Below are 57671 nucleotides of genomic sequence, written 5' to 3' on the forward strand. Positions count from 1 at the left end.
ATATGCACTCGCCCGTCATCAGTACCTGCCCAAAGCATATTTTGCTCTAGCGGCGAAGGCTCAACAACCAAAACAGTACAGTGATTTTCTGCGCCTGTAGCATCCATCGTTAATCCACCACTTTCTGCTTGTTTTAGTTTTTCGGGATCGTTTGTCGAAAGATCAGGAGATATTATTTTCCAGGTAAGCCCCTTATCTGTACTCTTGTGTACAAACTGACTTCCGAAATAGACTGTATTATTATCGAATGGATCAATATTGATTGCTGCATTCCAGTTAAAACGCAATTTTACTTTTGGATCGGGATGAGTAGGGCGCACCGTATAATTGTTACCCGTCATCCAGTCATATCGACTTACGTATCCTTGCTGACTCATCGTCCATCCATATCTAGAGTCATCTTTATCGGGTACAACATCAAACCCATCACCAAACGATATTTCCTGCCAGTATGAGTTTCTGATTCCTTGTGCTTTCCACACATAAGCAGGGCCTCTCCAGCTACCATTATCCTGCATACCTCCATATACATTATAGGGGAATTCATTGTCTACATTAATATGATAAAATTGTGCGACAGGAAGATTTCCTATAAAACGCCAGGATTTGCCTCCATCTCGCGTGATGTTTAGTCCCCCATCATTACCATCAATCATATAACTCCCATCATTAGGGTGAATCCACCATGCATGATGATCTGGGTGTACTCCATTATCAACACCATAAGCTGGCATTAACTGTGTAAAGTTTTTACCACCATCTTCAGAAACATTTACATAGGTAAATACAGAATATACTCGATTCTCATTTTGTGGATCTACAAATATATCAGAGTAATAAAAAGGACGATTACCGATATCTTTTTTATCATTAATTTTTTTCCATTTAAACCCTCCGTCTGTTGATTTGTATAGTGCATTCTTTTTGGCTTCGACCAATGCATAAACAATATTAGGTTTATTCGATGCTATTGCTAATCCTATTCTACCTAAATTACCTTTTGGAAGCCCGTCTTTATCAGTGCGTTCTTCCCAGTTTTTTCCTCCATCATGAGTAATATAAAGACCAGAACCTTCTCCTCCCGAATTAAAAAACCAGGGGTCGCGCTTATGTTCCCACATGGCAACTATTAACTTGTTAGGATTTGTAGGATCCATGACAAGGTCTGCAGCTCCGGTTTTATTATTATTGAATAGAATTTTGGTCCAGGTAGCACCACCATCGGTAGTTTTAAAAACTCCTCTTTCTGGATGTTCTCCCCAGGGAGATCCAATTGCTGCAACATAAACGATATCAGGATTAGTAGGATCAATGATTACTTTATGTATGTGACGGGTTTTCTCTAACCCCATAAGTTTCCAGTTTTTTCCTCCATCCAGCGATCTATAGATACCATATCCACCATTAAGGCTATTTCTAGGATTTCCTTCTCCTGTACCTACCCAGATTACCGATGGATTTGATTGTTGGATTGCCACCGCACCAATAGAAGCAGTAGCTTCATTATTAAAAATTGGAGCCCATTTGATTCCTCCAGAAGTAGATTTCCAGAGTCCACCAGAAGCGGTCCCTGCATATATAATATCAGGATTGGTAGTTACCACATCTATAGCAGTGACACGACCACTCATTCCCCCTGGACCTATATTACGTGGAGTATTATCTTTAATAAGGTCCATGGTGAATTTCTGAGCAGATAATGTAGAAATCACACCTAGTAGTAACAGTAAAAATATTCGTTTTTTCATTTTTTGGTTGTGAATTAATTATAGTTGTATTTGTTGTTCTAATGTTGTGAGAAAATATATATCGGGATATCTGTTTTTTAAATCTAGAAGCTCGCTCTCTTTTATTTTTGGCGAAATATGGGTAGCGATTACCTTTTTTGGGTTGATATATTTTTTGATCAATATTGATGCATCATCTTGTAAAAGCATCCAATACGGCAGAATAGCAACGTCGATATTAGCATCATGCAATTGTAGTTTACTAAATAATTTAATTTCTTCGAGCCAGTTGGTATCTCCTACATGCAGAAATTTCTTATTGTTTATTTTAATAATGTATCCTACATTTTGTACAGCAACATGTCTTTTGCCGGCATGATTTATTTTAAGCCCAGTAACCTTTACTTTACCAATATCTATAGTTTGTTTGGTATAGTCTTTTGTAGTGATTGTAAATACTCTACCTTCAAAATCAGAGAAACTTTTTGTAATTTGATTTGCTCCAAAAAGAACAGCTTTTTTGTTTAAGGCTAGATACTCCCGGGATAACGATGCACTAAAATGATCCCCATGATAGTGGGTAAATAAAATGGCATTAGGTTTAAATGTGGTATTGATTTTATGAACTACTTCCTTAGAAGGAAATAGATAATCATCTCCATATTTTGTGTGCAGACCATCAATTAGTACAGAAGATTGATGATCAGATATAAGAACCCCCATATTACCTGTATAGGTAAGTGTTATATTTTCTTGTGAAATACCAGGAATACTGTAAAGAATACCAGAGAGAAAGAAGAATATTTTTAACACGTTCTAATGGGTTGGTTTTGAAAAGTCTAAAGTAAATAAAATGAATATGCCAAAGTCTTAAAGCCGTGTTAAGGTAAAATGGGTAATTTTGAAAGATTAAAAACCTATTAATAGTAAATGTAATCCTAACTATTTTAAGATATTTTGTGTAGTACTAGATAAAAGATATAATTATTTAAAACGATGGTAGAATAAAAAAGGAAGTTAAATAAAAAAATGCACAATTCTAATCTATATAAGAACTGTGCATTTTTGTATATGAAATTACTTAAGGTGAGTTCCTAAAGAATAACTAGCTAATTAGCGTGACGATCCAGATACAATAGTATAAGTTATTTTTCCTGTTTTATAACCGTAAAGACGGGGGCATGGGTTTGTGATGTTCTTAACACCAATATTTACAATTTGCTCTCTAAACCCATATAAACGCATCAATCTACCTTGAATTCCTCCAATATGATTTTGAAACTTATATTTGTATTTATCAAGATTTATATCACCATCACTATCAACATAATATGTGTAACTATAAGTGAATTCTGTTTGATGTTGAATACTCTGCCCTTGGCTGTAATTGATACAACCACTTGTAATGTATTGTTTTATTTTTCTTATGGCATCTGATCCGCAAGAAATATCGCTTCCCATAGTACAATTTCCTTTACTAGAAGACGGTTGTATTTCTGTAAAAGAGGAAATAGGAATTTCTTTCTGATTGATAAACTGAGATTCGACTGATAGATTTTCTTTGTTTTCTTTAGTAAAAAAAGTATCAGTCTCTTCTTTTTCACAGCTCATTATTGTAAATAATGTACATAAGCTTATTGTAATGATTGATGATTTGATTCTTGTTGTCATAATATAAATATTTATTGTTAGTATATGACTGCAAACTTATTTTTAGAGATATTAAAAATAAAGGAGCTTTCCACTTTTGTGATGAACGAGTTCAAATTAGTGATGAACGATTTTGACCTGATTTGAATTTGAATTTGAAGGGATGATTTTTGTGATAATTAGAATTAGTATTGATGTTTAATTGATTGATATATAGATTATTGTGTTGGTTTGTTGATGTTTTTTTAATGTTTATTTAATAAGAAATATATATAAATTATTATAATTAATTTTAGATCATGTATAGTGAAAAACAACTGTTTTTTTAGAAGCGTAAAGTAAAACATGATTACATTTACAAAAGAAAAATTAGAGAAAGATGAAGTTTATAGAACTCACACTTAAGAATCATACAATCCTTCATGGCTTTGATGCTAGAAATCGAGAAGTTACAGAAGTAGTAGAAGTAGAAGAGGCTTCAAAAAAATTAGTAGCAGTTAAGAGAATTTTATCGATCAGCGAAAAGTATATTTTAATAAAATATGCATATGATAGAGTTATATACTGGGAATATGTGGAGGATTATGAAACTATAAAAAAGATGCTTGTATCATAAAATGATTGCTATATTTTTTTAAATTCCTTTGGAAAAGAAGAAGGTTCAAAATCCCAGAAATAGGGAAGTAGATAGTAAGTGATTACTATAATTAAGATAATAGATATAATGTTTAACCAAAATCCTTTTTTCATCATATCGGGAATGGTTAAATAGCCCGACCCAAATACCACTGCGTTAGGCGGAGTAGCTACAGGAAGCATGAATGCACATGATGCTGCGATTGTAGCGCCTACCATAAGAATAAATGGATGTACATCAAGTGATAGCGCCATTGATGCCAAAACGGGTAATAACATTGAAGTAGTAGCAACATTTGAAGTGATTTCGGTTAAGAAATTTACAGCAGTAACAATAAAGGCCAAAAGAGTAATCAAATAAACTCCTTGCAATAATGTCATTTGCGTACCGATCCAAAGCGCTAATCCCGATTCTTTAAAACCAGATGCCAAAGCAAGACCACCACCAAATAGTAAAAGTACGCCCCATGGTAACTTTACTGCCGATTGCCAGTTCATTAATGGTTTTCCTTTTTCTCGACTGGGTAGAAGAAAAAGAAGTAACGCTGCAGTAACGGCAATTATGGTATCGTCTATAGCCGAAAAAATAGGCTGTAACAAAAAGGATCTTGTGATCCAGGCAAAAGCGGTGCATATAAATACAGCAAGTACCAGTTTTTCTTCAAAAGATATCTTGCCTAATTCTTTCAGTTGTCTTTTTACCTCATTTTTCCCTCCAGGAAATTCTTTTTGTTTAAAAGAAAATGCGATTTGAACCAAATAACGCCAACAGATGAATAACATTACTAGTGAGATAGGCAAACCTATAACAATCCAATTGGTAAATGTGATCTCAAAACCATAAATTTCTTTAACAATCCCAGCTAGAATAAGATTAGTAGGAGTTCCTATAAGTGAAGCAACTCCTCCAATAGATGCACTATATGCTATAGCAAGCATTAGCGCTTTTCCGAAGATTTTATTTTCATCTTCGATAGTGTTTGGATTATCGGTAAGTTGAGTAATTATTGCTATACCAATAGGTAACATCATTACAGATGTCGCAGTGTTAGAAATCCACATCGATAAAAATGCTGTAGCAATCATAAAACCAAGAATCATGGTTTTAACATTGGTACCGATAATATTTATAATGCTTAATGCGATACGTTTATGTAGATTCCACCTCTCTATCCCAATAGCCAAAATAAACCCGCCTGCATATAAGAAAATATTATGATTGCCGAATGCTGCAGTTGTCGTTTTAATATCTAAACCACCAGATAACGGAAATAAAACAATGGGCAACAGTGAAGTGGCTGCAATAGGAATAGCCTCGGTAATCCACCATATAGCAATCCATAAAGTACTAGCTAGTATCGCATTGGCTTCTTTACTTAAACCCTCGGGGTGAAAAAAAAATAGTACAAGAAAAAAAATTGCAGGGCCAGATATGGCTCCTATTTTTTTAATACTTACATTCATGCGATACTGTTGTTAAGAAATCATAGATTTAGTAAATGATTGATAAAAGTATAGATAAAAGAATTAAATCTTTACCCCAAAGCATAGAAATATTACTTCGGGAGTATAGGGTAATAGTTAGGGTGGTCTCCATAAATTCTATAAAAAAGATACGGCAGAAAGAAAAAAGATATATTGTATAATTGGGTTTTGTTAAGGTATCATAACCTTAGATTTGTCACTATTTCGTGCAGAAATAAGATGAAAGTTTTTATCAACTTTTACAATAATTATTTTACCGGTATGTAAATTAACCATCTTCCATCTAAAACCATAAGATGTTTCAAAAATCGCAGATCTAGCTGTTTTCCGTAAATCAATTTCATCAATGTTTTCGACAATTTGATTCGCCAAAAGATCAAGTCCTCTTTCTTTAACTTCTTCTGTAGAAAGTTTACGATCACGAGGGTTTTGACTTTGATCAATAGTAATTTGGTATGAAGATGCTTCAATACTACTATTAGGAAATACTAAAAAAGAGAAAAATACTAAAAAAGAGAGTATGTAATTTTTCATAATCTAACGATTTTGTGAATTACATACTATATCACTGAATAATATGCAATTACGTTGGGTTTACGTGTATTGTCATAGGTATTTGTATAGTGCTTAACAATTATCTTAAAAAGGGGTATTGTAAAATTAACGCTTAAATACCTTTTTTATGATATTGTTATGTTAAAAAAATGATAATTTCTCTTAAAATTTTGCTTTTCTATCTTTTATTGTTATAAAAAATCAATTTCCGTAATTTTAATACGGTGATTACTTTATTCTCATTTCTTATATAGTTTTTTACCAGCCTCATAATATTTATCCCCTTCTATCCAAAAAGGAGTTGTTTCATTGTTAGCAATATTTCTGCACGCTAAAACATAAGATTGAAAAAACTTAAATAAATAGTCATAATCCAAGGTATCAGGATTATCGGTAACCTGGTGGTAGTACTTTGTGATTTCTTCGTCAAAAGCTGTGAATCCCATACTAAAAGTAGGTGCAGGAATCCCTTTTGCAGCAAAGTGTACATTATCAGACCGATCAAATAATCCTTGTTCGGGAGCAGGATCATCAATGGCTTTTAGTCCAAATTTGGTAGCAGCGTCTTCAATATCCTTTTGTGCAGTTGTTCTGCTTAAACCAATAATCGTTGCCAGTGTTGTATCATTATAACCTCCATTATCACTATTAAAACAATATACCATTTGGTGTAAAGGAATTACAGGGTGGTCTACATACCACTTACTTCCTAATAGCCCTTTCTCTTCTCCTGTAAATAGGATAAAAAGCGCCGATCTTTTGGTTGGATATTTTGCAATATTTTCTGCCGCAGAAAGTACAGTAACCGTACCTACAGCATTATCTCTTGCTCCGTTATATATCGAATCATTTTCAACGGCTTTACCGATACCCACATGATCGTAATGAGCAGAATAAATGATGTATTCATTTTTAAGTTTGGGATCAGTACCTTCTACATAACCAACGACGTTTTGCGAGGTAACCGCACTTTTTTTAATTCCTTCAATAGTAAATTCGATATCAATCTCTTTATTTGTCGCAAATAGTTTACTAATGTTTTCATTTTTGTCATTTATCCATGTATGAGAAAAGCTGTCTGTATCTTCTTTTTGATCTGCAACAATCATTTTTTCACCATTTAAATAGTGCTCTAATCTCATCCACGTTGGGTCATCAAGATTAGAAACCTCAATAATACCTATGGCACCTTTTTGTTTAGCGAGGGTATTCTTTTCTTTTGCTGTAGAAAAAGCTGGTCTGATATTTTTATTGTCTTTAGTTCCTATAATAGTAATTACATATTTCCCTTTTACATCAATAGTATTATAATCTTCTTCCAGACCGTGATTTAGGAAAACAGCTTTTCCTTTATAATTGATATTTCCCGATGCTACTGTAGCTATTTTATTAAGCACTAAAGCTCCTGTTTTAAATTCGGTCTTTGTAGCTCCAGACGTTTTCTCCAGCTCTACATTTTGAAGATAACTAGTTGTTTTGGGAATTGGTTTTACTCCATATCCTCGTAGCATATTAGCAAGATATTGCGCTGCAATTTTGTTTTCAGGACTTCCGGTTTGCCTACCTTTTAGTTCATCTGAAGCCAGAAAGTAAATATGCCCTTCGATTTCGCTTTTAGAAACAGTAGATTTTACTTTTTCGACATCATCCTGTGCCGAAATAGAGATGGTAAAAAGAAAAAGTAACGAGAGTATAATAGATTTTTTCATGATTGAGAATGATATAATTGTGTGATCAAATTAATGGTATAGTATAGCTACCTTCTTTTCAAAGATAACAATTGTTTGTACTTTGTTATAATACACGAAGTTGTTTTCTAATAAATATTGTCAAAAACAAATGTTAATTCTCATTTCTTCGATAGATAATAAGTTCTTATCTTTTATAAATTATACTAACTTTATCTAATGAAAAAAGAAAAAAAAGTATTTAGAAAAGGCTTTGCATTCAAAATCTTTGAGGCACCAGAACAATCTCTGTTTGATAAGCTTTTTGATATTTTTCAAGAAGTTATCACTCATACTTCAGGAGATCTTGATGAGGCTTTGGACTGGATGAGGGAATTAGATAAAGAATATCAGCTTACCGATGAGAATTACACGCTGGATGATTTTGTAGAGGATTTAAAAAAGAAGGGATACATTCGAGAAGAGATAAAACCAGATGGTAAAGGAGGGATGTCTATTACAGCCAAAACCGAACAGGCAATTCGCAAAAGGGCATTGGATCAAATTTTTGGAAAGTTAAAACGAAGCGGAGCAGGTAATCACAGAACAAGTTATATTGGTAAAGGAGATGAACACTCTGGAGAGTTTCGCAATTATCAATACGGAGATTCGTTAGAGCAAATATCAATAACAGAGAGCCTTAAAAATGCACAAATCAATCATGGTATTGGTGATTTAAATCTTACCGAAGATGACCTTGTAGTCGAAGAAACCCAGTATAAAGCACAAATGAGTACAGTACTAATGATTGATATTAGTCACAGTATGATTCTATATGGTGAGGATCGTATAACTCCCGCCAAGAAAGTTGCAATGGCACTTGCAGAGCTTATTATTACCAAATACCCTAAAGACACATTGGATATATTGGTTTTTGGTAATGATGCATGGCCAATTGCGATCAAAGATTTACCTTACTTACAGGTAGGACCATATCATACGAATACCGTAGCAGGTTTACAGTTGGCTATGGATATGTTGCGAAGAAAACGTAATACAAACAAGCAGATTTTTATGATTACCGATGGTAAACCCAGTTGTTTAAGAATGCCAGATGGACAATACTATAAAAATAGTAATGGATTAGACAGGTATATCGTAAGTAAATGTTATATGATGGCTCAACAAGCCAGGAAATTACATATCCCCATAACGACTTTTATGATTGCACAAGACCCTTATTTAATGCAATTTGTAAGAGAGTTTACCTATGCAAATCAAGGAAAAGCATTTTATACCGGTCTTAATGGTTTAGGTGAAATGATTTTTGAAGATTATGAAACGAATAGAAAAAAAAGGATACGAGGATAAACTCGTTTTGAATTTAAAAGTAATTGTAAGAACGAAAAAGAAAAGATGAAAATTTTAGATATAAAGACATTAGGCCAATTAAAAAAATCGGGATATAAAAGTATATCGATAAAAGATGAATTAAGAAATAATCTAAGAACTAAGATTAGTAATAACGAAGATACTTTTACTGGTATTCATGGGTATGAAAATACGGTGATTCCCGAATTAGAAAGAGCAATTCTTTCTAGGCATAATATTAATTTATTAGGGTTAAGGGGGCAGGCAAAAACCCGTTTGGCAAGGCAAATGATAAACCTACTGGATGAATGGGTTCCTGTGGTAGAGGGGTCAGAAATTAATGATGATCCGTTTCATCCTATTTCTAGATATGCTACTAACTTGATAGAAGAAAAAGGAGACAACACACCTATTAGCTGGTTATATCGATCAGAACGTTTTGCAGAAAAATTAGCAACTCCAGATGTTACTGTGGCAGATATTATAGGAGATGTAGATCCAATTAAAGCTGCTAATCTAAAATTAAGCTACGCAGATGACCGTGTGATTCATTTTGGGATGATCCCAAGGGCAAACCGAAGTATTTTTGTAATTAATGAATTGCCAGATTTACAGGCCCGTATACAAGTGGCATTATTTAATATTTTACAAGAAGGAGATATCCAGATTAGAGGATTTAAACTTCGATTACCATTAGATATACAGTTTGTATTTACAGCAAACCCAGAGGATTATACGAATCGAGGAAGCATTGTAACCCCTTTAAAAGATAGAATAGGATCACAGATTCTTACTCACTATCCCAAAACTGTAGCAATAGCAAAAACGATTACCCAGCAAGAGGCTAAATTAGATTCAAGGCAAGCCGATTTGGTTTATGTACCAGAGATAGCAAAAGACTTATTAGAACAAATTAGTTTTCAGGCTAGGGAAAGTGAGTTTATTGATCATAAAAGTGGTATAAGTGCCAGGATGAGTATTACTGCTTATGAAAATTTGTTAAGTATGGCAGAATACCGGGCATTGCGATCTGGTGATGATCAAACAGTATTGCGATTAAGTGATTTTACAGGGATTATTCCTGCTATTACCGGCAAAGTAGAACTGGTATATGAAGGAGAGCAGGAGGGAGCTGCTTCTGTAGCAAATTCCTTAATTGCTGATGCTATCAAGACTTTATTTTCCGAATACTTTCCGAAAATCGAAAAACTAGAGAAAGAAGATTATGAAAGCCCATATCAAAACCTGATAAATTGGTTTTTTGAAGAGAGTGGGTTTGAATTACTAGATGATATATCAGATAAAGAATATAAAGAAAAACTAGATGCCATTACACCACTTAAAAACCTGATTAATGAATATCATCCCGAAATGAATACAGAAGAAACTTATTTTATGATGGAATTCTTATTATGGGGATTGGTAGAATTTAAGAAACTAAGTAAACATAGATTATCAGAAGGATTTCATTTTAATGATCTTTATGGGAGTTATATAAGTGGGCTATAGTTTGTAAATATAGAGATTTGTACAAAAAAATTAAAATGAAAGTATAGAAACAAATACACATTAGTGATAGTTGAGTAACATATTGGTAGGTCATGACATGTACTTAATAGTATTAACAAATATCATTTAGATTATGGAAAAAAAATATGCAATTTTACCAGACAGAATAAAAGCTGTTGTAATAGATGGAATAGTCTTAGTTGCACTAATGTTTGTTATAACAGAAATCTTTGCTTTGTTTGATGAGGTTCCTGTTTTTTTTAGAATTATAGCTTTCATTTTTATTTTTGTTCTATACGATCCAATATTGACGGCTAGGTATGGAGGTACTGTAGGGCATTCTTTTAGCAATATTGTAGTGAAAAGAGAAGAAGATCATAATAAAAATATTTCCCTTCATAAAGCACTTATACGATTCTTAATAAAATTCTTATTAGGGTGGATCTCATTGATAACAGTTACTGGGAATAAAAAAAGAAAAGCAATTCATGATTTTGCCGCTGGCTCTATTGTTATAGAAACAAAATAACCAATATTATAAATAACATCTACATTTTTAGGATAATTAGACAAAAGTGAGGAATATTTGAATATAGAATCCTACTACAATTAATTACCACCAAACGACAAAAAAACGGTCATAAGAATCTTCATTACTTCTCATCCAGAGTAATGGAGATTTTTTTTGTGATAATGATATCTGTACCTGCTCTTTTATATCTTCAAAAGAAAACCAGGCGTCACTATATTTTGGATCGATAACCCAATCTTTTTTCTTCGGAATATTAAAATGAAAGCTATCATATTGTTCTGAAGTAAAATCCTTTAATGATATCCAAAAACCTATTATACATTGATTGTTTACAATAGGGTACAGCTCTTTTTTCATAGATACAGGAACAAAAAGATTTGCCATATAATATACTTGTTGATGAATACTTTTTGAATTTATATGTAAGTCTTCAAGAATAGATAAGGTTTCTTCTCTATAGAGTAAAGGCAATTGTTTTGTCTTTAGTTTTTCTATTTTTTGAAGTAAAGTATCTTTGCGATTTGGGCCAATCCATTGCTGAAGTTCCCCTTCAATTAATGGGTCATACAGATAAAATTTGTATACAACTTCAATATGTAAAGTGTTATTATTTCTATGATCTTTTACTAGAAAATCTAATTCTCCGATTGTTATTTTATTCTGGTATACCTGAATATTCTTTGCTATAATCTCGTACTGGTCAGTATTGGTAATACCATATTCAAAAAAAAACTCTATACGCTTACCTAATACTTCATTATCCCGAATATTAATTTCTGTTTCATCGGGTAAAGCATCGTTTTCTAGTATTTCTTCGATATTAAAAGGAGATAATCCCAAAAGAGTTTTGTCGGTCCATAAGGGTTTACTATTTAAAAACCCTAGATATTCATTTTTGATTGACATTTAGACTTTAGGTAAATTTTGATTTTGAAAAAACTGAAAAGTATTTATTAATGATAGGTTTCAGTATTTTTCTATCTACGGGTTTAGAAACAAAATCATCGCATCCTGCATCTAATGCTTTTTGGATATCTTCTTCTGTAGAATAAGCCGTTTGTGCTACAATAGGTAATCCGGGTCTCATTTTCTTTATCTTTCTTGTAGCTGTATACCCATCCATTACAGGCATTCTTATATCCATGAGAATTAAATCTATATGTTCATTTTTTTTGCAAATCTCTACTGCTTTCTTACCATTTTCTGCACGATGAATTACAAATTTATATCCTTTCATTTTAAGTAATATCGTTTTAAGGAATAAAAAATTTACATCTCCGTCCTCTACAATTAAAATAACTTGTTTTATAGGAATATCCGGAGCCTTTTCTTTCTCCAAAGGAGTATCAGATATCACAGAATTAACAATGGGATGGTATGGTACGGTTAATGTAAATATGGAACCTTTATTAACCATTGAAACAAAAGTAACATTACCACCGATTAAATTGGCATTTTTCTGGGCAATTGATAAACCCAATCCAAGACCATCATAGCTTTTTGTAGCTTCTTTTTCAGATTGTGAGAAGTTTCTAAATATTAGTTCCTGGTCTTCGGGTTTAATACCGATTCCCGTATCTATTATGGTAATCACCAAAGAACTATTTTCAATTTCGCAAGAAATTTCTATCATACCTTTGGTTGTAAATTTAATTGCATTATCAATAAGGTTTTGTAAAATCTTGTGGATTTTTAGTTTATCCATAAGTATGATTCCCTGATCATCTGTTAATTTATTATTGAGGTATATTGCAATGTTTTTGCTAATCGCTTTACTCTGAAAATCGGAAAATAGTTTTTGCAACGTCTCATTAATATTTATTTCTTCAAAACGAACTTCGACCTGATTAGTTTCTAATTTTGAAATTTCAATAATGTCATCGATAATGTTGATTAATTGATTACTACTATTTATAATAATTTTTGAATATTCTTTTTGTTGATCCGATGTAATTTGTGGATCATTAAGTAATTCAGAAAAACCAATAATACCATTCATAGGTGTACGTACTTCATGAGAAATATTATGAATAAATGCAGTTTTTAATTTATTACTCTCTTCGGCTCGTTCTTTAGCAATTTTTAATTCTTTTGTTTTTTGTTTGATTAAATATTTAAGATATCTGTTAAGAAGAAGAATAACAATTAACGACAATAGAATAATCCCGGTAAGTGTAATCCAGAAGCTTGCTTTTTTATAAAAAGGAACGACGGCATTATATAGCCAATTGTCAAAAATGATTTCCTTTTCGCGATCAGTAATACTATTAGTCGTCTTAGCAATAATCTCACTAAGCATGGTATTACTTTTTTGAACCGCAAGACTTGGAGCGTATGTATATTGAGTTTCTGAAACAATTTTAAGATTATCTAGGTTTTCAGTTTTTATAAGATAATTGGCTACTGCTTTCGGTCCTATATAAGCATGGTATTTTCCAGAACTAACTTTTTTTAAACAACTTAAATCATCTATTTCTGTAGAAATGTTGAGATCTTTTTCATACTCTTTTAGAATCTCATATATCGCATAATCTTTAGGAACCGTAATTATTTTGTCGTTATAATCTGTTAGACGTGCACCATAATCGACACCTTTTTGAGCTACAATAGTATGACTAGACTCAAAGAGTTGTGAGTAGAAATTAAAGTAAGCATCTCTTTTATTGGTTTGTTGAATTTCTAAAATGATTTCAATTTTATTATTTTTTGCATCATTTAGAAGTTGTTCCCAATTTGTATATAGTTTTCGCTGAAATTTGCGATCTATTTTCTTTTCGATAAGTGAGAGATAATCGATTAAGATACCATCTATTTCTTCATTTTCATTAATGAATTGATATGGGGCATAATATGGAAAAAGCCCAACAGAAATACTATCATTGTTTTGTAGCCAATCTTTCTCTTTGTCACTTAGGACTGTAGATTTCGAACAAGAAAAAAATCCTATCCATATACTAAAGGAACAGAAAATATATAGTAATTTTTTTGCCATAGCTTTTTACTAGTTATCCCTTACTTTTCTTGCTCCTTATTAATAAAGATACTATTTAATAGTAACACTTTCAAGAAACACCAGGCTTATTTGTAGAACAAAGTGAATTAATATAGATTCGAAAATCATAAACTTTTATACTCTAAGGCATTGTATTTCTTTTAGAAAGAATATACAGATAAATATTTATGGATAACTTTTTTTAAAATTTCTGGATCAACAGGTTTTGCTATAAAATCATCGCATCCAGCAGTAAAAACGTTAAGTATATCTTCTTTATTAGCATAGGCTGTTTGCGCAATTACAGGAAGTTCTGGATGTAATTTTTTTATCAGTTTTGTAGCATCATAACCATCCATTTCTGGCATTTTCATATCCATAAACACCAGGCTAATAGCATTGTTTTCTTTACAAAATGTTACGGCTTCTTTTCCATTTTTGGCACGATGAATAGTAAAGTGATAATTTTCTATTTTTAGTAAGATTGTTTTGAGAACCAAAAAATTAACGTCACCATCTTCTGCAATCAGGATGGTATGTTGTCTGGTTTTTGTGTCCTTATATAATATAGGGGATATTGTATTAAGAGGATTAGAAAAGGTAATAGGGCGATAGGGCAACTCGACTCGAAATGTAGATCCTTTGTCAGGAATAGAAGAAAAAGATAACTCACCTTTCATCAGGTTAGTATACTCTTTGGCTATAGTAAGTCCCAACCCTAATCCTCCATATTTTCTTGATATTTGATTTTCTGATTGAGCAAAACTCTTAAATATAAGCTGTTGATTCTTAGGATCAATTCCTATTCCAGAGTCTCGTACATTAATGACCAAAAGATCTGCATGTAACATAACCGAAATAAGTACCGCTCCTCTTTGAGTGTATTTAACCGCATTTTTAACTAGACTAGTTATAATTTTGATAAGCTTAGATTTATCAATATGCACATAACGTTGATCGTCTAACAGGTTATTATTAAGTATAAGGGAAATCCCTTTTTTCTTTGCTATTATTTCGAAAGTTGAAAAAACAATATCAAATACTTCGTATAGATCAGTCTCTTCCTGAGTAAGAATAACCTGTTTAGTTTGTAGTTTAGAAATTTCGAGTATGTTATCCATACTATCAATTAATTGTTTACTGCTTTTAACTATAATTTCGGTGTATTTTGCTTTTTGGTTATCTGTCGTGCTAGATTCTTTAAGAAGTCTCGAAAAACCAATAATACCATTCATTGGTGTCCGAATTTCATGAGATATATTATGAATAAATGCTGTTTTTAATTGATTATCCTTTTCTGCATTATCTTTCGCTATTCTAAGCGCTTTTGTCCTGTGTTTTACAGTATAACCCAAATAAAAATTGATCCCTAAAACAATGAGTAAACCTAGTAATATAAAAAAGACAAAAGGAATCAAAAAATTAGGATTTTTATAAAATGGTTTTGTTTTAGTGTAAAGCCAGTTTTCTACAATATTTTGTTTTTCGCGATCAGAAATATTGTTAATTGTCTTTTGAATAATTTTATTTAAAACAGTATTGTCTTTGTCTACAGCAATACTAGGAATATAGGAATATTTGGTCTCGACTATGATTTTAAGATTGTCGAAGTTTTTAGACTTTATTAAAAAATTAGCTACAGTTTTTGGACCAAAATATGCATCGTGTTTTCCTGTCTGCACCATTTGTAGTGCCATACTTTCGTTGAGATAGGTTTTGAGTTTAATTTCTGGATGCTTTTTTCTTAAATATTCTTCTGAAGAATACCCAAGAGGAACCGTTATAGTTTTAGTGCTAAAATCCTTTAAAGTAAGTCCATCGGGAGTATCTTTTGAAGCTACAAGAACAAAAGGAGTGTTAAAGAATTCAGTATAAAAATTTAGATATTGACTACGATCCCAGGTTTGTTGAGCTTCCAGAATCATATCAATCTTTTTATTCTTGGCATCCTTTACCAGTTGTGACCAATTAGAATAATATCTTCTTTTAAATTTATGGCCTATTTTATCTTCAATCAGGTTAAAATATTCAATAAAAATACCTTCAATAGCAGTATTATTGTTTATAAATTGATACGGAGGGTAGTACGGAAATAAAGCAATTGTAATAGAATCATTTTGTTTTAACCAATCCGCTTCAGCGTTCGTTACTATTTTTTCTTTTGAGCAAGAAAAAAATAAAATTGAACACAGAAAAAACAGAAGGGGTAAAAGAAATGTTTTTCGATTACGCATTTAAATCAAATCTTCTAAGGTGATGATAATGATATTGTTAACATATGTTAGAATTAAAGATAAGCATTATTTACCCAACTATTAAGATAAGATATGTTACTTTTTTATTTCTGTACCGTCGGGATATAAAGCGAACCTGCCTTTAGAAGGGGAATGCACATGATCATGACTATCCCATGGCCAACCTCCAAATTCTGTTTGTTGATACTCTTGTATAGCTTCCCTAATTTCTATCTGGCTATTCATAACAAATGGGCCATGTTTTACTACAGGTTCATTGATAGGCTTTCCTTGTAATAGTAATATATGAGCTTCTGTATTACCGTTTTTTAAAGTAAATTCCTGATCTGCGTTTAGAATGATTTCATGGTGTACAGGAATAGTATACCCTTCACTGGTAACTTCGGTTCCTTTAAAAAAATATAACGATCTGTTTACACCCTTAGAAGCTGTAGGAAAGTTAAATGTTGCATTAGTATCCATTTTGATAGTCCATATTGCTATTTCATTAAGAGGATCTGCTGCCCAGGAATCAGGAGCAGAAGAGGGAGCTGTTGTATCATCTAATTTTCCGGCAATTAAGGTAATCTCGGTATCATGCCCGAACTCATCCTGTTTCTTTATTTTAGGAACTTCTTCACTCCATAACATTTTAAAATGTGGTTCTACCATTTTCTTATCTCTCGGAAGGTTGAGCCAAATCTGAAATAATAAAAAAGGATTTTCTTTTTCGGTATGCAACAAAGGGAACATTTCAGAATGTTGTACGCCTTTACCAGCTGTCATCCATTGTACATCACCGTTACCAAAACGTCCTGCAGCGCCAAGTGAATCAGAGTGATCCACCAATCCTTTTTGAACAATTGTAACCGTTTCAAAACCTCGATGCGGATGTGCTGGAAAACCAGGGATTTTGGTGCCATGATACATTCGCCACCCATCTTTAAGCGTAAAATCCTGGCCGATATTACGCCCTTCTAACGACGCATCGGGGCCTAATTCTCTGTTTCCTTTTGGATATTGATCCTCGTGATACGCACAGAATAAAAATGGGTCACTGGTTTCCCACGGGAAGCCTAACGGTTTGATTTTAATAATTGCAGCCATAAGCTTACTATTTTAGTCCTTTATTTATATTAACAAATGATTCAGTAATACATGTTCTAATATCATCAGTCGCTTTAAACAGATCTTCATTACGAAGGTACATTATACGATTACTACGATATCCTTTTAAAACTTAGATGATCTTTCACTTTTCCATTGGCGTTAAGCTGCCACATTACATAATTAACACTAAAATAAGTCGTAGAACTATCGTTTTTTTGATTAGGGATTCTTTATTTTAAAGATACTGTTTAATAGTAAAACTTTCAATACGCATTTTGATTTTTAGAATTGTTTTGTGGAGTTAGATATTTTAAAATGAAAATTCAAACATTCTTTAATACACTCCATAAGTATAAGTAAACATTTTTAGTTAAAGATCAGGTTGATTTTTTTTGTTTCACTGAAAACAGGGTAGTAGTTGAAATCTATACTAGATATGTTTGATCTAAATAATTGATATTATAAGTAGCTGTAAATCCAATGATAATAATGGTCTTTAGGATACTATCCACGATATAAAATTTGTTAGAATATTACCCGAAATAAAAGAAAAACATTTTCAACTATACCATAAATAGATTTGTCTATAGACTTAATCGAAGATACTTTGAGACAAAACTATTAGATAAGCTGGCTATAGTTCGAGTTACAAAAACCAATATTCGATTTATTAATTATTAAATATTTTATACAATGAAAAACATTTTAAATTTAGCAGGAGTTCGAAAACTAAGTAAAAATCAACAGTTACATATTAAAGGTTCGGGGCCATCGTTACCACCAACTATTAAATGTTGCTCAAGTGGAGATGGTTGTACTATGGATAATAATCAAAGTTTATGTATCCCTGGTCGTTGTGACAGACGAGGAGGGTGTATTCTATTATAAATAGTATAAAACAAAAAGAGGGTGTATGAAAAACCATATACCCTCTATTTTGTTTCGAATTTTCTTAGCTAAGGCGAAAATTAGTAATCTTTATAAGTTAATATTTTGATCCCTTATTTATATTAACAGATGATTTGGTGATAAACGCTCTAATATCATCATTCGCTTTAACCAAATCTTCATTACGAAGGTACATCATGTGACCACTGCGATATCCTTTAAAACTTAGACGATCTTTCAGTTTCCCATTTGCATTAAGCTGCCACATTACATATTTAGCATTAAAATAAGTAGTAGCACCATCATAATAACCCGATTGGATCATCGTATGAAGGTTAGCATTCATGGCCATAGCTCTTCTTAAGTTTTCACCTGTATTATTACCTTTGGTTCTATCCCAGGGTCTTACCGGACCAAACATATTGTATTTTAAGTCGGTTTTAAATTTTAATTCCTGGCTATAGTAATAATTGATAGCTGGTGTAAATGAATGAAGCCAGGAAGTTAGTTCGCTATTATAATCAGGATTATCTCCTGCATCCTTTATATCCATCCCTTTATATCGAGAATCCAATCGGCCAATCGTATATCCTTCTTTATCTCGTAAAAGATCTTTCCAGAAATATGATTTTGGTACTTCGAGATTATGCTGTCGTATTGTTTTCTTAGAAAGTCCAGAGTAGTAAGCCATTTTATTAATAACTTCTTCTTTTTTGGTAGCATCCAGATATCCACTTTTTACAATTGCCGGAAGCAGTTCATTAATGGTATAGTTTTCAACTTCTGGAAGTACTTCGAGTAAATCTTTGTTCTGAAGTTCTGGAGGTAACATCTTATGATACCATGCTGCTGCTGCAAAATAGGGTAATCGGTTTGCTACTTCTACAGGGCCATCAAATTTAAAACCTATTTCGGTAGGGGAGACTAATATTACTCCGTTAAGATACATCCACTGGCGATTTTGAAGCTCGAGAGCCAGACCAGAAACTCGTGTGGTTCCATAGCTTTCTCCGATAAGGTATTTTGGAGATCGCCAACGATTATTTCGAGTTACAAATGTATTGATCCAATCAGCCAGGTATTTTACATCTGCTTTTACCCCAAAGAATAACTCTTTATCAGGCATTTTTCCATCTTTTCCTGGGATCATTCTAGAATACCCTGTGTTTACAGGATTTACAAAAACAATATCTGCTACATCCAACACCGAATTAGGATTGGTTTTGATTCCATAAGGTTGTACAGGAAACCCTTCATTATCGATCTTAAGAATACGGGGTCCCGTATAGGCAATATGCATCCAAACTGAAGCCGATCCGGGACCACCATTAAATGAAATGAGTAAAGGTCGGTTTTCATCATTTTTGATATCAGATCTTTTGTAATAGGTATAACATAAAGAGGCTATAGGTGCTCCTGTTTTATCCCAAACTGGTTGAAATCCTACTGTTGCTTTGTATGCAACAGCCTTTCCTTTTATCGTAGTTGTATGATTTGTTACTATAGTGGTATCAATAGGAACTTTAACGTTTTGTGCTTCCGCGTAAAGCGAAATAACAAACATTGTAATGAATAAAGAAAATATGTTTTTCATTTTTATGGTATAATATTTTTAATTTTTACTAGCATTCTGAGCAATTTCCTGCAATTTTTGATCTATGGTTTCTTTGGGCAACCAATGCCCTCTAATCAATACACCAGAAACCTGCTTTAAGGCTTTACTATTTTCTAGTGGATTTGCATCAAGTATAACAATATCGGCATCTAATCCTTCTTTGATTTGCCCAAATGTATCTTCTTTACCAAAAAATAAGGCAGGATTCATTGTCCCTGATTGCAGCACATCTAGTGGCGTTAATCCTGCTGCTATCATTCCGTCGATTTCGTGATGAATTGAGAATCCAGGAACATTAAATAATTGCGGAGCATCAGAGCCTAATAATATTTGATGTCCACTATCATGTAGTTTTTTTAGTAATGTTCTTCTTATCGTATTAAATTGTTGCCATTGTTCTTTATTAAAATTGGGATTCTCTTCGGTATATTGACTTTTTCTTTGTTTCCAGTTTTGCAATGTAGAAGCGGGCATATATTTCATTTCGTGACCTTTCAATAATTCATCGGCAGTTACAGGAGCAAACCATCTTTCGAATAAACTTTGAGTAGGAACAATCCAGGTATTATTGTCTTTTGCAAGTTGTACCAATTCATCAATTTTGGACTCATCTGCCAGCGGGGTGAAATTGTATCCAAAAAAGCCGTTATCTCCCGGGTTTACATTTTCAGATTCGGGAACCAGTCCTTCTAAAAAACCATCGATGTGATCAATAGAGGCATATTTACTTTGTATTGCATGTCGTATACCAACATCAACAGGAACATGTCCAGAAAAAGGAATACCAACTTCGTTGGCAGTTTTTACCAATTGATCAAACACTTCTATCGTAATACCAGGATGGATTTTTAAGAAATCATATCCTTCTTTTTGATAAGCCGTTACTTTGGCAATGACTTCTTCTTTTGTCTTTACCGAATTTCCGTTAAGAGATGGGCTAGAGGTAAAAATTCTGGGACTCAAGATATCACCTGTCTCTGCACGTTGTCTTAATTTTAGGTGATAAGGATGACCAAGCATACCTCGTATTGTTGTTATCCCATTAGAAAGGTATAAAAACAAAACCTCTTCGATACGTTCTTTTGAAGTCGAAGGTTGTGGGATATGTGCATGCATTTCTGCTAATCCAGGAATGATGTATTTTCCTTTGGCATTGATCTTTGTAGTATATCCTTCTGGGTTTTCTATAGTATTAGTAACTCTTTTTATTTTTCCAGAATCGATTACAATCTGTTGTTTTTCGATAATAGTACCGTTACTTACATCTACAATATTAGCATATGTAATCAAGATAGCAGTTTTACTCACTTGTTTTTGGGGTTGAGCACAAGATGTTACCAGTGCTGTAAGTAGTATGAAAAGATATGTTCTCATCACATGAGTTTTAAATTTTAGTTGCTGATCTATTTTAACCCTTACCAGGGCCATAGATCTAATTATGTCCTAAATGACATCCACATCCTGGTTTCATGAAGCTTTGTGCTTCTTTATGCCATGGGAAAGCTTGACTATAATTAGCATTCTCCCACCAGAATTTAGTTCGTGTTTTGGTTGTATTACCAATCTCATTCATGGTATTGGTATCATATAAGCGTCCGTTTACCATAGTATATTTTACAGTTTCTGTGTTTCTGATATTTTCTAAAGGATTTTTATCAAGAACGATAAGATCGGCTAGTTTTCCTTCTTTTAATGAACCAATATCATTTCCTGCACCAATATATTCTGCGCCATTTAAGGTTGCAGCTCTTAGTGCTTCCATATTAGTCATTCCTCCTTGCTGAAGTAACCATAACTCCCAATGCGCTCCCAGACCTTGTAATTGTCCATGTGCTCCCAGATTTACTTTAACTCCTGCATCGGTTAATGCTTTACATGTTTTCGAGACCAAGATATGTCCATTTTCATATTCTTCATCAGGAACCATAGTTCTATGTCTTGCACGAGCATCGATAATAGCTCTCGGGGTATATTTAAGCAGTTTTTCATTTTCCCAAACCTTATCTTTTTGGTAGAAATAGTACTCTCCATTCATCCCTCCATAATTTACGATTAATGTAGGGGTGTATCCTGTATTACTGGTTTTCCAAAGTTCATTTACATCTTTATAAACCGGAGCAACGGGAATATTATGTTCAACTCCTGTATGGCCATCCATGATCATACTCATATTATGATAAAAAGTTGATCCTCCTTCGGGCACTACATTAATTTGAAGTTCTCTTGCTGCCTGTATCACTTGTTGCCGCTGATCTCTACGTGGTTGATTATAACTCTTCACAGATTTAGCGCCAAACGCTTTAGTTCTTCTTATAGAAGATCGCGCATCTTCCAGTTTATTGATCACTGCTTTAAAATCTCCATCTGCCCCGTATAGGATAATTCCTGTAGAGTAGAGGCGAGGCCCTACCATTTCTCCACTTTTAATCATCTCAGACATGGTGAAAATTGACTCTGTATTGGCAGAGGGATCATGAGATGTGGTTACTCCAAAAGCTAGATTGGCATACAATTGCCAATGTTTTTGAGTCGTTAGACCGTATCTAAACCCTCCCACATGTGCGTGTGCATCTACAATACCGGGCATAATTGTTTTACCTTTTACATCATATACTTTTGCGTCGCCTGGTACGGGTACTTCAGAAGTAGTTCCAATTTTTTCAATACGGTTATCTTTAATAATAATAGTTCCATCTTCGATGATCTGGTCACCTTCCATTGTGATTATTCGGGCATTGGTAAATGCAATTCTACCTTGTGGCACATCTGTTTTTGCCTCTAAACCGATTTTGATCCCTGTTACAGTTACTTTTCCTACTTTCTCTGGAGAGTTAGGCAAAAATGTAAAGCGATCTTTAACCTCATTAGAGAAGTATTCATCCCCAAGAGTCCATATTACTTTTTTACTATCTCTGGACCAATGAAGATTAACCCCTGCGTCTTTAGAAATCTGAGATACCGGTACAGCTTTAGAGTTATTATCCAGGTCTATTTCTTTACCATTAAGTAGGAGTGGAGCAATATATGCTTTTTGCAGATTGGTAAAAGCAATCCATTTATTATCGGGACTAGGTACTAATCGGTTGGCATATTTAGATTTTATATGTGTTTTTTTATCTTTTCCATTAAGGTCAACAGATTTTAACTCTTTGGTTAGATTTCCAAAATATGTACCTCCGGTTTGATAAAAGATACGCTTTCCGTCTTTAGAAAACATAGGGTATTCGCCTTCTTCTGTTATTAGTTTAGCATTGCTACCAGAAGAAGACATGGTATAAATACCAGTATTTTTGGTAAAACTTAGACCTTGATCACTGTTTCCATCTTCTTTTCTGAAAGTAATCAAATTATTTGCAGCATTAAATACTGGGGTTCTATAAATTCCTTTTTTTGTGGTTAATTTGGTAGAAGTACCACCTGAAGCAGGAATTTTATGTATTGCTCCCAGGTTTTCATCATTCCAGGAGACATATACGATATGTTGGCCATCTCTAGAGAAACTAGGCTCAAACTCAAAATCGACAGATTGAGTAGTAAGGCGTTGTGGTTTCCCTTTGGGTAGATTTTTTCTCCATAAATGTCCAAGAGCACTAAATACTACTGTTTTACCATCTGGAGAAGTAACTACATTACGAATTACTTTGGAGGTAAACTTTTCGGGAGAAACCGGAGTGTTAAAATGCAAAGTTTCGGCAATTTTGATAGTAGCATCTACCGTAAACGGAATATTAGTCACTTGTTGATCCTCTACATTAATTTTATTGATTTTTCCACCAGCCCAGAATATGATTTCTTTGTTGTTAGGCATCCAACTAAAATTAGGGTATATTCCAAAAATCGCCCAAGCCTCCTGTTGATCTTTGTTTAGTTTATCATAGATTGGCCATTCTTCACCAGTTTCGAGATTATGAATATACAATACCGTTTTGGTACGAACTCTTTTTACAAAAGCAAGTTTTTTGCCATCTCTGGATACTTGTGGTCGTGCTGCACCTCCTGGTCCACCAGTAACAGTAATTGTTTTTCCCGTTTCGAATTCATATCTCTTAATAGCATAAATCTGTTTGTTTGGATCTTTATTATACTGAAAAAAGCCACCAGGATACATATCCTCTGCATAGTACATATATTTACCATCAGGAGAAATATGAGGTTCATTAACATCCTGTTGATCATTTTTTCTTTTGGTTAACTGTAATCCAGAACCTCCCGTAATATGATACTGCCACATTTCACCTGCACCCAGAGAACGCTGAGAAGTAAAGTGTTTTCTTGCTACCAGATAATTGCCATCTGACATCCAGACAGCATTGTTTAGTAATCTAAACTTTTCTTTGGTAATTTGTTTAGGCTTACTACCATCACTATTCATCACCCAAATATTATCGCCTCCACCGGCATCACTGGTAAAAGAGATCTTTTTGCCATCAGGACTAAAACGAGGTTGTACCTCAAAAGGGATTCCTGTACGTAATACTTTTGCTTTTCCACCAGAAATAGGGATACTATAGATATCTCCCAAAAGGTCAAAAACAATAGTATTACCATCGGGACTAACATCCAGATTCATCCAGGTACCCTGATCTGTAGTAAACGTATGATCTTTATAATTAAATTCCCCTTTGGGATTAGAAACATCCCATTTTTCTTCTTCTTTTTTGTTTTTTTTATCTTTTTGAGCTTGAGTATTGAAGATTAAAAATATCCCGATAACCAGGGTAGTGACAATATGTTTGTGCATGATGAGTGATTTATATGATCCGAAAATAAGGATTTATCATACAAAATATCTTAAAGTGATGTTAAGGGAAATAGATGTTAATTTTGGAATATATTGATGTTGAGTAATTTATTACTTATAGATAGTTTTTTTCTTTTTATTTAGTGAAGTGATTTTTGCACTATTTATAAAATTTTGCTACCAATTATCCCGGGATTTTATATTCGCTTCACAGCATTTAATAATTTCTACAATACGTTTATCACGGGTTTCTTGTCGTTTGGCTTGATTAATCCAGTAGAGGTAACTTTTACGGTAGCTTTGTGCAAAGTTTTGGTAGTTTTCAAAAGCCAAAGGATTTTGATCAAAGGCATGTTGTAAGTCTTTGGGAATGATACCATTTTCTACATCATCCAGAGCAATCCATGAACCGTTCTTTTTGGCTACTTCGATACTTATCAAACCACTTTGATGCATCAAATCATTTTTGATAAGATCTATGATGTAGGTTTTATTTACTTTGCTCCAAACACTTTTGGGCTTACGAGGGCAGAAATATTGCCTGCGACGTTGATCATCCAGTCTTTTTACTGTAGAATCTATCCAACCATAACATAATGCTACTTTTACAGCTTCTTCCCATCGCATACTGGGTTGTTTGCTTTCTACTTTATAAAGTATAAGATATACTCCCTGGGATTGATGGTGATTTTCATGAAGCCAGAAACGCCATTCCTGATCATTTTTAAAGTATAATTCGGGTTTGTCAGACATAAAAAAAGACCTTGATAAAATTATGTTTTCAAGGTAATAATTTTTTGGAATACAATATATATTCAAAATATAATCAGATTCCTTTATGATGCCCTGCTTTTTTTTAGTTTTGCATTTTTAAATTAGAAAGATATGATTTCTGTAGACGGAATTGCTGTAGAGTTTAGTGGCGAAACATTATTTAGTAATGTTTCTTTTGTTATTAATGAAAATGATAAAATTGCCCTAATGGGTAAGAATGGTGCAGGTAAATCCACTATGATGAAAATTATTGCTGGAGTGCAGAAGGCAAACAGAGGGCATGTTAGGTGTCCCAAAGAGGCAGTGATAGCATATTTACCACAACATCTATTAACAGATGATGACTGTACTGTATTTGAAGAAGCATTAAAAGCTTTTGGCGATATTTTGGGAATGCAGGAAGAGATGGATAGATTAAATAAAGAACTCGAAACTCGTACTGATTATGAATCCAGCGAGTATATGGCAATTATCGAAAAAGTAACTGATCTGGGAGAGAAGTTTTATGCGGTAGAAGAGGTGAATTATGATGCCGAAGTAGAGAAGGCGCTAAAAGGACTCGGGTTTAAGAGAGAAGATTTTACACGACCAACCAGTGAGTTTAGTGGTGGATGGAGAATGCGTATAGAGCTTGCCAAAATCTTATTACAGAAGCCAGACCTAATCCTTTTGGATGAACCTACCAACCATGTAGATATAGAATCTGTGATCTGGCTAGAGGACTTTTTGATTAATAAAGCCAAGGCAGTTATTGTGATCTCTCATGATAAAACGTTTATCGATACGATCACTAATAGAACTATTGAGGTGACAATGGGAAGAATCTATGACTATAAGGCAAATTATTCACATTATCTGCAACTACGGGAAGAAAGAAGAGCGAATCAAATAAAAGCATACCAGGAGCAACAAAAATTTATTGCAGATACCAAAACATTTATCGAACGGTTTAAAGGAACTTACTCCAAAACCAATCAGGTAAACTCACGGGAACGTATGTTAGAGAAGTTACAGATTATCGAAATTGATGAGATCGATACTTCATCTTTAAAACTTAGATTCCCAGCATCAGTTCGATCAGGAGATTATCCTGTAATAGCAAAAGATTTATCAAAAAGTTATGATGAGCATGTTGTGTTTAAAAACGCAAATTTATCGATTTCGAGAGGAGAAAAAGTATCATTTGTAGGACGTAATGGTGAAGGTAAATCTACAATGATCAAAGCGATTATGGGAGAGATTGAATACGAAGGAACTTGTGACCTGGGGCATAATGTTAAAGTAGGATATTTTGCTCAAAATCAAGCAGCATTATTAGACCAGAACCTTACCGTATTTCAGACAGTTGATGAGGTAGCAGAAGGAGAAGTACGAACACAGATTAAAAATATTTTGGGGCAATTTATGTTTGGAGGTGATGATATCGATAAAAAAGTAAGTGTTCTTTCGGGAGGAGAACGAACACGACTGGCGATGGTTAAGTTACTTTTAGAACCTGTTAATCTTTTAATTCTCGATGAACCTACCAATCACCTGGATTTAAAATCAAAAGATGTACTAAAAGAAGCTTTATTAAATTTTGATGGTACTTTAATTTTGGTTTCTCATGATCGTGACTTTTTACAAGGGCTATCACAAAAGGTATTTGAGTTTAAAGACAAAAGAGTAATTGAGCATTTTGAAACCATAGATGATTTTCTTTCGAGAAACAAGATTGAAAACCTAAAAGAAATTGATCTTAAATCATAACGGTACGACTGTTATTACTTTGAAAAACCAATACATCACTCATCAAGGCGCTATAAATAATATACGATCTATCAAAAAATCCGTTAGATTTGTAGACCAATAATCTGAATCTAATCAGAGAAGGTTAGTTTTTTTTGAATGATAAGAGTATCGATGTATAAAATATATGGCGAATGGAAGTATTAGAAATCATATTATTGATTTTGGCATATTCCCTAATTATCATTGCATTATTTTTGGAAGTTATTTGCTATACAAAAAATATTGAAACGCTTGAAACTATATACTTTACGATTTCATTGCTTTTACTAATTGTTGCACTAACGGTCACCTATTTTTTTAAACCTTTCAACCATTCCGATAATACTAATATTTTTATTTTATTGGCGATGATATTGGTTGCGCTTACTACTCCTTTACATATTCTAGAAGAGAGACGTCACACCATAAAACCTATTTTTAGAAAAGTACTAATAGCCTTTTCTGGAGTGCTAACCATACTTGTTATTGCGGGGCATTTTATTAAAATATTAAATGTTTTACAGTATGTAGTAGCACTATTTTTAGGGATTTCTGTTATTTTATCTATGATTCTGATAAGAACGACCAAACCAAAAGTAAACATAGCACATCGTGAAAAAATGGAACGGTATATTGCTATTGCCGTCCTAATTATGATTCCACTTTCTTTATTAACCAATTATGCCGTAGACCTAAATGGGATAAACACGAAAATAGGATTTACACTTCCATTGATTTTTATTGTACTTGCAGGAAGCAAATTATGGAGTGATATAGAACGCCTGTCTCTTTTTAAACCCAAAAATACGGTGAAAGAGCAAAACCTAATTAATTACTCCTTGACCAATAGAGAAAAAGAAATCGCTTTACTTCTTATTAAGGGAAATACATATAAGCATATATCAGAACAGCTATTTATATCAATTCCTACTGTAAAAACACATGTTTCTAATATTTACAGAAAATGTAAAATAAATAACAGAATAGAGCTTATTTCGTTGTTATCTAATTGATTACTCTTGTTTTTTGTCTCTAATACGGGTATCATACTTTTGTATGATATTTAGAATAACCTGCTATTTAGTACAAATTCACTATTGTCGCAATATCGTTTGTTATCCATTTTTGCGGTATTATTTTCATAAACATAATACCAAAACATGAGACAAATTTTTCTAATGACTTTCGTTCTGTTCTATTCATTTAATGTATTGGCGCAAGGAGATATACCACCTACTACAGATAAAAAAAGATTAGATTTTGCCAAAACCTATTTTGAATTGAGTGGAAACTTGTTCCCATCATTTACAGGGAAACGACTCTCGGGAAATGAACTTATTAGTTTTAAACACTCAGAAACTCTAAATACAACCTTATATTGGGGTGGCTTCCATTTCTGGGGGCATGCAGAATTCTACGTATCCTTTCCTTTAAAACAGTTTAATCTTAAATCGAATGAAGAAACAGATGTAGAATTTACACACTATACCGTTACCGGTGTCCGATTTTTGCCTTGGGCATATCGAGAAAAGAGACTCAGACCTTATGTTGGTGTTGGTTGGTCTGCGTTAGATTTTAAACAGATTGTAAAGCCACATGAAGATCAACCTAAACTTGAAAAAAACTTTGCATGGACTGCTGATGCCGGAGTATTGTATGGATACAAAAATTTTACGGCTAGATTAGGAGTCAACTATTATCCTGATAACGTATGGAATTATCCCATATCCAAAACCGAATTCCAGAAAATTAAAACTCCCAATTTTAGCTTACAACTAGGGCTACTCTATGCCATGGATCTTACCAAAGATAATGGAGACCCTACTATTAATAAAAGATGGAACAGCTATCCCGAAGTCTCAAGCCTGGGCTATAATGCTTCAAGTTTTGGTGATTTTTTTGCTGCTGTTGGACCCTCTGTTTCCTTTTCTCTTGCAGAATCTGAATACAACAATAGCGAATATCCTTATCTAAATAAAAAGCAGGCATCTGGTGGGTATTTTGATATTGCTTTGGGATATCAGTTTAATACTGCTAATATGTTTACCGCAGTATCGTTTAGAAATCCAAAATTTCAACAACAAGCGTATGAAACCAGGCAAACTATTAAAAAAACTTCTGTAGCATTAGAAACAGCCAAATTTTTAACCGACTATACTGGTTTTGCCCCCTTTATCGGTTTAAATGTAGCCTATGATCATATCGAATATTCAGAAATTACAGATGAAGGAAACAAAAAACTAACATTTAATAAAATTGAACCCGGTATCACTATCGGATGGGATATCGTTCCCGGGAAATCTGAAGAGTATTTAATTTTAAGAACAAATTTACGTTGGTATCCTCTCTCTTCATTCGAGGTAGATGGGAAAAAATTTAATTTTAATCAATTAGAATACAATTTGATACAACTTGTTTTTTATCCTGAACGATTTTTAAGATCTAAAAAGAACATTTTTAAGTAACCTAATAAAACTTTCTTTAGTACACGATAAAAAACAAACCAACAAATATTTAAAATTATACGTTTTATTAGACCTCACAGGTTTTTAAAACCTGTGAGGTTTTGATAATAAATTAACGATATACTTAATTGGATCAAGAATAGTTATTTTTTGTCATGTACTGAGAAAATTTCCATATCAGAAAGTATACTGACATAGGGTTGTCATTCCTTCACTTTATTTTTACTTCAAAATAAATAAAAGTAGAAATGAAAAATAATAAAATCAACTTTATAGAATTACAGGCATTAGATTTAGATGAAATCAAAAAATTCTATGGCAACACTTTTGGTTGGACGTTTACAGATTATGGAGATCAGTATTGTGACTTCCACCAAGCGGGGATTGATGGAGGGTTTGCCAAAGTTGAAAAAATTAGTACAGGAGGTACTCTAGTCGTTTTATATCATGATGACTTATCACATGCTTTAGAAAATGTACAAAAAAATGGCGGAAAAATATCTAAGGAAGTATTTTCCTTTCCTGGTGGGAGTCGATTTGAATTTATTGACCCTAGCGGAAATAAACTAGCAGTTTGGACTGATAAATAAACATGATATAAAAAAATATACAATGAAAAAAACATTAGTAGTAAGCTACGCGCCAAGAAAGGGATCTTATACAAAGCAATTGGTGGATGAATTTATTAAACTAGCCGATGGTAAAACAGAAATTACATTTTTAGATTTAGTAGCGTCACCACCAGATTTATTGCTTGATGATAATCTAAATTTAATCCTTTATGGAGGGCAACCAGAATATACAGCTGAAGAAAAGAAAAGACTTTCTAATCATTTTCAATTAATACAACACGTATTAGATGCAGATCATATTGTATTGGCTTCTCCTATGTATAATTTCTCTTTACCAGCTACAGTAAAAGCCTGGGTAGATACTGTAGTAGTTACTGATAAAACATTTGAAATTACCGAAGATGGTAGTTTTAAAGGGCTTTGTGAAGGAAAAAAAGCATTGATATTAGCAGTGGCTGGGGGTGATTACTCAGAAGAAACGGTCCAGGAATATTTTTCTCCAACTATTAAAAGGAATTTTGAATTTATCGGGATCCCTTCTGAACAGATTTCTGCTTTTGGAGTAGCTCAATATCCAGAAAAAGTAGATACCATTATTTCAAATGCAAAAACTGAAATTTCGAAAGTAGTAGGGCAGTGGTATTAAACCACTGTCCTGTTTGGTGTAACATAATTGAAAGTTTTTAATCTATATATAAAACTTTCAATTATGTCAAATAAACGATCTAAAGTATTTTTTTGCGCATTGCTTTTTCATGTCGTGACTACCTTAAGTTCATATGGTCAGACTGATTCACTGTTATTAAATTACGAACAGTATACCTTAAAAAACGGACTTGATGTTATATTACAACCCGATCCGAATGTCGAAGATGTTTCTGTAGAGTTTTGGCTTCGTAAGGGAATTAGCATGGATAAACCTAGTCAGTATGGTTTTGCTCATTTTTTTGAACACGTTATGCCGTTTGGTATAATGGATAGTCTTAAACGTGCCAAATTGAAAACCTATCGAACAGGGAGCAATGCACAGGTTAAAAAGGATTATACCCGATTTTATGTAAAAGTAAAACCAAAAGGAGTAGGTCTAGCTTTAGAAATGACAGCCGGACGATTAAAAGCAGGGACTGATCGTATTACAGAAAAACGAGTAGAATTTCAAAGAAAAAGAGTACTGTCTGAAATTGATAGAAATGCCAGAAATCCACAATGGAGCGCACCAGGAGGAATGGCGATTTATACAGGTACCTTTGGTAAAAACCACCCTTATGGCAGTAGTGGGTATGGGGTAATCGAAAATAACAAGAATTTTAAACTAAAAGAGTTTAAAGAACGCTATAACGAAATTGTATATGCAGATAACACAGTGCTTTTTCTGGTGGGTAATTTTGATATAGAAGATGCTAAAAAACAAATAGATACCTATTTCAAAAACCTTCCGTCAAAAGTAAGAGATCACAAGATCATTAAACCTACAGAGCATGTAGAAGCCAATATAACAATGAAAGCCCCTCATCCCAATGACACTATACAAACAATGGTGTTTTCGTGGGCAGTACCCAAATGGGGATCTCGTGATGATAGTACTTTAAAACTTATTGCAACTATACTCGATACTCGTCTTAATGACAAAAGTCGTTTTCCAAAATCATTTATAAAAAATACGGTGTCTACAGATATGTATGAGTTTGCAGGACAGTTCGCAATACGTACTACTTTTGCTGCTGTAAAAGATAGCACACAAATAGAACACCTTGTTTTGGATAAAGTAAACGAATTTATAGAAACTGGAGTTACAGAAGCAGAACTAATAAATGCCAAACAAAGTGAAATTAGTGACATAAAAGAAATGCAACAACGATTAGGTTTTCAATGGAGTAGGACAGAACTATTGGGAGAAAGTTTTTTGTTTACAGCAGACCCGGGATTTTATGTTAAAAGACTCGAAGAGCAATTACAACTAACCAGGGAAGATGTGAAAAAAGGAGCAGAAAAATGGCTAAAGCGAAAACCGTTTAGAGTATTATTTGTTTCAGACAAAAAGGAATAAGTATTTTTTATGAATTCGATAGCATCTTGTTTCAGTATTTTAGCGGTGTAGTATGAACAATACAAAAGAAATGCTGATACAAAACTATCAACCAGGTTGGACACAAGATTTTAATAGTATTAAAGAAGTGATTAAAGAGGCGCTTTGGGATACAGAAATTACTATCGAACATGTTGGCAGTACTGCGGTTAAAGACTTAGCGGCAAAACCTATTATTGATATCGATATTGTCTACGGTAAAAACGTGTCTTTTGAAACAATACAAAGAGGGTTAGAAAAACTGGGGTATTATCACAATGGGGATCAGGGAATAAAAGAAAGAGAAGCTTTTAAGCGAAAAAAATCAGATACGAAGCATACCGTATTAGATTGTATCATACATCACCTTTATGTTTGTCCGGTTCATAGCAGAGAATTGCATAGACATATACTGTTTAGAGATTATTTGATAAAGAACACAAACGAAAGAGAAGCATACCAAAAAATTAAACTCGAAATCGCCAAAAAAGCAAACCAAGATAAAAAAGTATATGCCAAACTGAAGGAGACTATGGCAAAGGAATTTATTGAATCTGTTCTTGAAAAAGCTAGAGAAGAGAATACATAAAATACGATCATACATAAATACTGTTGACATAGGGTTGTCATCATTGCGTTTTATTTTTGTTTTATACGATTAGTTTAATTTGTAAATGGTATACTAAAAGAGAGTACATGATGAAACACGAATGGAGAAAAAAGGAAAAAGGAGTGTATATACCCAAAAACTCTCCCGAAATCATTGAGATTCCCGAATACAATTTTCTTACTATCGAGGGAGAAGGCAATCCTAATAATGAATTCTTTTCAGAATATATTGGTGTTCTGTATGCGGTTTCATATGGGATAAAAATGGGATTAAAAAAAGGAACTGTACCCAAAGGATATTTTGATTATACTGTTTATCCGCTAGAAGGGGTTTGGGATATTAATGAAGCAGCAAAGAAAGCATATGAAGGTACTATTAATAAAGATGACCTGGTTTTTAAATTAATGATTAGGCAACCTGACTTTATCGATGATGAATTAGCGAAACATATGATAGATCAAACCAAGAAAAAGAAACCTCATGTGCTATTAGAAAAAGTAAGATTTGAGAAAATAACAGAAGGCAAATGTATACAAATGATGCATTTGGGAAGTTATGACGACGAACCCAAAAGTTTTAAAGTGATGGAAGAATTTGCTGAAAAAGAACATCTTTATAGACTGTCTAAAGTGCATAGAGAAATTTACCTATCCGATTTTAGAAAAGTACCCGCCGAAAAACTAAAAACAGTTTTACGATTTAAAGTAGTTTCAAAATAATTTATATAAAACACAAAGTATCACATTCAAAATTAAAAAGCCTAGGGATACATTATGGAGTTATAATATAATTTACTTTATCAACCCCTGTGTTTCCGGTAACTGGGTGATAGGCATATACGACAAGCTCATAACTTCCTGTAGTGTCTATATTGATTGTACCTTCAAAAAGGTTGGGTGAATTGACCATAAGATCTATTTCATCAATTTTGGCACCGTCTTTTTTTAGGATTCCTTTTACTTCTATTAGATTGGCATCCCAAAGACCACCATCACTAATAGTACAACCACACATCATTACAATATTAGATTGCACGGGAAAACTTTTTGTATCAAGAGCTTTTAATGAGATAAACTGATGTGTTCTTGGAGTCAAAATGTCAACTACAAAACCTGGAATCTCGATTACAATTCCATCCCCCAAAATATCTTTTCCAGGAATTATCCATAACGCTGTTGATGCGTTTACTGTAGCTTGCTTTTTATTTACAGGAGCAAATACCTCTATGGTTACAAAAACAGGTTCTGATATATCTAATTCTGCTAGAAATCCAGAGGTCTTATCGTCTGTAATTCTTACATTTCGTTTTCGTGGTGTTTTCATAATCAGAGTTGTGTTTCCTGTACCACCACTGGTTTTACCTTGTGAAAGAATTTCACCTGTAAGCTGATTACGTATAATGATATAAGCACCCCCGATAGAGTTACCTATAAATTTTGCATCTTTTGCTTTTGCTCTTACCATGACTTTGGTAGGGATAGCAAATGCAGTATAACTAAAAAGAGTTACTAAAACGGCCAATATTGTTTTTTGGATCATGATCATTTGTATTTTGTAGTGAATGCAGGTATGGTTTCTTATAGCTGATCAAAAATAATAAAGATTATAGCAAAGCAATATGTGTAACGGCTATAAAAATATCTTAAACTTATCTTTCTTTTATTATAAGTGTAATTATTGTATCAAGCACTTTTTTGAAGCGTAGCATATAAAAAAAAGTACTTCGATAGCTCTGCTTTGAACTTATCAAAACCCTGTGTCACAGTATATTTCGAGATGCTATTGTAACAAAACCCGTAATGAATCGTCGACACTAATACATCAAAAAACGAATCGAAATGAATTCAAATCAAAAAATTGGAAGAATTGCAGGGGTAGTATTCCTTATCATTATTGGAGCTGGGGTGTTTGCAGAATTTTTTGTTCGCCAAAAGATTTTTGTAACCGATGACCCTGTTGCAACTGCAGCTAATATCGCTAATAATGGGTGGTTATATCGACTAGGAATTGTTAGTGATTTGGTGATGATTCTTGCATTTTTCTTCTACCCATTAGTTTTAGATAGAGTGTTTAAGCACGTTAATAAAAATCTATCCAGGCTTATGGTGTTGTCGGTTATGATCTCTGTTGCGATATTATCTGTTACAATGCTTGCAATGATAGCACCTTTGTTACTAACTAGTGGAACTGATTATATGGCTGGGTTTACTACCGATCAGATAAACGGTTTGGTTACGTTCTTTCTAAAACTACATACCAATGGTTATGTTATCTCACAGGTATTTTATGGGTTGTATTTGTTTCCACTTGGGTATATGATTTTTAAATCTGGTCTTGCTCCAAAGATTATTGGGGTGTTGTTGATACTTGGATGTATTGGTGATCAGATCGATGTTATCCGATATTTTCTTTTCCCGGATAGCGAGTCGGTAGTATTACAGAACATAACTATACCTGCAGATCTGGGTGAGATGTCATTATGCTTATGGTTATTGATTATGGGACTGCGAAATAAGAAAGTAGAAACAGAAAGTGTTGCTTAATTACCACAGATGTTAAAAGACATTGTTGCCAAAAATTATTTAAACCGATTGGATATGTAGTAAAGAGTGCTACGTAGAAGTTAGTTTAGATACTGTTTTTAATTCAATATTTATTAGTACAATTAAAATAATGATTTCTACTATAATATATCCCCAACCAAAAGCAGTTATTTTCTGGTAATGTTGAAATGCTACACCTATTGAAATAAAGCAATATATAAGATTCATCAAAGCAATAGCAGTTAAGAAATACCTCTGGTTTTTCTTAACCCTTAGATAGCAATACAAGTCATAGAGCGCAAAAATGCAAGGAAAAAAAGCAAGAATATAAAGAGCTTTTGCAGGAATCCCGAAAATGCTTTCGAGTTTTACCAAAACAACTCCTAATAAAAAAGCAGAAAGTAGTGCTCCTAAACCATCGATTAGAAAAAGCCGTTTAGGATGCACGACCATTTTATTGATAACCTGTCGAAAAACCATAGTTTTCTTGTCGTATTTAGATTAGATGCCAGTGTATAAGGTGTAACCTGTTTATACAAGTATACAAAGAAATAGTATATAGAATAAAATCTACTTGATAATTGTCAATAACGATGCTATCATACTATTACATTTGCTGGGTTTTCTATTATGCTTTTACGAATGGAGGAGTAGCCTTAGGTTTAACGGTGCGTTTGTTTTCGATTAAAATATCGTCTTAAGATATAATTCCTTAAAATACTTAAAACAGTTAAGTAAATGGTTAGGATTATATTTTTACTAGAATTGTTTTCTATGCCCAATATTGGAAATATGATATGCAATGAAATCATGGTGATACAAAAACCAATACTTACATTAGCTAGACTTTCTATGAAGGATTGTTTTTTAGTTTGCATTGGGTAATAGCTGAATTGTTGAAGTTGTATTATTTTGATCTATTTCAATAATTCTGTACCCAAAGACAGAAGTGTTTATTTCTATGGTATTTAAGTTTTTCTCAATTTGATAAGAAACTGCGGGGGTAATATGTTGAGTAATGTTTTTGTGAATTAAAGTACTCTCTATATGATAATGTCCACAAAAAATAGTAATCTCATTGAGGCTATCTTCTAAAAGGGAGATTATATCTTCTCGGTTTTTTAGTTTTCCAATTTCATCAACTTTTAGGTTTAGACCAATAATGGGGTGATGTACAAAAATGATAATCGGGGTTACCGAAATAAGTTCTTTTTCAAGCCAAAGCAGTTGTTTCTCATCAATTATTCCTTCTGAAGAATCTAAGTATATGAATTTGTAATACTCTTTTATAGTACTACTGTATAATTTTCCTGAATTATAATCTGCACCTTTGTTATAATATTTTGAAATTTCAGAAAACGTATCATGATTCCCCAGAGTAATTGATAAGGCCTTAGTTTTAAGTTGTTCGAAGAAATATGAGATTCCTTTGTTTTCGCCAATGTCTCCTGTACAAACAATCCTGGTAATCTTTTTATCTTCTATATCCTTTACAATACTGTCGAACTGTTTTCTAGCCAGTATGCCATTTTTTAATGGATATTCTTCATCTAAATGCAAATCGGTTATATGTGCTATTTTTTCATACATAAACTTTTGTTTTAATAAGAACAAAAATAGATATGCACTGTATGATGGATTTATAAAATCTTGCAGATTTTATAATTTTTTCCTGTATTGAGTAGGAGTAGAGCCTGTGTGCTTTTTAAATAGGTTAGAGAAGTAAGACGTATTATCAAAACCACATTCGATGGCAATTTCAAAAATAGAATCTTTAGAATATCGTAATTTATGCTTTGCTTTTGCTAAACGAATAGTAGTTAAATATCCTAAAGGTGTAGTCCCGTTAATTTCGGTGAATAATCGGTGTAAATAATACTTGCTGATACCAATATCTCTACTCATACTCTCTAGCGAGATATCTTCACCAATATTATCATTTAAATATTCTTTGGTTACCGAAATTAATTTAAACAGTTCTTTTTTTGTATTGTGTTTTACTATTTTTAATGTTGCAAACCCGGTATCAATATTAGCTTGTTCTTGTACAATTGCCTCAGAGATACGAATGAATAAATTCTCCATTTGTCGATTAAAATCGAGTAGATTATGCTCATAGAGATTAGTGATTTTATCCAATAAAAACCCTACTTCATTGTTTGATTTTTTCTGAGTCACTTCAAGAAATTCAAGTTGTGATGTATCACTAGTGTGGTATTTGTATATTTCACTAATTAGTTTTGGAGATAAAAAGAAAGATAATCCTTTTGTTCCTTTTTTTGCTTTGGTAGTAATGCAACTATTATTATTTATAATTAGATATTGATTTTTTGTAATCTTAATGTCTTGATTGTCGAAATTATAGTATTTAGTTCCTTCGATAACATACTTTAAAGAATAAGTAGAGGCATATGATATAGAAATATCATCATAGTGCTTAGCGTATAATATCTTATTTTCTAATTGATTTGTAAATGTTGGAGTAGTTGTTATTTCTTCAAGTTTTATCATAAAATAAAATTAATTATACATCAAAAGATTTGACGTCTAGTGTTTAAAGCGTTAAACTTAGGATTAATCACCAAAACTGTATTAATTATGATTACTGTTACAAAGCGTTTTTTATTTTAAAATTTTGCTCATTACTTTATCATATCGTGTGTCCATACAAACACTAATATCTGTTGTCATAAATTTCCCATTATAGAAAAGGCTAAAAATGGTTGCCGGACTTGGAGCAGATTGAGCCTGTTTCATGGTTTCTAATTTAATTATTTTTAATGGAATTTTTCTTTTTTTTGCAGTTTCGATCAGAGAGTTTTTTGCGTGAAACTCTGCAAAAGGGCAACGATTAGAATAATAAACTACGATTCCGTTTTTTTCAAAACATTCTCCGCTTTTTACAGATTCATTAAATTTTGGTAATTCGGCTTTTGGGTTTATTCTTTTTGCTAAAAGACTAAATCCGCTCGAAATTCTTTCAACCTCCTCAAATCCTTGTTTTAGAAACCATTTTGTATCACTCATAAAATGAAACTTCTTGGTTCCTACAACGGTGACTAATCCATCTTTTCCTTGACTCTTTGCGTCGTCAATTGCTGTTTTTAAGAGTTCTTTTCCGTATCCATTCTTTTTGAATTTTCCAGATACCCAAAAACAATTAATATTCAGGTAATTAGATGCTTTAATTGGAATCCATGCATTTTCGGCAGGGCCATATTCTATAAATACTTTCGCTCTTTCATTAATTCGCCTAAATACATATCCGTTATTGAATTCTTTAGTCAACCAATCTTTTTTGGCCTGATAACTATCAGAACATTTCTTATCAGATATTGCGCAGCAAATATGCTCTGTCGATATGTTTTCTGTATTTAAATCGATTAACTGTTCCATTTTTGCTTTTTTTCTTAATGAAGCCTAATGTAAATGTATGTGTTTAAGTAAGAAAAACATAGCTGTATCAATTGATTATTCAGTATCTATCTTATATTTCAGCATGATCTCTTATTTTTTTTGATTAGGGGGGCTTTTTATATCTACAAATTTGGTTGATTTTAGATGATCAAGTCATCTCTTGTTAACCCTTTTAAGTAGAGTGTACTGATAAATTCACCAATAAATAGTACGATCAGTAGTATTCCTATACCTGTAAATGAACCTATAGCTAGATCAGATAATTCTATATAATGCGAAAATATTTGAGTGAAAAAGAGCATTTTTATAGCGAATTGAAAAAAGTTTAAATCACTTCATAATTAGTATTTCAATAATACTATTTGTTACAGCATTTATTTCAGAGTTATTTATTCCCTTTTCACCTTCCATTTTTTTAATCCACCAAAAAAATATAGAAACCCTATTAGTGTTGCCAAAATTCCCATAGTAGGAAAAAAACCATTCTGCATAGAAAAAACCAACTCTGAAATACCGCGTAATAGATAAATTCCGGCGATTAGAAATACGCCAATTTTTAAAAATGGGAGTTTCTTAAATGTATTACCGGCCAAAAACCTGAACTTAATTCTATTGTTCGTTTCGTATGTAGTAACCTTTCTGCGTAGGCGCTAACCAAACTATGAACTATACCTATTGTTAATAATTGTTTTATCTAGTTTATACAATTCGACCATCTGTTTTTGCATATACTTTTCTGGTGTATATTTCAGGATAAAATTTCTAATGATTTCACTAAATCGATTTGTTATTGCAATTTTTGATGTAATCCTGGATTGCTTCACTAATTTTTCGACTTTCGATTTTCTATAGGTATAAAAGTCATCGTAAGCAGTTTCTAAGCTGTTAGATTTTTTAATGAAGTGAGCTATATAAAAAGCATCTTCGATTGCTTGAGCACCACCTTGTCCCAAATCAGGAGTCATACTATGCGCTGCGTCTCCGATAAGGCAAATATTTTGTGTATTCCATTTTTGTAACAACTCTAAATCCGAAAGATCGCCTCTAATAATGTTGTCGATTGGTGTATGTTTAATCAAGTCATTAACGAGGGGATGATATCCCGAAAACATATTCGTTAATTTGTCCTTTAGGTTTTCTCTATCATCCTGCAAATTAGGTTCGCTTAATTTTACGGCAAACCAATATACTTTTCCTTCAGATATTTTAGATATTCCGAATTGAAACTTTTGCCCCCATAACGTAAAACCAACCGATTGTAGTTCGCTATTTAAATTATAATCAGAAACCCCTCTCCAGCAGGTTTGCCCGGTATACCTTATTTTACTATTAGGAAATAATTGTTTTCTTACACCAGAATTAATACCGTCTGCACCAATAATGGACTTGGTTTGAATTGAAGTCCCGTCTGTAAAACTAACTTTTAGGGATTTGTCACTATTTTGGAAATATTCTTTGAAGGTTTTATTGAGTTCTATATTTTCCTGCTTTACGTATTTGTATAAAATTTGCTGTAGTTTTCCTCTATGAATTGCCATTGTAGTGTATCCCAATTTTTCTTGAACAAACTTCTGATCAGAGTTGGATATTGGTTTTAATTTGTGATCAGCTACTAAAATTCGGTTGAAACTATTTCCAGAATCTCGTATTTCTTTTAATAACTCAGGATTAATCCATTCTAATACTTGTAGTGCATTTGGTGATAACCATATTCCGGCTCCCACTACTTTTAAACACCCTGCTCTTTCGTATAATGTATAGGGAATATTTAATTTATCAAAGGATAGCGCTGTTACAAATCCTCCTATTCCTCCTCCAATGATTGATATATTATTTGCCATTATTTTGTATTACCAGTAAATACCCTATTCTTTTAATTTACCAAGCCCTTCTAATGATATGAATTTGTTTCACCTTAGATGTATACAAAGGTCAGTTCAAATTATTAGTTATCATTTGATATAGATCAAATTTTACTATTAAATTTTCGTATTCTACTTAACGTTTCAAGAGTTATCCCCAGAAAGGATGCGATATGTGTTAGTGCTATCCTTTGGGTAATATTTGGATAAGCAGATAAAAGGCTTTGGTATTTTTGCTCGGCAGATTGAAACTGTATAGAAACAATTCGTGCCTGAAGTTTTAACATTGTCATAGTCGCAACTGTTTTACTTAATCGCTCAAAATCGTGATGCTTATCAGATAATTTCAAGGTACTATCTCTAGAGACTTCTAATAGTGTAGTATCTTCTAGTACTTCTATATAATGTGGGCTCGGAATGTTTTGAAAAAAACTATTGATAGCACAAATAAAATCCTTTTCAAAAGCAAACCAATCTGTAATATCTTTTCCGTCGTTTAAATAATAAGCCCTGGCACAACCGTTTACAATAAAGAAAGCCTTATCAGAATATTGTCCTTCCTTTACTATTGCATCTCCTTTTTTAAGATTTAATATTTTAGAATGATTAGAGAATTCTAATTTACATGCCGAAGTTAAAGGAGAATACTTCTCGCTAATCAGATCTATGATTTCTTCCTTATTCATAAATGTAGTATTAGGGTTCAAGAATTTTTAGAAAGAACAAGAACAAGTAATTATTAATAGCCATCTTAAGTATGTATTTTATTTTTTTGGTAGGTACAATTTCATATTTTCAATTTCTAGTTCGTCTAAATGCCCCATTTTACTCTTATCTTTCGTAATTAAGTGCATATGTAAATATGAATCGTGATGTGTAAAAACTCCTTTATGCTTGGTCGAGAAAAATCCAACAATTTCGGTCTCTTCGTTTTTTAGTTCATAATTTGTCTGTCCTTGGTGAGCTTCATCTGGTGAAGAAACTTTTGTGCCTTCAGGCAGGTTTTGAACGTGAATGATTGCCTTTGAAACATTTCCAATCAGCTTGAAAGCAAATGGTCGTTTGTTTTCGGTTGTTCTCTGGTCAATAAACTTCTCTAGGTCTTGGGTTGTCGTAATATTTGAAGGTAATTCAATTTCATCCCATTCGTTTATATTTGCATAAACAAAGAAAGGTGCTGAAACATTAAACCTTTTTTCAACTGCCATAGTAGAATCAGAAGTTACTTTAGAAACATAGTTTTGTCCGTTATTAATCAGTAGTTCACCTGTGAGATAACTTTCAGGTCCAAGTCCGTAAAGTCCTTTTTTGTTCGAAATGGTGTCAAGGTCAATACTGCTACTCAACTCTCCTTTCCACATCACATTTTTCATCGCTCCAACAATTATTATGTCAGAATAGGTATCATCCGAAATGGTTTCTTTTTTAACCGAATTGCAACTTAACAACACTCCGGATACCAATAGTCTGATTACTACTTTTTTTATGATCATTTATTTCTTGTTTGTCCTTTTTTAAATCACTTCAATAAATATAAGCTTTATGGTATAGCATTTTTCACAATTTTTTTTCCATGATTATATATTCAATTCCACCTTTCTTAAATTTTTTATCTGTAGGTTTTAAACCAAATCTCTCATAGAATTTTGATTTTTCTATTCGAGCATTGCACCATAATTTTTTAATGCCTTCTTTCTTTATTAAGTCTATTATATTTTTTAATAGCATTGTTCCGTATCCTAATCCTTGAAATTCAATTAATGTTGCGAATTTTCTAAATTGCACTTCATTTTTCTCTATAAATAAAGATATTATTGATGTTATTTCCCCATTTACAAATAAACCAAAATGCCTCGCATGTTTATCATTTGGCAATTCTACGTATTCTATCGGCTTATTTGGCCACATAACTTTGTGTCGAATTGGTAAAGTTTCATAGGAGGTAATTTGTTTAATTTTAAGAATTTTATTTTTCATTTATGATTGGGTTTTTATTAGATTTTGATAATCAACCACACCATTCCGATTCCAGAAGATAAAACCCCGCCTATTATAAAAATCATGACGTTAAATATAAATACTATTGTTCAATTTTTGAACTAAGATTACCATGAACTTTAAATGGTATTGGTATTAGTTATTTTTTCTTTATAAATGGTGGGTAAGCCTCTCCAGAATCATGTTCATCAATTAAAAACATTATAATTTAAACTTTCAAACTTTTTCCTTGTATCCAGTTTTAATAACACCTCATGTATCGCAAGCATTCCTTCACATTTATGTAATTCAATTATCTCATGATAACCTTCAAGATCTTCTATATCATAGAATTTATCTAATTCAATTTGTCCTTGATTTACTAACCGATCAAAGTCCAAATGTTCATTGCTATATTTTTCAGGTAAATTAGAGCTATCTATACTATCAAGATTATCAAAGAAATTTAACTTTATTCTATGTTTTCTATTGATTATCAATCGATTGTGGATTTGGTCAATGTGACAGTTACTTCTAAAATATACTTTTTAGACAGCCTTTCTTTTATATGGTATCTAAATTAATACATCTTTTTTTATCACAACATGAATCTGCGACCTAATTTGAAGATATGTGATTCTGGATCTAGTTTGGGGAGATAGCATAACTGCTATAAAACAATTACACCAGATAACGCTTCGGGTTATGATTTTGATATCCAAAAAAAGCAAGCACTACTAGACCTAAAAACCTTATGACAAGGATTAGAACAATTAGAAGTTTTTTAGCTGTTGATACTTGATGTTTGTCTGGCTTTTTATCTAGTAAGAGTATATCAGGCATTATTTCTTTATAATAAAAATACTTGATTTCTAAAAAACTGACCTATATCAAATTATTCTTTTGATGCTCTAATTCTGCTTAATGTTTCTTGTGTAATTCCTAAAAAAGATGCAATATCTCCCAATGGTACAGTTAGTTCAATCTGTGGATATTGTTTTACTAAACTATCATATCGTTGTTTAACAGTTTTAAATTGAATAGAAGCAATTCTATACCTAAATTGAACGATAACTTTTGATAAAATAACACGAAATAAATGCTCAAAATCGTGATGATTTTTACAAAGTAATTCCACATTGTTTTTTTCAGTTTCCAGGATTACGCAATCTTCTATAGTTTCAATAAAATGAAGACTTGGTTCGTCGGTGAAATAACTTGTACTTGAAGTAATAAATTCATTCTCGAAAGCAAACCAATCTGTAATTCTCTTGTCATCATCGGTGTAATATGCCCTTAAAGAACCTTTTATCAAGAAAAATAGTTTATGTCTTTGTTGACCCTCTCGTACTATTCGTTCCCCTTTTTTGTATTCAATTATTTTACTTTTAGTTTCCCAATCCGAAATTGTTGATTTCCCAAGATCACAATATTTTGAGGCTATTTTATTTACTATTTCATTCAATTTTACTCTGTTTTTTAATAGGACGCAAGGTCACGTATAAGAAACGTAGGGCAGTTATAAGCGATACGTTTTGAGTTGAGTCTAAGCCAAATATAAATATTTTTACTTTTATCATTTACCAGATTTAAATAATAATACAGGAGACGTGAACGAGTTTAGGTCCAGAAGACCTTTAAGTCATTGCTTTGATGAATTTTGTGGGGGGCTCTCTTTTTTATTCATCTTAATCCATTAAACCCGAATTATACATTGTATCATATTGATTTGTGTTTTGATACCTAAGAAAAATAGCTACTCCTGGATCCAAAAACCTTAGTAACCAAAAAAGCTATCTGTAGGGATAGCTTTTTTGGTTACTATTTGTAATGCTTACTATTAAAACTCTCTAACAAAACTTACGTTAGTTATTAATCCTTTCTCTATTTTATAAATAGAAACATATTTAGTCGGTTTTCCATCATTGGTAACTATTTCATGATTTATAACATAAGGGCCATTGGTGATTTGATTTTCTATTTTAACCGACACCGATTTATTTTCGAAATCTGTTTTAAAGATAGATGCTAACCTATCAGAACCGGTTCCCATTAATTTATCTGGATAAGTAAACACTTTTACATTTTTATGGTACAGCTTTATAAATTCATCGTAATTATGGGCATTAAAAAACCTCATTCTTTCATTTACTATTTCCAAAGGCGTCAAATTTGATTCAAATTGTTCGCTTGGATTTGAATCTACTGCGTTTTTTTCGGCTTCAGTATCACATCTTGTTATTAAAAGAAGTACTAGCAATAGTAGTAGTGGTGAATAAATAATTATCTTTTTTTTCATGATGAAGTATTTTAGTTTTTAGGAAAATTTTTATCGTTTTTTATCTCTTTAATTTGCTCAATATGGCGATTGGTATGCGAAGACATGTAGAGAAAAACCTGGTAAAGATCTATGCTTCCAAAGTTGGCAAAATGGTTTCTTAAGTCATCTTCTGTTGTCTTTATATAATTGATGTGTTGTTCTCTTTTTGTTTTAAATTCTGCGATAGTTGTTTTGTGATTACCATACTTTCCTATGGGTTCAAAATCTTTTTGAGTTTTTGTTTTTTCTGTACGATTGTGTACATGTGCTATTAATTCTTTATCAGTGAATTTTAAGTCTTTCCGCCTTTCAGGATCCGAAGGAAGCTCTAAAGACTCTTTAAGTATTTCAAATACTTCATTTTCTAAAATTGTAATGTGTTCTGTGCATTGTAGTATTGACCAGGACGATTTATTAATTTTAAAATTGAGCTGTGCTTCACTTAATCCATTTAATATATCTAATAAATTACCTTTAGAGTTATTTAATTCGTTGATTGCAAAATCTCGTTCTACTGGTGTCAATTTAGTATTAGAAACCGAACAGTTTACTAGTAAAACAAACAGGATAATTAATTTTTTTTTCATTTTTTAACGGGTTTACATATTATCTGATTTTAATTATTCGCTCTGTTAAACCTTTATTTTTAAAATAATCTTCCAACTCCAAAGATTCTCCAACTTGAGCATGGTGTAGTAAAGTGAGTCCGTGTGGTCCTTTTGCAAAAAGCAATTCGGGATAAGCATCCAAAACTGGGGTTACTAATTCTGTTCTCCCTAGCATGGTAAGAGCAAAAAGGTTAGCTCTTGCACCTTTAGATATTAAATAGTTTACAATCTCCTTATTACCTAAATGAGAAGCACCTTCAATGGCTTCTTCAAAGTCACCATTACCCCAATCATAAGAGGCGTAAATTAGATTTGGATATTCATTAAGCATTTCTTTAACCAGTCCTAATTTTGAATGCCCGGCAACAACAAAATCTTTTACTAATTTTTCATCTAATTGATTAGATTCTTTTTTTTGTTGGCTTGAACTACTTTTCTGTGCTTTTAAAAGTAGATAAGTAGGTATCGTAACAGCGGTTCCAATTCCTAAAAGCGATCCATATATAAATTTTTTTCTGTTCATTTATTGAATATTATAGAATGAACTCATCTTGGGTAATGCTTTTGCCTGCAAAATTCACATTTTGCTATTTTTTTCACCGTAGCTAAGGCTATGCTGAACAAAAATGAACTTTACTATGGTACAAAAGCCAAACTTTTCGGCTTAAAACCACTACTCAAGATGAGTTCAATACAATATTCTGTAATAAATGATAGAAATACTTTAAAATACATGTACCTGTTAACGAAAAATAGAAATTTTTACCGCTTTCTATAGGCTGAAGGAGTATATCCTGTTTTTTTCTTGAAAGCAATATTAAAAGAAGTCACATTACCAAAACCAGATTCGTAGGCAATAGTTGCAATTTTTTCATTAGAGTATTCAACGTCTTTTAATAAGACTTCAGCTTTTTCAATGCGATACAGATTTACAAACTCGTAAAAATTTTGTTGGGTGTTTTCGTTTATAGCTTGTGAAATTTCCCGTGCTTTTACATTTAATTTTTCAGCAACAATTTTTAGTGTAATGTTATCATCCAAAAAAACATGTTCCTTTTCAAAGAGTTTCTTAATACTTTGAAATAATGCTCTAGAACTACTTTTGTCTAAACGCGAACTATCATATTTTTGGAGATTAAACTTATGCCTATTTAAAAAAAGATAGCTAAACGCATAAATTAGTAAGGAATAAAATATCGGTCCTCTTATATAATACATTCTAAAATCGAAAAGGTTTCCTACATAGTGCAGCCAAATGAGTGTAGAGCCAATTAATATATTACGATACCATTTTACAATACTGTCGGATGCATTCGAACTGTTTTTTCGTAAATATGACCATGATAGTATCAGATAAAAAAGCAAATGAAAAACCACAATCCCATAGTTCCAGAACGATTCAAAATTTCCGTTTCTGGGTATAAATGGAATCAAAAAAAGAAACAAAACAAAAGGCGTAAAATGGATGTAGTATGTATAGGTAATTTCTTTATTCTTCTCAAAAAGAGTAATTCCATATAACCAAAGAGAAGGCGCGGCAAATAGAATACCAGAAATGCCAATATTATTTTGCCAATTCTCTAATGGTAGGTAATAATTTAATACCGATTTACCAATTCTAATAGTAAGACCTAATAAAAAGAGTCCTAGAAAAATATTAGACTTTCTATGATTATTCTTAAGGGTAATTAAATATATACTTAAAAAAATCCCCTGCGCTAAACCAAGGGATGCAAGAATTAGGATAAGACCAGTAGTTAACATTTAAGTAATTTAAAACTTTTTAATCAGTAATAGATTTATTAACGACAAAAATCAATTTTTTTCAACTAAAATTCTTTAAAGAACATGTATGTTTAAATAAATGTTATGATCTAAATCGATGTAAATGTGCTATAACAAGGGGGTACCCCCTTGTCGACATGGGGGTGACCCCATCAAAAGGTGGTTCGAGCTGATATTTTAATGCTTCGAGCTGATACATTAACGCTTCGAAGGGATACAATGAGGGTTCGAACTGATATGATATGGCCTAGAGGGCTTGGCAAGAGGGATAAAAGTGATCCTTTTTGGGGTTCGATGCCATAAAGGGAGCCTTCGAAGGACTTCGGTAACGCTTCGAAAGATGCCTTTAAGGGGTAGAAGCATCTCGAGAATAGAATTAGGGATCAAAAAAACTATTCTCGATAGTTCTGCTGAGCTTGCCGAAGTACATTTTGTCTTTATTTCATTACGACAAAACACTCGAATTGACGCTTTTTTATTTTTTTAATATGCCGATAATCTAATCCATTAGATGTGCTTTATAAAGCAAAAGTCGTATCTTCGCATTGCGAACATATTTCAGATTATAGTACTAATGGTGTATTTATCACAACTACGTCTTAAACAAAAGATTTTTGGGGAGCATACGGGTGTAAGTCCCGAGACCTATCTAAGCACCGCTTGGAATGTGTTCGCAGTGACTCCCTTTTTTTTACTAATTTTTAATTCATTTCTTTATGCGAACACAGAATGGTCAATGTCCTTGTACAACAAACGAGGCGAATGAGACAACACTCACCAAATCTTTACATCCCAAAGAAGTAGATCTTTTAAGCTACCTTAGATATCATGGGGTTGATGATCTTATTAATTCCTTAAAAATGATTCATGACTTTGCATTGTATCACACCGATTTGTGTTTTGATACCGAAGAAAAACAAGCATTACTAGACCTAAAAATCTTATGGCAAGGATTAGAACAATTAGAAGCTTCTTAGCTTTTGATTTTTAAAATTCTTTTAAAAAGCTATCTGTAGGGGTAGCTTTTTTGTTGCTTTTTATAACAAATTATAGGTTTGTGTGATGATTATTGTTGTTAGGTAATGTTATACTTTCTCTATTATTTCATTATTAGGTGATTCATCGTCAAGTGGAACTTCTATTGAAGATGCAGATTTTTGTATTCTAAACTCTTCTAATTTTGCAATTATTTGTCCATTCAAAACTAGCTCATGCTTTATTTGAATTGGTTTTCTTTTATTTGTTGTCCAGAAATTAAAATTGAGAATATAGGAAGGTTGATCAATAATTAACTTTGGCTGAGAAGCATTCCACCAACTAAATCGTAAGAGTTTATTAACACTTGATTTTCCACTTATAGTAATTGCATGAGGTAATTCATTATCGAGAAATCGGTTAGATTGCCCATCAATTTTGGAAAATCGTGCTAAATCAATTTTATATGTCTTTTCAGGTGTATTGATTTCATTAACCATTAACTGTATCTTATGAATGATTCCTGTTTGATAAGTTTTGTTGATGAAAGTTGCCGGGATATAAAATTGAAAACCTCCTCCGTCGGTATATCCAATTCGAACTCTTTTTTCGATAAGTATGGTAATCTTAGCTTTTCGAATTTGAGTAAGGTAAAATGTAAGGGCTCCCAAAAAAGCACCTAGGATAGAGAGAATGAGTGATATTATTGCAATTGGAGTCATAATGTGAATATTATCTAAGGATCCGTGTATGGTGTCGTGTCTAACCGATGTCGCGGATTTGTAATTCGTGCTATTAAAACTTTAAAGCAAATTTAAAACAATCTTACCTATAACTGGATTGTCATAAATGTATATTAACAAAAAAACAATCACATTATAAGTGACTGTTTTGATATTGTCTTATGTTTCACGGATTACAAATCCGCGCCATCGAGTTATTCATAAACGAATTATTTTAATAGTGATTCTAACGCTTCCATATTGGTAGCATAATATTTTTGATTTTCATCATCCCAACATTTCCCTTCTTTTAACCAACCTATTAAATAAGGCTTTCTTTCATACCAGTTTTGAAAATATAGAAGGCTAAAAATAGGAGAACCACTCAATCCACCTGCATTTTTTAGATTATCTTTCATATCATCGAAATCATATTTCTTTTTATCAACTCTTATAGAAAATTGGTCATATTCTGCACTTTCAATTGTTCCAATTAAACTAAATTTCCCTTGTGAAATTAATTTGTTATGTTTTTTTCTCATTGTTCCAGGATAACCGCTAAATACAACTAAATCCATTACTCTAGGGGGATTAAAGGAAATATTTTCAATAGGTAAAATATTCCAATCTTTATTTTTTTTAAAATGTTCATCTGGCAGGAAGATTAATCCAAAGTCATTCTTCTTGTTAATTTTAATAGATTCATTAGGAATGCTTTTCAGAACGTAACCATTTCCACCTATTTGTATTCTTCCAAGATCGCCAAATTCCAAATATTTTTGAATCACGTGTCCTGCTGTTGCAAATGCAAACCCTAATTTGGTTTGTATAAATACACCTGTTCCATTGTGGATTTCATTAGTTTGAGATTTAAACACTAAGATAATCATAGAATAACTAAGGGAGAATCGGTAACCAGATTCCGAGATTCTATCAATATTTTCTTCGGTAAATTTCATTCTTTACTTAATGATTGGTTTAATCAATGCTAACAACAATATATATGTACCAGCACATATATACCTGATTGTATGTATTTATAATTATTAATATACGTCTTTTACACTATAATTTCCTGCCGATGTTTTCTGATACCGCTATCGGTTAATCCTATCTCGTAGGCTTCGGCATATACCTCATCGCGGGCTTCTAATTCGTTCCAGGCATCGTTTAGTAGACTCATTTCTATCCTGTCCAGATCAAAGATATCATTGTATTTTACCGTTTGATTTAATTGTTTCTTTTGATTTGGCTCTTGTAGTAATACACTAATAATCTTTCTTTGGATACCTTTAATAATCTGTTGATCTTCTTCGTGATGGTTTTTAAGGTTATATTTTACTTCGAGATGCTCTAATAATCCTTGTACTATTTTTTCTCGTTCGATATTCTTGTCTTCAGAAATTTCTCTGATTTTACGGCTTAATTTGTTCATTTTTTTAATCCCTTGTTTTCTTGATGTAGCTATACAATATACCGTAGGTATATTGTAGGCACTAAACTACTATTCCCTTTTTAGATATTTTTACGGGAAACCGCAGGGTGCGATAAAAGTTTAATTCGATGGGGTAGAGGTGATTAGATTTTTAGAAAATTTGCACCAAAGCCATAAGTTATGTAAGCAAGTTTTTGCATATTTACCGCTACAAATGCTACTCAAAAACGATTGATTTTTATGATAGAAGATATATTTAAAAAGATAACAGAAGAGTATGGCGAAATTAGTGCCGAAGCTATTTATGATTGGTCCGAAAAAATAAAAATTGTAGAATATAAGAAAAGAGATATACTGGTAAAAGAAGGTGCATATTCACATAAATTCTATTATATCATACAAGGAGCACTCAAAGCCTATTATAGGTCTGATGATAAAAAAATAACCGATTGGTTTGCATTAGAAAATGATTTTATCCCATCGACAACCGATCCTATATATGGTCGACCCAGCTCTCATACTATAGAAGTATTAGAAGATAGTACCCTGGTGGTATTAGGCCATGATGATTTAGAAGCTTTATGTAAAAAACATCACGACTTTGAACATCTGTACCGACTTACCTTATCCAAAGTAATCTATCAGCTTAGAGAACGAATAGCTTCTCTTCAGTTTAGAACGGTGCAACAACGTTATGATAGTTTGATTGATCTACATCCAAAAATAGAATCTCGTGTGCCTCTGGGAGATATTGCTTCTTTTTTGGGCATCACACAAGAAACATTAAGTAGAATTAGAGCATCGAAGTAAAAATTTGATTTGGATCAAAACTTTGTGTTCGTTAAATCTATAATTTTGTTCTCGGATCGTAAAAAGGAACTATCATTCTGATATGTTGTTTGCCTTATTTTCGCTAATCCTTTTGATAAAATGAAGAGAATACACCTATTTGAATTCGAAGACTTACAATGGTTTCCTAATTGGATTAGAATCTGTATGACCAGGCTAATTGTGGTAATGCATAAAAAGTTTGGTACGAGTGAGGATATGGCTATGTTGCTTGCTGATCTTATTAAGCGTACCAGGACTACAAAAATTATTGATTTATGCTCGGGTAGTGGGGGACCCATGCTCGATACAATAGCACTATTAAGAAATCAACATCATCTTAAAGATGTCGAATTGGTTTTATCAGACTTGTATCCCAATTTAGAAGCTGCTAAACGAATAAACAGTAGTAGTGATTATATACAATATAGAACCACTCCTCTCGATGCAACGCATATTGATGATTCGATACAAGGGATATTTACAATGGTGGGTAGTTTTCATCATATGAGACCAGACCAGGCCAAAAGTATTTTGACAACCGTACAAAGCAAAAAGCAACCAATTTGTATTATGGAAATCAATAAAAAATTTCCACTCCTGTTATGGTGGCTCTTTATCCCTCTTAGTGCCGTTTTATGCCTTTTTATCACGCCATTGGTACGACCATTAACAATCAGGCAGATTATTTTTACGTATATCATCCCCATAGTTCCTTTGTGCTTTGCGTGGGATGCAGTAATTACCAGCGGGAGGATATATCGATTAGAAGATCTCGATGAGCTTTTACAAGGCATTAAGGATGATACCTATATCTGGAAAAAAGAGATTATAGAAGGAAAGTCCGAAAAAATTTACCTAATAGGGTATCCAAAAGAGTAGGATATTGTATTTCGTATAACTAAACTACAAATGGTAGTACCTACTCTATGTTACAAATAACCATATCTCTCGTCTTCTGGTTAAAGATAAGAACATGAGATATCCATTGATTAAGCCCAAATACTATTTTACTTTGTTTAAAGAATTCATCGGATTTATAAAAAAGCCGAAGTATGAAAAAAATCTGGAAAAACCTGTAAAGCTTAAAATATATGATACCATTGGACTGTACTTTTTAAAATTCATATTATTGATTCCTGTAATTTTGTTTTTTGCTCTCGTATATGACCCAGAGAATGTACAAAAGGCAAATATGTTAGAACGTTTTTCTCCATTGGTTTTATTAGTAGTTGGTGGGATAATTCTCCCTCTTATAGAAGAAGTTGCTTTTAGGCTTTCCTTAAAATTTAAACCCATTTATATTGCACTATCATCCAGTGTATTTTCATACTATGTATTGACCAAAATTGTTTTTCAAACAAAAATAAGTGCGATAGACGAAAGCTTTATGATACGAGTAGGTATTGCAATTGTATTAGGAATACTCTTGTATCCCGTAGTTAATAGTACATCAATAAAAGAGAGATTGGCTAACTTCTGGAGAACACATTTTAGAAGTATATATTATATCTCTTGCGTGTGTTTTGCCTGGATACATATTACAAAGTATGAATTAAATTGGACAAATATTCTTTTGCTTCCGATTCTTACCTTACCTCAATTAATGAGCGCATTAATTTATGGATATATAAGAGTATCTTTTGGTTTTAAGTATCCATTGTTTTTTCATATGTCTAACAATCTTCTGGCGATAAGCTTATCTCTTTTACCGTTTACAGGTTAAGAAATTAGATACTCAATTTTTATCATAGAAAAATGTTGCAGTAAAGAGAAGATTTCTGATACATCAAGGTGTTCTATAAGTAAGAATACATTAGGCCTTTATTATGTTTCTTAACTCAATAACACCTATAGGAATATGTATTTGGTAAAGGTGCAAAACCCATTGTATATACCAACTATGATCCAATATATTTTCTGGATTTCACTATTATATAATTAGTTTTTGATAATATTTAACCTCTGGTGCTTCTATTAAAAAAGCAGTGAGCTTTGCCATGATTCCATTGTTAGAAATAAAAGCTATATAATCTGTATGATGACTTTTACTTAGCCATTCCTCATAAAATACCATTTCATTAGCCTCTTTATTAAAAAGTATTTTTACAGATAAACATCCATTAAACCCTCTTACATTAGGTAGATTCTCTTCAAGAAAATTCATGAGATTATTTACCATAGAATTTTTGACTTTTGATTTTAAAATTACTTTACAATTTGTTTCCATTGGTTTTTATTTAATCAATATTTGAAGCAAAATTAGAAAGCAAAGAGTTGAATACTCTTAATCTAAATTAAGAAATGAACTTAATGTGTGGAATTTACCTGTGTATCGAAAACGAGGGGGGAGAAAAAATCTCAATTTACGATGAAACCGGCACTCCTTTTTCTTTATATCATAGATAAATTTTAAATATTCTTAGTGAACAATTTATTCGATGGTTATTTGTTGATTATTCCGCGTATAAAGTGAAAAATATAGCTGTTTAGGAATTAATCCTTTTTGAGGTATCCCAGTTGCAGCCTATTTTTATATGATAAAAACCGATATATTATGCTCGCTAATGAATACTCCTATCTTCGATGTGATCACTGCGGAGAAATTTATGATAAGAACGAAGTACATAGCTTTTGCTTAAAAGATAACCAACCCCTGGTTGCGCATTATAATTTGCGTAACCTATTCTCTAAAAATGATTTACAAGATAGGCCAGCAACTATGTGGCGGTACCATGAGCTGTTACCAGTAGAAAAAGAAGAGAACCGCATTAGCCTGGGAGAAGGGTTTACACCACTTCTGGCATTATCAAAACTCGAATCTACCTATAACCAATCTCAATTATTGCTTAAGGACGAATCTGGTAATCCCACAGGTTCTTTTAAAGCCCGGGGAATTAGTATGGCAGTAAGTAAAGCAAAAGAACATGGGATTACAGCAATGTGTATTCCTACTGCCGGAAATGCAGGAAGTGCTCTTAGCGCGTATTGTGCTAAAGCGGGAATCAAAGCTCATATTTTTATGCCCGAAGAAACCCCTAAAACGTTTCAGCTAGATTGTGAAATCATGGGAGCTAATGTTACTAAGGTAAAAGGAAATATTGCAGATGCTGCCGGTATGATGAGATCAAAAAATGATGGATCCTGGTTTGACGTATCTACATTGCAAGAACCTTTTAGACTAGAAGGAAAGAAAACAATGGGGTATGAAATAGCAGAGCAGTTACAGTGGGAATTACCAGATGTAATTCTATACCCTACAGGGGGAGGTACCGGATTAATAGGAATCTGGAAAGCCTTTCTTGAAATGAAAGCCTTACAATGGATAGATCGTATTCCTACTCGAATGGTAGCTGTTCAAGGAGATGGATGTAACCCCATTATTACTTCTTTTCACAAAGAAATGGATCATGTGCCAAAACATGAGAACCCCGCTCCAACCATAGCGAATGGATTAAGAGTGCCAAAGCCGTTTGGGGATCGATTAATCATGAAAACATTATATGAAAGTAACGGAACAGCCATTTCTATTTCTGATCATGAAATAAAAAAAGGGATGCAGGAATTTGCAAAAACAGAAGGGTTGTTTATTTCTCCTGAAGGCTCTGCAGTATGGGCTGCATATAAAAAGCTAAAGCAGACTCATTGGATAAAAGACAATGAATCGGTAGTACTGCTTAATACGGGTTCTGTATATAAGTATACCGAAAATTTATATTCATAAAATTTGTATTCACCCGTTGTGCATTTAGGAAGGTTATTACGAAAAAAGTGTCAATTCGAGTGTTTTGTCGTAATGGCCTCTCGACTTTAGCCTGCCCTGAGTTTATCGAAGGGCTCGAGATGACATGAAGAAAAATGTACTTCGGCAAGCTCAGCAGAACTATCGAGAATAGCTTTGCTAAGTTAAAACCCTTGTCATCCTGAGTGTATTTGAAGGGGTCGATACACTTCTCCAGCCTGTACTGAGCTATATCGAAGTATCGAATCATTCAAATTGACGGATTATAGTTAAAAAAATATCTAAATACACAACGATTTATATTCATAATTTGTTGTGGTGTTTACAGTATATCCATAATGTAAATGGTAGTATCTCTTTTTAAGAAGAACAGTTTATTACCGATCAAAAAAAATACTTGATAACTACATCAAAATAAATACGGTTTCACTGAAAACAGGGTAGTGCAAACAGCGTATGACTTCTACTTTTGGATCTAATAATTGATTTGTATTTCGGGCTTCTAATTATAGTAGCAGGTGCTGCTATGCACTATAGGGTACATTAAATTATTTATAATCACACATTTAATTCACAAAACAACAAATCATGAAAAAAACAATTTTTAAAACTCTTTCTGTTTTAATACTGGCTATCTTTATAAGTAGTTGCGAAACCGACGATGGTACTCTTGATACTACCCAGGAGCAATCAAAAGATATGATAACCGATAACGCTACTACCAAGATGCGACCTTTTGATGATCCTTTCTTTAAAATCGATGGATTTGACGGCCCTTATGATGTAATTAATGGAGAATATGTACCTCATGTAGGGACTTATGTAAGGGTAACGGCAAAGAATCCTTTTGGGTTTTGGAAAACTTCAGGATGTTTTAAGCAAGTAGGGGTACGATTTCTTAGAACAAATAAAGAAAAAGGTTCAATTACACATTATGTAAAAAGAGCAGAAGGAGGATTTAACAGTGTTGGACGTAATTTTATTGCAATTCCTGTAGTATCACCACCGCCACCTCCACCGCCATGCCCTACCAGTGAACATACCAAAATGAGACAAAGTTTTTCTAAATATGCTGCAGCCAGTAATTATGACGAGAGATATACATATAACTGGACAGTAGTAAATAAAGGAAATACATACCACGGAACAGGAAGTAGTATTAGACTGCGAGGTTATGGGAACTTTAATGTTACACTTGCTATTGCCCAGGATGGTTGTACTACCCAATCCAGAACCCAAAACTTTTATGTAAATATAGGAAGGTAATTAAAAAGTAGTCTCATCATCGACTTTGAGTCATAAGCATATAGAATAGATATATCTAATGTAGTATGACTGTGACTTGCTATGCTTTGTATCGAGTATCCTAATTATTTACAATCACACATTTAATTTATAAAAACAACAAATCATGAAAAAAAGAATTTTTAAAATTGCTTCAATGCTAATGCTAACCATCTTTATTGGTAGTTGTGAAAAAGAAGATAGCAATCTTGATATTTATGATCAAGAGATGAAGGAAATTCCTTCAGAAACCGATTCACATAGAAAAAATGAGAATAATAAAGTTACAAATGATGCAGTTAATAAGTCTTCTAAATTATGGAAAATTCTGAAATATGTACCAGGTAAAGTTATTGTTGAAAATGGACAAACTATTCCGGAAGTAGGTGTTGATATATTTGCAGAAGGATATCACCCTAATTTTCTTTTTTGGTTAGTAGACGGCTGTTTTGAAATTGTAGGGTCTGACGAAGAACAAAAGGTAACAATCAAAAGAGTCAATAAAAATGAGGGAAATATTTATTATACATATATGGAAAATAATAGTATCATGGCAAGTCATAGAAAGTTTGTTGCTATTCCCCCAGACCATTCTTCAACACCATGTCCTACCAGTGAACATACCAAAATGAGAAAGAGTTTTAAAGTATGGGTTGGTGCTAATAACTATGATGAAAACTACACCTTTACCTGGACTGTTAACCACAAAGGAAATCAATATACCGAAACAGGACGAAATGTAAGACTGCGAGGTTTTGGAAATTTTAATGTCACGCTTAATGTTTCTCACAATGGATGTACTGTACAAACCAGGACTCAAAATTTTAAAGTGGATATCGGAAGGTAATTAAAAAGCAGTCTCGTCTTCGACTTTGAATCCTAAGTATATAAAATAGGTATATCTAATATAGTATGACTATGATTCACTATGCTTTGTATCGAGTATCCTAATTATTTACAATCACACATTTAACTTATAAAATACAAATCATGAAAAAAACAATTTTTAAAGTAATTACTATGGTAATGCTGGCAACTTTTATGAGTAGTTGCGAGAGTGATGATAATACTCTTGATGGTCTTGAAGGAGAATCAAAAAATATACCTGTAGAGACTTCTACAATAGATAAATCTGCTACAAAAGCAGCTAATGGTTGCCATAACTGGAGTATTAAAAGATATGAAGGTCCTATGTGGATGGATTT

General features: G+C 32.7%; 55 protein-coding genes (2 of these 55 cut by a window edge). 22 read left to right on the forward strand and 33 right to left on the reverse strand.

The annotated features are described in order from the left end of the window. From DK441_RS19925 to DK441_RS19935, 3 genes are all read right to left on the reverse strand, one after another. A protein-coding gene (locus tag DK441_RS19925; protein WP_109852234.1) for a hypothetical protein crosses the window boundary here: on the reverse strand, window positions 1-1748 show its 5' portion. The gene continues 1486 nt to the left of window position 1, outside the view; only the first 1748 of its 3234 coding nucleotides appear in the window; its start codon is at window positions 1746-1748; the stop codon falls past the left edge of the window. 18 nt (window positions 1749-1766) lie between these two features. Continuing rightward, window positions 1767-2540 carry an MBL fold metallo-hydrolase gene (locus DK441_RS19930; protein WP_109852235.1) on the reverse strand — a complete coding sequence of 258 codons (774 nt, stop codon included), beginning with the start codon at window positions 2538-2540 and terminating at the stop codon, window positions 1767-1769. Window positions 2541-2840: 300 nt separating this feature from the next. Continuing rightward, window positions 2841-3398, reverse strand: a complete 558-nt coding sequence (locus DK441_RS19935; RefSeq protein ID WP_160112194.1) for a hypothetical protein — start codon at window positions 3396-3398, stop codon at window positions 2841-2843. Between the two features lie 358 nt (window positions 3399-3756). Between DK441_RS19935 and DK441_RS19940 the strand changes: the two genes are divergently transcribed. Beyond that, complete coding sequence (locus DK441_RS19940; RefSeq protein ID WP_109852237.1) at window positions 3757-3993, forward strand: hypothetical protein; 237 nt, start codon at window positions 3757-3759, stop codon at window positions 3991-3993. An 8-nt stretch (window positions 3994-4001) separates the two neighbouring features. On the opposite strand, the gene DK441_RS19945 is transcribed toward DK441_RS19940, so the two are convergent. The 3 genes from DK441_RS19945 to DK441_RS19955 all read right to left on the reverse strand — a co-directional run bounded on the left by DK441_RS19945 (window position 4002) and on the right by DK441_RS19955 (window position 7762). After that, entirely contained in the window at window positions 4002-5477 is a 1476-nt protein-coding gene (locus tag DK441_RS19945) for a DASS family sodium-coupled anion symporter (RefSeq protein WP_109852238.1), read from the reverse strand. A gap of 192 nt (window positions 5478-5669) precedes the next feature. Then, entirely contained in the window at window positions 5670-6032 is a 363-nt protein-coding gene (locus DK441_RS19950; RefSeq protein WP_109852239.1) for a hypothetical protein, read from the reverse strand. A 260-nt stretch (window positions 6033-6292) separates the two neighbouring features. Beyond that, on the reverse strand, window positions 6293-7762 hold the full coding sequence (locus DK441_RS19955) for a M28 family peptidase (protein WP_109852240.1): 1470 nt from the start codon (window positions 7760-7762) through the stop codon (window positions 6293-6295). Window positions 7763-7960: 198 nt separating this feature from the next. Between DK441_RS19955 and DK441_RS19960 the strand changes: the two genes are divergently transcribed. From DK441_RS19960 to DK441_RS19970, 3 genes are all read left to right on the forward strand, one after another. Next, the gene (locus DK441_RS19960) at window positions 7961-9091 is read left to right on the forward strand and encodes a VWA domain-containing protein (RefSeq protein WP_109852241.1); all 1131 of its coding nucleotides are present in this window, start codon (window positions 7961-7963) and stop codon (window positions 9089-9091) included. Between the two features lie 45 nt (window positions 9092-9136). Continuing rightward, window positions 9137-10600 (forward strand): sigma 54-interacting transcriptional regulator, encoded by a 1464-nt coding sequence (locus tag DK441_RS19965; protein ID WP_109852242.1) that lies wholly within the window; start codon window positions 9137-9139, stop codon window positions 10598-10600. A 133-nt stretch (window positions 10601-10733) separates the two neighbouring features. Then, window positions 10734-11129 (forward strand): RDD family protein, encoded by a 396-nt coding sequence (locus tag DK441_RS19970; protein ID WP_109852243.1) that lies wholly within the window; start codon window positions 10734-10736, stop codon window positions 11127-11129. An 84-nt stretch (window positions 11130-11213) separates the two neighbouring features. Here DK441_RS19970 and DK441_RS19975 read toward each other — a convergent pair whose 3' ends face one another. The 4 genes from DK441_RS19975 to DK441_RS19990 all read right to left on the reverse strand — a co-directional run bounded on the left by DK441_RS19975 (window position 11214) and on the right by DK441_RS19990 (window position 17465). Further along, the gene (locus DK441_RS19975) at window positions 11214-12038 is read right to left on the reverse strand and encodes a DUF1853 family protein (protein WP_109852244.1); all 825 of its coding nucleotides are present in this window, start codon (window positions 12036-12038) and stop codon (window positions 11214-11216) included. Window positions 12039-12045: 7 nt separating this feature from the next. Beyond that, window positions 12046-14124, reverse strand: coding sequence for a transporter substrate-binding domain-containing protein (locus tag DK441_RS19980; protein WP_109852245.1), 2079 nt, complete (start codon window positions 14122-14124; stop codon window positions 12046-12048). Between the two features lie 161 nt (window positions 14125-14285). Next, entirely contained in the window at window positions 14286-16358 is a 2073-nt protein-coding gene (locus tag DK441_RS19985; protein ID WP_109852246.1) for a transporter substrate-binding domain-containing protein, read from the reverse strand. A gap of 96 nt (window positions 16359-16454) precedes the next feature. Next, window positions 16455-17465 (reverse strand): pirin family protein, encoded by a 1011-nt coding sequence (locus tag DK441_RS19990; RefSeq protein WP_109852247.1) that lies wholly within the window; start codon window positions 17463-17465, stop codon window positions 16455-16457. Between the two features lie 696 nt (window positions 17466-18161). Between DK441_RS19990 and DK441_RS26760 the strand changes: the two genes are divergently transcribed. Next, entirely contained in the window at window positions 18162-18356 is a 195-nt protein-coding gene (locus DK441_RS26760) for a hypothetical protein (RefSeq protein WP_132065872.1), read from the forward strand. A gap of 97 nt (window positions 18357-18453) precedes the next feature. Here DK441_RS26760 and DK441_RS19995 read toward each other — a convergent pair whose 3' ends face one another. From DK441_RS19995 to DK441_RS20010, 4 genes are all read right to left on the reverse strand, one after another. After that, window positions 18454-19950 carry a S10 family peptidase gene (locus DK441_RS19995; RefSeq protein ID WP_109852248.1) on the reverse strand — a complete coding sequence of 499 codons (1497 nt, stop codon included), beginning with the start codon at window positions 19948-19950 and terminating at the stop codon, window positions 18454-18456. Between the two features lie 18 nt (window positions 19951-19968). Continuing rightward, the gene (locus DK441_RS20000; RefSeq protein ID WP_109853583.1) at window positions 19969-21345 is read right to left on the reverse strand and encodes an amidohydrolase family protein; all 1377 of its coding nucleotides are present in this window, start codon (window positions 21343-21345) and stop codon (window positions 19969-19971) included. 58 nt (window positions 21346-21403) lie between these two features. Next, on the reverse strand, window positions 21404-24712 hold the full coding sequence (locus DK441_RS20005; protein WP_109852249.1) for an amidohydrolase family protein: 3309 nt from the start codon (window positions 24710-24712) through the stop codon (window positions 21404-21406). Window positions 24713-24889: 177 nt separating this feature from the next. Next, window positions 24890-25465 carry a YdeI family protein gene (locus DK441_RS20010; protein WP_109852250.1) on the reverse strand — a complete coding sequence of 192 codons (576 nt, stop codon included), beginning with the start codon at window positions 25463-25465 and terminating at the stop codon, window positions 24890-24892. Between the two features lie 132 nt (window positions 25466-25597). On the opposite strand from DK441_RS20010, the gene DK441_RS20015 reads away from it, so the two are divergent. The 8 genes from DK441_RS20015 to DK441_RS20050 all read left to right on the forward strand — a co-directional run bounded on the left by DK441_RS20015 (window position 25598) and on the right by DK441_RS20050 (window position 33687). Continuing rightward, window positions 25598-27235: an ABC-F family ATP-binding cassette domain-containing protein gene (locus tag DK441_RS20015; RefSeq protein WP_109852251.1), complete on the forward strand. Its 1638-nt coding sequence runs from the start codon at window positions 25598-25600 to the stop codon at window positions 27233-27235. A gap of 173 nt (window positions 27236-27408) precedes the next feature. After that, on the forward strand, window positions 27409-28269 hold the full coding sequence (locus DK441_RS20020; RefSeq protein ID WP_109852252.1) for a response regulator transcription factor: 861 nt from the start codon (window positions 27409-27411) through the stop codon (window positions 28267-28269). Window positions 28270-28416: 147 nt separating this feature from the next. Next, window positions 28417-29721, forward strand: coding sequence for a hypothetical protein (locus tag DK441_RS20025; RefSeq protein ID WP_109852253.1), 1305 nt, complete (start codon window positions 28417-28419; stop codon window positions 29719-29721). Between the two features lie 248 nt (window positions 29722-29969). Then, window positions 29970-30311: a VOC family protein gene (locus tag DK441_RS20030; protein WP_109852254.1), complete on the forward strand. Its 342-nt coding sequence runs from the start codon at window positions 29970-29972 to the stop codon at window positions 30309-30311. A gap of 22 nt (window positions 30312-30333) precedes the next feature. Continuing rightward, window positions 30334-30939 (forward strand): FMN-dependent NADH-azoreductase, encoded by a 606-nt coding sequence (locus DK441_RS20035; protein WP_109852255.1) that lies wholly within the window; start codon window positions 30334-30336, stop codon window positions 30937-30939. Window positions 30940-31002: 63 nt separating this feature from the next. Continuing rightward, window positions 31003-32340, forward strand: a complete 1338-nt coding sequence (locus DK441_RS20040; RefSeq protein ID WP_109852256.1) for a pitrilysin family protein — start codon at window positions 31003-31005, stop codon at window positions 32338-32340. Between the two features lie 52 nt (window positions 32341-32392). Beyond that, window positions 32393-32947, forward strand: a complete 555-nt coding sequence (locus tag DK441_RS20045) for a GrpB family protein (protein ID WP_109852257.1) — start codon at window positions 32393-32395, stop codon at window positions 32945-32947. A gap of 107 nt (window positions 32948-33054) precedes the next feature. Further along, a complete protein-coding gene (locus tag DK441_RS20050; RefSeq protein WP_200822873.1) occupies window positions 33055-33687 on the forward strand; it encodes a GyrI-like domain-containing protein in 633 nt (210 codons plus the stop codon). Between the two features lie 52 nt (window positions 33688-33739). On the opposite strand, the gene DK441_RS20055 is transcribed toward DK441_RS20050, so the two are convergent. Then, window positions 33740-34507, reverse strand: a complete 768-nt coding sequence (locus tag DK441_RS20055) for a hypothetical protein (protein ID WP_109853584.1) — start codon at window positions 34505-34507, stop codon at window positions 33740-33742. 299 nt (window positions 34508-34806) lie between these two features. Between DK441_RS20055 and DK441_RS20060 the strand changes: the two genes are divergently transcribed. Further along, complete coding sequence (locus DK441_RS20060) at window positions 34807-35511, forward strand: DUF4386 domain-containing protein (protein ID WP_109852259.1); 705 nt, start codon at window positions 34807-34809, stop codon at window positions 35509-35511. 69 nt (window positions 35512-35580) lie between these two features. Here DK441_RS20060 and DK441_RS20065 read toward each other — a convergent pair whose 3' ends face one another. The 14 genes from DK441_RS20065 to DK441_RS20135 all read right to left on the reverse strand — a co-directional run bounded on the left by DK441_RS20065 (window position 35581) and on the right by DK441_RS20135 (window position 47459). Beyond that, window positions 35581-35991: a hypothetical protein gene (locus tag DK441_RS20065; RefSeq protein ID WP_109852260.1), complete on the reverse strand. Its 411-nt coding sequence runs from the start codon at window positions 35989-35991 to the stop codon at window positions 35581-35583. 387 nt (window positions 35992-36378) lie between these two features. Then, a complete protein-coding gene (locus DK441_RS20070) occupies window positions 36379-37101 on the reverse strand; it encodes a metallophosphoesterase (protein ID WP_109852261.1) in 723 nt (240 codons plus the stop codon). A 69-nt stretch (window positions 37102-37170) separates the two neighbouring features. Continuing rightward, complete coding sequence (locus tag DK441_RS20075; RefSeq protein WP_109852262.1) at window positions 37171-38022, reverse strand: AraC family transcriptional regulator; 852 nt, start codon at window positions 38020-38022, stop codon at window positions 37171-37173. A gap of 111 nt (window positions 38023-38133) precedes the next feature. Then, the gene (locus DK441_RS20080) at window positions 38134-38907 is read right to left on the reverse strand and encodes an N-acetyltransferase (RefSeq protein ID WP_109852263.1); all 774 of its coding nucleotides are present in this window, start codon (window positions 38905-38907) and stop codon (window positions 38134-38136) included. A gap of 680 nt (window positions 38908-39587) precedes the next feature. Beyond that, window positions 39588-40769, reverse strand: coding sequence for an FAD-dependent monooxygenase (locus tag DK441_RS20090; RefSeq protein WP_109852265.1), 1182 nt, complete (start codon window positions 40767-40769; stop codon window positions 39588-39590). Window positions 40770-40894: 125 nt separating this feature from the next. Next, a complete protein-coding gene (locus tag DK441_RS20095) occupies window positions 40895-41476 on the reverse strand; it encodes a Crp/Fnr family transcriptional regulator (protein ID WP_109852266.1) in 582 nt (193 codons plus the stop codon). 78 nt (window positions 41477-41554) lie between these two features. Next, window positions 41555-42283 carry an acetolactate decarboxylase gene (locus DK441_RS20100; protein WP_235015795.1) on the reverse strand — a complete coding sequence of 243 codons (729 nt, stop codon included), beginning with the start codon at window positions 42281-42283 and terminating at the stop codon, window positions 41555-41557. A gap of 64 nt (window positions 42284-42347) precedes the next feature. Beyond that, window positions 42348-42767 carry a GNAT family N-acetyltransferase gene (locus DK441_RS20105; RefSeq protein ID WP_109852267.1) on the reverse strand — a complete coding sequence of 140 codons (420 nt, stop codon included), beginning with the start codon at window positions 42765-42767 and terminating at the stop codon, window positions 42348-42350. Between the two features lie 209 nt (window positions 42768-42976). Then, window positions 42977-43267: a hypothetical protein gene (locus DK441_RS20110; protein WP_109852268.1), complete on the reverse strand. Its 291-nt coding sequence runs from the start codon at window positions 43265-43267 to the stop codon at window positions 42977-42979. Window positions 43268-43662: 395 nt separating this feature from the next. Then, window positions 43663-44232, reverse strand: a complete 570-nt coding sequence (locus tag DK441_RS20115) for a Crp/Fnr family transcriptional regulator (protein WP_109852269.1) — start codon at window positions 44230-44232, stop codon at window positions 43663-43665. A 375-nt stretch (window positions 44233-44607) separates the two neighbouring features. Next, window positions 44608-45066: a nuclear transport factor 2 family protein gene (locus DK441_RS20120; protein WP_109852270.1), complete on the reverse strand. Its 459-nt coding sequence runs from the start codon at window positions 45064-45066 to the stop codon at window positions 44608-44610. Window positions 45067-45077: 11 nt separating this feature from the next. After that, window positions 45078-45674: a DinB family protein gene (locus DK441_RS20125; protein WP_109852271.1), complete on the reverse strand. Its 597-nt coding sequence runs from the start codon at window positions 45672-45674 to the stop codon at window positions 45078-45080. Window positions 45675-45693: 19 nt separating this feature from the next. Continuing rightward, complete coding sequence (locus tag DK441_RS20130) at window positions 45694-46218, reverse strand: hypothetical protein (protein WP_109852272.1); 525 nt, start codon at window positions 46216-46218, stop codon at window positions 45694-45696. A gap of 239 nt (window positions 46219-46457) precedes the next feature. Then, complete coding sequence (locus DK441_RS20135; RefSeq protein WP_109852273.1) at window positions 46458-47459, reverse strand: AraC family transcriptional regulator; 1002 nt, start codon at window positions 47457-47459, stop codon at window positions 46458-46460. Between the two features lie 737 nt (window positions 47460-48196). On the opposite strand from DK441_RS20135, the gene DK441_RS20140 reads away from it, so the two are divergent. Beyond that, window positions 48197-48457 (forward strand): hypothetical protein, encoded by a 261-nt coding sequence (locus DK441_RS20140; RefSeq protein ID WP_109852274.1) that lies wholly within the window; start codon window positions 48197-48199, stop codon window positions 48455-48457. A 108-nt stretch (window positions 48458-48565) separates the two neighbouring features. On the opposite strand, the gene DK441_RS20145 is transcribed toward DK441_RS20140, so the two are convergent. From DK441_RS20145 to DK441_RS20155, 3 genes are all read right to left on the reverse strand, one after another. Beyond that, window positions 48566-49177 (reverse strand): hypothetical protein, encoded by a 612-nt coding sequence (locus DK441_RS20145; protein WP_109852275.1) that lies wholly within the window; start codon window positions 49175-49177, stop codon window positions 48566-48568. A gap of 230 nt (window positions 49178-49407) precedes the next feature. Then, window positions 49408-50136, reverse strand: a complete 729-nt coding sequence (locus DK441_RS20150) for a hypothetical protein (RefSeq protein ID WP_109852276.1) — start codon at window positions 50134-50136, stop codon at window positions 49408-49410. A gap of 101 nt (window positions 50137-50237) precedes the next feature. Beyond that, complete coding sequence (locus DK441_RS20155; protein WP_109852277.1) at window positions 50238-50612, reverse strand: hypothetical protein; 375 nt, start codon at window positions 50610-50612, stop codon at window positions 50238-50240. Between the two features lie 240 nt (window positions 50613-50852). Between DK441_RS20155 and DK441_RS20160 the strand changes: the two genes are divergently transcribed. The 3 genes from DK441_RS20160 to DK441_RS20170 all read left to right on the forward strand — a co-directional run bounded on the left by DK441_RS20160 (window position 50853) and on the right by DK441_RS20170 (window position 53166). Next, on the forward strand, window positions 50853-51422 hold the full coding sequence (locus tag DK441_RS20160) for a Crp/Fnr family transcriptional regulator (protein ID WP_109852278.1): 570 nt from the start codon (window positions 50853-50855) through the stop codon (window positions 51420-51422). A 120-nt stretch (window positions 51423-51542) separates the two neighbouring features. After that, entirely contained in the window at window positions 51543-52322 is a 780-nt protein-coding gene (locus DK441_RS20165) for a hypothetical protein (RefSeq protein ID WP_109852279.1), read from the forward strand. A gap of 94 nt (window positions 52323-52416) precedes the next feature. Then, complete coding sequence (locus tag DK441_RS20170) at window positions 52417-53166, forward strand: hypothetical protein (RefSeq protein WP_109852280.1); 750 nt, start codon at window positions 52417-52419, stop codon at window positions 53164-53166. A gap of 207 nt (window positions 53167-53373) precedes the next feature. On the opposite strand, the gene DK441_RS20175 is transcribed toward DK441_RS20170, so the two are convergent. Further along, on the reverse strand, window positions 53374-53670 hold the full coding sequence (locus DK441_RS20175; protein ID WP_200822874.1) for a putative quinol monooxygenase: 297 nt from the start codon (window positions 53668-53670) through the stop codon (window positions 53374-53376). A 327-nt stretch (window positions 53671-53997) separates the two neighbouring features. Between DK441_RS20175 and DK441_RS20180 the strand changes: the two genes are divergently transcribed. The 4 genes from DK441_RS20180 to DK441_RS20195 form a co-directional block, all read left to right on the forward strand. After that, on the forward strand, window positions 53998-55164 hold the full coding sequence (locus DK441_RS20180; RefSeq protein ID WP_109852281.1) for a threonine synthase: 1167 nt from the start codon (window positions 53998-54000) through the stop codon (window positions 55162-55164). A gap of 606 nt (window positions 55165-55770) precedes the next feature. Then, a complete protein-coding gene (locus DK441_RS20185) occupies window positions 55771-56448 on the forward strand; it encodes a hypothetical protein (protein ID WP_109852282.1) in 678 nt (225 codons plus the stop codon). 145 nt (window positions 56449-56593) lie between these two features. Further along, window positions 56594-57313, forward strand: coding sequence for a hypothetical protein (locus DK441_RS20190; RefSeq protein ID WP_109852283.1), 720 nt, complete (start codon window positions 56594-56596; stop codon window positions 57311-57313). A 143-nt stretch (window positions 57314-57456) separates the two neighbouring features. Continuing rightward, window positions 57457-57671: the beginning of a hypothetical protein gene (locus DK441_RS20195; protein WP_109852284.1), read on the forward strand. Its footprint extends 493 nt past the window's final position; only the first 215 of its 708 coding nucleotides appear in the window; it begins with the start codon at window positions 57457-57459; its stop codon lies beyond the right edge, outside the window.

Source organism: Aquimarina sp. AU58 (assembly GCF_900312745.1).
Classification (GTDB): Bacteria; Bacteroidota; Bacteroidia; order Flavobacteriales; family Flavobacteriaceae; genus Aquimarina; species Aquimarina spinulae.

Excerpts from the sequence above, each read along its gene's own strand:
- DK441_RS19935 (WP_160112194.1), bottom strand. The coding sequence starts at position 3,398 with ATGACAACAAGAATCAAATCATCAATCATTACAATAAGCTTATGTACA.
- DK441_RS19940 (WP_109852237.1), top strand. The coding sequence starts at position 3,757 with ATGAAGTTTATAGAACTCACACTTAAGAATCATACAATCCTTCATGGC.
- DK441_RS19945 (WP_109852238.1), bottom strand. The coding sequence starts at position 5,477 with ATGAATGTAAGTATTAAAAAAATAGGAGCCATATCTGGCCCTGCAATT.
- DK441_RS19950 (WP_109852239.1), bottom strand. The coding sequence starts at position 6,032 with ATGAAAAATTACATACTCTCTTTTTTAGTATTTTTCTCTTTTTTAGTA.
- DK441_RS19955 (WP_109852240.1), bottom strand. The coding sequence starts at position 7,762 with ATGAAAAAATCTATTATACTCTCGTTACTTTTTCTTTTTACCATCTCT.
- DK441_RS19960 (WP_109852241.1), top strand. The coding sequence starts at position 7,961 with ATGAAAAAAGAAAAAAAAGTATTTAGAAAAGGCTTTGCATTCAAAATC.
- DK441_RS19965 (WP_109852242.1), top strand. The coding sequence starts at position 9,137 with ATGAAAATTTTAGATATAAAGACATTAGGCCAATTAAAAAAATCGGGA.
- DK441_RS19970 (WP_109852243.1), top strand. The coding sequence starts at position 10,734 with ATGGAAAAAAAATATGCAATTTTACCAGACAGAATAAAAGCTGTTGTA.
- DK441_RS19975 (WP_109852244.1), bottom strand. The coding sequence starts at position 12,038 with ATGTCAATCAAAAATGAATATCTAGGGTTTTTAAATAGTAAACCCTTA.
- DK441_RS19980 (WP_109852245.1), bottom strand. The coding sequence starts at position 14,124 with ATGGCAAAAAAATTACTATATATTTTCTGTTCCTTTAGTATATGGATA.
- DK441_RS19985 (WP_109852246.1), bottom strand. The coding sequence starts at position 16,358 with ATGCGTAATCGAAAAACATTTCTTTTACCCCTTCTGTTTTTTCTGTGT.
- DK441_RS19990 (WP_109852247.1), bottom strand. The coding sequence starts at position 17,465 with ATGGCTGCAATTATTAAAATCAAACCGTTAGGCTTCCCGTGGGAAACC.
- DK441_RS26760 (WP_132065872.1), top strand. The coding sequence starts at position 18,162 with ATGAAAAACATTTTAAATTTAGCAGGAGTTCGAAAACTAAGTAAAAAT.
- DK441_RS19995 (WP_109852248.1), bottom strand. The coding sequence starts at position 19,950 with ATGAAAAACATATTTTCTTTATTCATTACAATGTTTGTTATTTCGCTT.
- DK441_RS20000 (WP_109853583.1), bottom strand. The coding sequence starts at position 21,345 with ATGAGAACATATCTTTTCATACTACTTACAGCACTGGTAACATCTTGT.
- DK441_RS20005 (WP_109852249.1), bottom strand. The coding sequence starts at position 24,712 with ATGCACAAACATATTGTCACTACCCTGGTTATCGGGATATTTTTAATC.
- DK441_RS20010 (WP_109852250.1), bottom strand. The coding sequence starts at position 25,465 with ATGTCTGACAAACCCGAATTATACTTTAAAAATGATCAGGAATGGCGT.
- DK441_RS20015 (WP_109852251.1), top strand. The coding sequence starts at position 25,598 with ATGATTTCTGTAGACGGAATTGCTGTAGAGTTTAGTGGCGAAACATTA.
- DK441_RS20020 (WP_109852252.1), top strand. The coding sequence starts at position 27,409 with ATGGAAGTATTAGAAATCATATTATTGATTTTGGCATATTCCCTAATT.
- DK441_RS20025 (WP_109852253.1), top strand. The coding sequence starts at position 28,417 with ATGAGACAAATTTTTCTAATGACTTTCGTTCTGTTCTATTCATTTAAT.
- DK441_RS20030 (WP_109852254.1), top strand. The coding sequence starts at position 29,970 with ATGAAAAATAATAAAATCAACTTTATAGAATTACAGGCATTAGATTTA.
- DK441_RS20035 (WP_109852255.1), top strand. The coding sequence starts at position 30,334 with ATGAAAAAAACATTAGTAGTAAGCTACGCGCCAAGAAAGGGATCTTAT.
- DK441_RS20040 (WP_109852256.1), top strand. The coding sequence starts at position 31,003 with ATGTCAAATAAACGATCTAAAGTATTTTTTTGCGCATTGCTTTTTCAT.
- DK441_RS20045 (WP_109852257.1), top strand. The coding sequence starts at position 32,393 with ATGAACAATACAAAAGAAATGCTGATACAAAACTATCAACCAGGTTGG.
- DK441_RS20050 (WP_200822873.1), top strand. The coding sequence starts at position 33,055 with ATGATGAAACACGAATGGAGAAAAAAGGAAAAAGGAGTGTATATACCC.
- DK441_RS20055 (WP_109853584.1), bottom strand. The coding sequence starts at position 34,507 with ATGATCCAAAAAACAATATTGGCCGTTTTAGTAACTCTTTTTAGTTAT.
- DK441_RS20060 (WP_109852259.1), top strand. The coding sequence starts at position 34,807 with ATGAATTCAAATCAAAAAATTGGAAGAATTGCAGGGGTAGTATTCCTT.
- DK441_RS20065 (WP_109852260.1), bottom strand. The coding sequence starts at position 35,991 with ATGGTTTTTCGACAGGTTATCAATAAAATGGTCGTGCATCCTAAACGG.
- DK441_RS20070 (WP_109852261.1), bottom strand. The coding sequence starts at position 37,101 with ATGTATGAAAAAATAGCACATATAACCGATTTGCATTTAGATGAAGAA.
- DK441_RS20075 (WP_109852262.1), bottom strand. The coding sequence starts at position 38,022 with ATGATAAAACTTGAAGAAATAACAACTACTCCAACATTTACAAATCAA.
- DK441_RS20080 (WP_109852263.1), bottom strand. The coding sequence starts at position 38,907 with ATGGAACAGTTAATCGATTTAAATACAGAAAACATATCGACAGAGCAT.
- DK441_RS20090 (WP_109852265.1), bottom strand. The coding sequence starts at position 40,769 with ATGGCAAATAATATATCAATCATTGGAGGAGGAATAGGAGGATTTGTA.
- DK441_RS20095 (WP_109852266.1), bottom strand. The coding sequence starts at position 41,476 with ATGAATAAGGAAGAAATCATAGATCTGATTAGCGAGAAGTATTCTCCT.
- DK441_RS20100 (WP_235015795.1), bottom strand. The coding sequence starts at position 42,283 with ATGATCATAAAAAAAGTAGTAATCAGACTATTGGTATCCGGAGTGTTG.
- DK441_RS20105 (WP_109852267.1), bottom strand. The coding sequence starts at position 42,767 with ATGAAAAATAAAATTCTTAAAATTAAACAAATTACCTCCTATGAAACT.
- DK441_RS20120 (WP_109852270.1), bottom strand. The coding sequence starts at position 45,066 with ATGAAAAAAAAGATAATTATTTATTCACCACTACTACTATTGCTAGTA.
- DK441_RS20125 (WP_109852271.1), bottom strand. The coding sequence starts at position 45,674 with ATGAAAAAAAAATTAATTATCCTGTTTGTTTTACTAGTAAACTGTTCG.
- DK441_RS20130 (WP_109852272.1), bottom strand. The coding sequence starts at position 46,218 with ATGAACAGAAAAAAATTTATATATGGATCGCTTTTAGGAATTGGAACC.
- DK441_RS20135 (WP_109852273.1), bottom strand. The coding sequence starts at position 47,459 with ATGTTAACTACTGGTCTTATCCTAATTCTTGCATCCCTTGGTTTAGCG.
- DK441_RS20140 (WP_109852274.1), top strand. The coding sequence starts at position 48,197 with ATGCGAACACAGAATGGTCAATGTCCTTGTACAACAAACGAGGCGAAT.
- DK441_RS20145 (WP_109852275.1), bottom strand. The coding sequence starts at position 49,177 with ATGACTCCAATTGCAATAATATCACTCATTCTCTCTATCCTAGGTGCT.
- DK441_RS20150 (WP_109852276.1), bottom strand. The coding sequence starts at position 50,136 with ATGAAATTTACCGAAGAAAATATTGATAGAATCTCGGAATCTGGTTAC.
- DK441_RS20155 (WP_109852277.1), bottom strand. The coding sequence starts at position 50,612 with ATGAACAAATTAAGCCGTAAAATCAGAGAAATTTCTGAAGACAAGAAT.
- DK441_RS20160 (WP_109852278.1), top strand. The coding sequence starts at position 50,853 with ATGATAGAAGATATATTTAAAAAGATAACAGAAGAGTATGGCGAAATT.
- DK441_RS20165 (WP_109852279.1), top strand. The coding sequence starts at position 51,543 with ATGAAGAGAATACACCTATTTGAATTCGAAGACTTACAATGGTTTCCT.
- DK441_RS20170 (WP_109852280.1), top strand. The coding sequence starts at position 52,417 with ATGAGATATCCATTGATTAAGCCCAAATACTATTTTACTTTGTTTAAA.
- DK441_RS20175 (WP_200822874.1), bottom strand. The coding sequence starts at position 53,670 with ATGGAAACAAATTGTAAAGTAATTTTAAAATCAAAAGTCAAAAATTCT.
- DK441_RS20180 (WP_109852281.1), top strand. The coding sequence starts at position 53,998 with ATGCTCGCTAATGAATACTCCTATCTTCGATGTGATCACTGCGGAGAA.
- DK441_RS20185 (WP_109852282.1), top strand. The coding sequence starts at position 55,771 with ATGAAAAAAACAATTTTTAAAACTCTTTCTGTTTTAATACTGGCTATC.
- DK441_RS20190 (WP_109852283.1), top strand. The coding sequence starts at position 56,594 with ATGAAAAAAAGAATTTTTAAAATTGCTTCAATGCTAATGCTAACCATC.